Annotated in this window: 55 protein-coding genes (1 of these 55 running past the window's edge); 26 read left to right on the forward strand and 29 right to left on the reverse strand. The window is 51.4% G+C overall.

Features of this window, described 5'->3' with window-relative positions; all coding sequences use genetic code 11:
* Nucleotides 1-190: 190 nt before the first annotated feature.
* Nucleotides 191-517, forward strand: a complete 327-nt coding sequence (gene rhuM, locus HB631_RS11100) for a RhuM family protein (protein WP_345945710.1) — start codon at nt 191-193, stop codon at nt 515-517.
* 178 nt (nt 518-695) lie between these two features.
* Here rhuM and HB631_RS11105 read toward each other — a convergent pair whose 3' ends face one another.
* Both HB631_RS11105 and HB631_RS11110 read right to left on the reverse strand, forming a co-directional pair.
* Complete coding sequence (locus HB631_RS11105; RefSeq protein ID WP_213991225.1) at nt 696-1016, reverse strand: DoxX family protein; 321 nt, start codon at nt 1014-1016, stop codon at nt 696-698.
* A 1-nt stretch (nt 1017) separates the two neighbouring features.
* Complete coding sequence (locus tag HB631_RS11110) at nt 1018-1398, reverse strand: DUF4267 domain-containing protein (RefSeq protein WP_213991226.1); 381 nt, start codon at nt 1396-1398, stop codon at nt 1018-1020.
* 113 nt (nt 1399-1511) lie between these two features.
* Between HB631_RS11110 and HB631_RS11115 the strand changes: the two genes are divergently transcribed.
* Nucleotides 1512-2129, forward strand: a complete 618-nt coding sequence (locus tag HB631_RS11115) for a TetR/AcrR family transcriptional regulator (RefSeq protein WP_213991227.1) — start codon at nt 1512-1514, stop codon at nt 2127-2129.
* Nucleotides 2130-2320: 191 nt separating this feature from the next.
* On the opposite strand, the gene HB631_RS11120 is transcribed toward HB631_RS11115, so the two are convergent.
* A complete protein-coding gene (locus HB631_RS11120; RefSeq protein WP_213991228.1) occupies nt 2321-3214 on the reverse strand; it encodes an Rpn family recombination-promoting nuclease/putative transposase in 894 nt (297 codons plus the stop codon).
* A gap of 344 nt (nt 3215-3558) precedes the next feature.
* The gene (locus HB631_RS11125) at nt 3559-3885 is read right to left on the reverse strand and encodes a helix-turn-helix transcriptional regulator (RefSeq protein WP_213991229.1); all 327 of its coding nucleotides are present in this window, start codon (nt 3883-3885) and stop codon (nt 3559-3561) included.
* A gap of 96 nt (nt 3886-3981) precedes the next feature.
* On the opposite strand from HB631_RS11125, the gene HB631_RS11130 reads away from it, so the two are divergent.
* A complete protein-coding gene (locus tag HB631_RS11130) occupies nt 3982-4242 on the forward strand; it encodes a helix-turn-helix transcriptional regulator (RefSeq protein ID WP_213991230.1) in 261 nt (86 codons plus the stop codon).
* Nucleotides 4243-4504: 262 nt separating this feature from the next.
* Here HB631_RS11130 and HB631_RS11135 read toward each other — a convergent pair whose 3' ends face one another.
* Entirely contained in the window at nt 4505-4798 is a 294-nt protein-coding gene (locus HB631_RS11135; protein WP_213991231.1) for a type II toxin-antitoxin system RelE/ParE family toxin, read from the reverse strand.
* Complete coding sequence (locus tag HB631_RS11140; protein ID WP_213991451.1) at nt 4786-5070, reverse strand: ribbon-helix-helix protein, CopG family; 285 nt, start codon at nt 5068-5070, stop codon at nt 4786-4788. Before HB631_RS11140 ends, HB631_RS11135 begins: the two co-directional genes overlap by 13 nt.
* A gap of 538 nt (nt 5071-5608) precedes the next feature.
* Between HB631_RS11140 and HB631_RS11145 the strand changes: the two genes are divergently transcribed.
* Nucleotides 5609-6373, forward strand: a complete 765-nt coding sequence (locus HB631_RS11145) for a DUF5343 domain-containing protein (RefSeq protein WP_213991232.1) — start codon at nt 5609-5611, stop codon at nt 6371-6373.
* Nucleotides 6357-6830 (forward strand): TIGR02391 family protein, encoded by a 474-nt coding sequence (locus HB631_RS11150; RefSeq protein WP_213991233.1) that lies wholly within the window; start codon nt 6357-6359, stop codon nt 6828-6830. The genes HB631_RS11145 and HB631_RS11150 overlap by 17 nt, the downstream gene beginning before the upstream one ends.
* A gap of 414 nt (nt 6831-7244) precedes the next feature.
* Here the strand turns inward: HB631_RS11150 and HB631_RS11155 are convergent, their stop codons facing one another.
* The 3 genes from HB631_RS11155 to HB631_RS11165 are packed head-to-tail and all read right to left on the reverse strand — an operon-like array spanning nt 7245 to nt 10100.
* Nucleotides 7245-8270 carry an RES family NAD+ phosphorylase gene (locus HB631_RS11155; RefSeq protein ID WP_213991234.1) on the reverse strand — a complete coding sequence of 342 codons (1026 nt, stop codon included), beginning with the start codon at nt 8268-8270 and terminating at the stop codon, nt 7245-7247.
* A 2-nt stretch (nt 8271-8272) separates the two neighbouring features.
* The gene (locus tag HB631_RS11160) at nt 8273-9205 is read right to left on the reverse strand and encodes a sce7725 family protein (RefSeq protein ID WP_213991452.1); all 933 of its coding nucleotides are present in this window, start codon (nt 9203-9205) and stop codon (nt 8273-8275) included.
* A gap of 7 nt (nt 9206-9212) precedes the next feature.
* Entirely contained in the window at nt 9213-10100 is an 888-nt protein-coding gene (locus tag HB631_RS11165) for a sce7726 family protein (protein WP_345945707.1), read from the reverse strand.
* Between the two features lie 1630 nt (nt 10101-11730).
* On the opposite strand from HB631_RS11165, the gene HB631_RS11170 reads away from it, so the two are divergent.
* The 3 genes from HB631_RS11170 to HB631_RS11180 all read left to right on the forward strand — a co-directional run bounded on the left by HB631_RS11170 (nt 11731) and on the right by HB631_RS11180 (nt 14865).
* On the forward strand, nt 11731-12606 hold the full coding sequence (locus tag HB631_RS11170; protein WP_213991235.1) for an integrase domain-containing protein: 876 nt from the start codon (nt 11731-11733) through the stop codon (nt 12604-12606).
* Between the two features lie 92 nt (nt 12607-12698).
* Nucleotides 12699-13784: a helicase RepA family protein gene (locus HB631_RS11175; protein WP_213991236.1), complete on the forward strand. Its 1086-nt coding sequence runs from the start codon at nt 12699-12701 to the stop codon at nt 13782-13784.
* A gap of 256 nt (nt 13785-14040) precedes the next feature.
* Nucleotides 14041-14865: an arginase family protein gene (locus HB631_RS11180; protein WP_213991237.1), complete on the forward strand. Its 825-nt coding sequence runs from the start codon at nt 14041-14043 to the stop codon at nt 14863-14865.
* A gap of 108 nt (nt 14866-14973) precedes the next feature.
* Here the strand turns inward: HB631_RS11180 and HB631_RS11185 are convergent, their stop codons facing one another.
* From HB631_RS11185 to rpmH, 6 genes are all read right to left on the reverse strand, one after another.
* Entirely contained in the window at nt 14974-16206 is a 1233-nt protein-coding gene (locus HB631_RS11185; protein WP_213991238.1) for an integrase arm-type DNA-binding domain-containing protein, read from the reverse strand.
* A gap of 319 nt (nt 16207-16525) precedes the next feature.
* A complete protein-coding gene (mnmE, locus tag HB631_RS11190; protein ID WP_213991239.1) occupies nt 16526-17890 on the reverse strand; it encodes a tRNA uridine-5-carboxymethylaminomethyl(34) synthesis GTPase MnmE in 1365 nt (454 codons plus the stop codon).
* Nucleotides 17891-17976: 86 nt separating this feature from the next.
* Complete coding sequence (gene yidC / locus HB631_RS11195; RefSeq protein ID WP_213991240.1) at nt 17977-19623, reverse strand: membrane protein insertase YidC; 1647 nt, start codon at nt 19621-19623, stop codon at nt 17977-17979.
* A 2-nt stretch (nt 19624-19625) separates the two neighbouring features.
* Nucleotides 19626-19883, reverse strand: coding sequence for a membrane protein insertion efficiency factor YidD (gene yidD, locus HB631_RS11200; RefSeq protein WP_213991241.1), 258 nt, complete (start codon nt 19881-19883; stop codon nt 19626-19628).
* A complete protein-coding gene (rnpA, locus tag HB631_RS11205; protein ID WP_213991242.1) occupies nt 19847-20206 on the reverse strand; it encodes a ribonuclease P protein component in 360 nt (119 codons plus the stop codon). The genes yidD and rnpA overlap by 37 nt, the downstream gene beginning before the upstream one ends.
* Before the next feature lie 17 nt (nt 20207-20223).
* A complete protein-coding gene (gene rpmH / locus HB631_RS11210) occupies nt 20224-20367 on the reverse strand; it encodes a 50S ribosomal protein L34 (RefSeq protein WP_213991243.1) in 144 nt (47 codons plus the stop codon).
* 630 nt (nt 20368-20997) lie between these two features.
* On the opposite strand from rpmH, the gene dnaA reads away from it, so the two are divergent.
* Genes dnaA through gyrB form a run of 4 tightly spaced genes read left to right on the forward strand, consistent with a single transcriptional unit; the run spans nt 20998 to nt 27057 of the window.
* Nucleotides 20998-22401, forward strand: coding sequence for a chromosomal replication initiator protein DnaA (gene dnaA / locus HB631_RS11215; protein ID WP_213991244.1), 1404 nt, complete (start codon nt 20998-21000; stop codon nt 22399-22401).
* A 2-nt stretch (nt 22402-22403) separates the two neighbouring features.
* Nucleotides 22404-23504 (forward strand): DNA polymerase III subunit beta, encoded by a 1101-nt coding sequence (dnaN, locus tag HB631_RS11220; RefSeq protein WP_213991245.1) that lies wholly within the window; start codon nt 22404-22406, stop codon nt 23502-23504.
* A gap of 25 nt (nt 23505-23529) precedes the next feature.
* A complete protein-coding gene (recF, locus tag HB631_RS11225) occupies nt 23530-24624 on the forward strand; it encodes a DNA replication/repair protein RecF (protein ID WP_213991246.1) in 1095 nt (364 codons plus the stop codon).
* A gap of 18 nt (nt 24625-24642) precedes the next feature.
* Nucleotides 24643-27057 (forward strand): DNA topoisomerase (ATP-hydrolyzing) subunit B, encoded by a 2415-nt coding sequence (gene gyrB / locus HB631_RS11230; protein ID WP_213991247.1) that lies wholly within the window; start codon nt 24643-24645, stop codon nt 27055-27057.
* Nucleotides 27058-27587: 530 nt separating this feature from the next.
* On the opposite strand, the gene HB631_RS11235 is transcribed toward gyrB, so the two are convergent.
* Nucleotides 27588-27734 (reverse strand): hypothetical protein, encoded by a 147-nt coding sequence (locus HB631_RS11235; RefSeq protein WP_213991248.1) that lies wholly within the window; start codon nt 27732-27734, stop codon nt 27588-27590.
* A gap of 384 nt (nt 27735-28118) precedes the next feature.
* Between HB631_RS11235 and yidA the strand changes: the two genes are divergently transcribed.
* Nucleotides 28119-28937, forward strand: coding sequence for a sugar-phosphatase (gene yidA, locus HB631_RS11240; protein WP_213991249.1), 819 nt, complete (start codon nt 28119-28121; stop codon nt 28935-28937).
* Between the two features lie 187 nt (nt 28938-29124).
* Here the strand turns inward: yidA and HB631_RS11245 are convergent, their stop codons facing one another.
* On the reverse strand, nt 29125-29970 hold the full coding sequence (locus HB631_RS11245; protein WP_213991250.1) for a hypothetical protein: 846 nt from the start codon (nt 29968-29970) through the stop codon (nt 29125-29127).
* Between the two features lie 44 nt (nt 29971-30014).
* The gene (locus tag HB631_RS11250) at nt 30015-30899 is read right to left on the reverse strand and encodes a hypothetical protein (RefSeq protein ID WP_213991251.1); all 885 of its coding nucleotides are present in this window, start codon (nt 30897-30899) and stop codon (nt 30015-30017) included.
* A 372-nt stretch (nt 30900-31271) separates the two neighbouring features.
* On the opposite strand from HB631_RS11250, the gene HB631_RS11255 reads away from it, so the two are divergent.
* Nucleotides 31272-32861 carry an FGGY-family carbohydrate kinase gene (locus tag HB631_RS11255; protein WP_213991252.1) on the forward strand — a complete coding sequence of 530 codons (1590 nt, stop codon included), beginning with the start codon at nt 31272-31274 and terminating at the stop codon, nt 32859-32861.
* A 55-nt stretch (nt 32862-32916) separates the two neighbouring features.
* Here HB631_RS11255 and HB631_RS11260 read toward each other — a convergent pair whose 3' ends face one another.
* Nucleotides 32917-33246: a YceK/YidQ family lipoprotein gene (locus HB631_RS11260; protein ID WP_213991253.1), complete on the reverse strand. Its 330-nt coding sequence runs from the start codon at nt 33244-33246 to the stop codon at nt 32917-32919.
* 292 nt (nt 33247-33538) lie between these two features.
* Here HB631_RS11260 and ibpA point away from each other — a divergent pair, with 292 nt between their 5' ends.
* Nucleotides 33539-33952: a small heat shock chaperone IbpA gene (gene ibpA / locus HB631_RS11265; RefSeq protein ID WP_213991254.1), complete on the forward strand. Its 414-nt coding sequence runs from the start codon at nt 33539-33541 to the stop codon at nt 33950-33952.
* A 167-nt stretch (nt 33953-34119) separates the two neighbouring features.
* Complete coding sequence (gene ibpB, locus HB631_RS11270) at nt 34120-34572, forward strand: small heat shock chaperone IbpB (RefSeq protein WP_213991255.1); 453 nt, start codon at nt 34120-34122, stop codon at nt 34570-34572.
* A gap of 231 nt (nt 34573-34803) precedes the next feature.
* Here the strand turns inward: ibpB and HB631_RS11275 are convergent, their stop codons facing one another.
* The 7 genes from HB631_RS11275 to HB631_RS11305 form a co-directional block, all read right to left on the reverse strand.
* Nucleotides 34804-36063, reverse strand: coding sequence for a valine--pyruvate transaminase (locus tag HB631_RS11275; protein WP_213991256.1), 1260 nt, complete (start codon nt 36061-36063; stop codon nt 34804-34806).
* A gap of 138 nt (nt 36064-36201) precedes the next feature.
* The gene (locus HB631_RS11280) at nt 36202-37203 is read right to left on the reverse strand and encodes an AI-2E family transporter (RefSeq protein ID WP_213991454.1); all 1002 of its coding nucleotides are present in this window, start codon (nt 37201-37203) and stop codon (nt 36202-36204) included.
* 361 nt (nt 37204-37564) lie between these two features.
* Complete coding sequence (ghrB, locus tag HB631_RS11285) at nt 37565-38539, reverse strand: glyoxylate/hydroxypyruvate reductase GhrB (protein ID WP_213991257.1); 975 nt, start codon at nt 38537-38539, stop codon at nt 37565-37567.
* A 281-nt stretch (nt 38540-38820) separates the two neighbouring features.
* Nucleotides 38821-40086: an MFS transporter gene (locus HB631_RS11290; RefSeq protein WP_213991258.1), complete on the reverse strand. Its 1266-nt coding sequence runs from the start codon at nt 40084-40086 to the stop codon at nt 38821-38823.
* Nucleotides 40087-40246: 160 nt separating this feature from the next.
* Nucleotides 40247-40990: a sugar phosphate isomerase/epimerase gene (locus tag HB631_RS11295; protein ID WP_213991259.1), complete on the reverse strand. Its 744-nt coding sequence runs from the start codon at nt 40988-40990 to the stop codon at nt 40247-40249.
* Between the two features lie 182 nt (nt 40991-41172).
* Nucleotides 41173-42207 (reverse strand): LacI family DNA-binding transcriptional regulator, encoded by a 1035-nt coding sequence (locus tag HB631_RS11300; RefSeq protein ID WP_213991260.1) that lies wholly within the window; start codon nt 42205-42207, stop codon nt 41173-41175.
* Nucleotides 42208-42381: 174 nt separating this feature from the next.
* Entirely contained in the window at nt 42382-42813 is a 432-nt protein-coding gene (locus HB631_RS11305) for an N-acetyltransferase (protein WP_213991261.1), read from the reverse strand.
* A gap of 203 nt (nt 42814-43016) precedes the next feature.
* Between HB631_RS11305 and glyQ the strand changes: the two genes are divergently transcribed.
* From glyQ to HB631_RS11335, 6 genes are all read left to right on the forward strand, one after another.
* Nucleotides 43017-43931 carry a glycine--tRNA ligase subunit alpha gene (gene glyQ, locus HB631_RS11310; RefSeq protein WP_213991262.1) on the forward strand — a complete coding sequence of 305 codons (915 nt, stop codon included), beginning with the start codon at nt 43017-43019 and terminating at the stop codon, nt 43929-43931.
* 9 nt (nt 43932-43940) lie between these two features.
* Nucleotides 43941-46010: a glycine--tRNA ligase subunit beta gene (glyS, locus tag HB631_RS11315; RefSeq protein ID WP_213991263.1), complete on the forward strand. Its 2070-nt coding sequence runs from the start codon at nt 43941-43943 to the stop codon at nt 46008-46010.
* 204 nt (nt 46011-46214) lie between these two features.
* A complete protein-coding gene (locus tag HB631_RS11320) occupies nt 46215-46934 on the forward strand; it encodes a DUF3053 domain-containing protein (RefSeq protein ID WP_213991264.1) in 720 nt (239 codons plus the stop codon).
* Between the two features lie 605 nt (nt 46935-47539).
* Nucleotides 47540-49474, forward strand: a complete 1935-nt coding sequence (locus HB631_RS11325) for a PTS mannitol transporter subunit IICBA (RefSeq protein ID WP_213991265.1) — start codon at nt 47540-47542, stop codon at nt 49472-49474.
* Nucleotides 49475-49549: 75 nt separating this feature from the next.
* A complete protein-coding gene (locus HB631_RS11330; protein ID WP_213991266.1) occupies nt 49550-50698 on the forward strand; it encodes a mannitol-1-phosphate 5-dehydrogenase in 1149 nt (382 codons plus the stop codon).
* 58 nt (nt 50699-50756) lie between these two features.
* Nucleotides 50757-51305 (forward strand): MltR family transcriptional regulator, encoded by a 549-nt coding sequence (locus HB631_RS11335; protein WP_213991267.1) that lies wholly within the window; start codon nt 50757-50759, stop codon nt 51303-51305.
* 49 nt (nt 51306-51354) lie between these two features.
* Here the strand turns inward: HB631_RS11335 and sodA are convergent, their stop codons facing one another.
* The 3 genes from sodA to HB631_RS11350 form a co-directional block, all read right to left on the reverse strand.
* Nucleotides 51355-51975, reverse strand: coding sequence for a superoxide dismutase [Mn] (gene sodA, locus HB631_RS11340; RefSeq protein ID WP_213991268.1), 621 nt, complete (start codon nt 51973-51975; stop codon nt 51355-51357).
* A gap of 125 nt (nt 51976-52100) precedes the next feature.
* Complete coding sequence (fdhD, locus tag HB631_RS11345) at nt 52101-52937, reverse strand: formate dehydrogenase accessory sulfurtransferase FdhD (protein ID WP_213991269.1); 837 nt, start codon at nt 52935-52937, stop codon at nt 52101-52103.
* A 159-nt stretch (nt 52938-53096) separates the two neighbouring features.
* A complete protein-coding gene (locus HB631_RS11350; RefSeq protein WP_213991270.1) occupies nt 53097-54026 on the reverse strand; it encodes a LysR family transcriptional regulator in 930 nt (309 codons plus the stop codon).
* Between the two features lie 152 nt (nt 54027-54178).
* On the opposite strand from HB631_RS11350, the gene HB631_RS11355 reads away from it, so the two are divergent.
* The 4 genes from HB631_RS11355 to HB631_RS11370 all read left to right on the forward strand — a co-directional run.
* Nucleotides 54179-55030 (forward strand): SDR family oxidoreductase, encoded by an 852-nt coding sequence (locus HB631_RS11355; protein ID WP_213991271.1) that lies wholly within the window; start codon nt 54179-54181, stop codon nt 55028-55030.
* Nucleotides 55031-55264: 234 nt separating this feature from the next.
* The gene (locus HB631_RS11360) at nt 55265-55870 is read left to right on the forward strand and encodes a hypothetical protein (RefSeq protein ID WP_213991272.1); all 606 of its coding nucleotides are present in this window, start codon (nt 55265-55267) and stop codon (nt 55868-55870) included.
* 94 nt (nt 55871-55964) lie between these two features.
* Nucleotides 55965-56603: a glutathione S-transferase gene (locus HB631_RS11365; protein WP_213991273.1), complete on the forward strand. Its 639-nt coding sequence runs from the start codon at nt 55965-55967 to the stop codon at nt 56601-56603.
* A gap of 189 nt (nt 56604-56792) precedes the next feature.
* Nucleotides 56793-57671, forward strand: partial view of an aldehyde dehydrogenase family protein gene (locus HB631_RS11370; RefSeq protein ID WP_213991274.1) — the 5' portion only. Its footprint extends 660 nt past the window's final position; 879 of the gene's 1539 nt are visible here — the first part of the coding sequence; its start codon is at nt 56793-56795; its stop codon lies off the right edge, out of view.

Consider the following 57671-nt stretch of genomic DNA (forward strand, 5'->3'; position numbering starts at 1 on the left):
ATGGAATCGGGTGGTGGTCTAACCAGGAAGAGAAAAATGTCTGATAATGATCTTATTCTGTACACCCTCTGAAGATGGTCAAGCCCAGTTTTTACTGCGTGAATTGGGTGGTCAGGTTTGGCTTACTCAGTTGGAGATGGCCGAGTTGTACCAGACCAGTAAGCAAAATATCGGCTAACACTTGAAAAGCGTGATTGCTGATGGGGAGCTGGCTGAGGAGGCAGTAGCAAACCGGAAGTTTACAACTGGCGCTGATGGTAAAGAGTATCTGACTTTGCTCTATTCTCTGCCGATGATTATTGCTGTTGGCTATCGCGTGCGTTCTGCCCGCGGATCGCAGTTTCGGAAGTGGGCGACACGCAGCTTAGAAGAATATATGAGTAAAGGGTTTGTCATGGATGATGAACGCATTAAGGATCCGAAATGGGATTATTTCGATGAACTGCTTGAGCGGATCCGCGATATCCGCTCTTCTGAGCTGCTTTTCTCATCAGGTGTCGTTCTTCATCAGGGATAAATGCTAAGATCGATATAACTTAGTCCGGTTAGTGATGTGTGAGATTTGGCGATTGATCAGATCGCTCAATTCGGACTGAATTCCATCAAAGAGATCTACTATTTTGCAAAGCTATTTAGTGGCAAGATTCCCTGTGGGATAAATTCGAACGACGTATGATTGTTTCCGTGCCGTACGCTCAAGACGATATCTCTGTGAGCGCGATCACGACGATAAAAACACTCAATGGCACAAGGTGCATAAAGTCGCGGTGGCGCAGAACGGTCAGCACAGCGGCCGCAATGATTACCGCCCCCATCGCCAGGCCAACCATGCGACTGATGGGAAGCGCAATCAGCACGGCGCTCATTATTTCCAGGCCGCCGGTAAAACGGCCCCACCAGCGCGGGTAACCCCACCGGGCGAAATCGCTTCGTGTCGCGACCGTGCCTATAGCGTTAACAAGGCCCGCGCCAAAGAAGCTGGCGACCAGGAGCCAAACCGAAACAGCATGAATCATCTCAACGTCCCCCCATCAGCAAGGGAATGGCCGTGAAGATCATAAGCAAGGCCGTAGTGGCATGAATGCCGAAGGCGCTTTTGACGGAGCCTTTCGCTGCCAGAATCAGCAGCATGTCGCCGACAGGGACGATGGCTTCCACCAGCAGGATGATGCCGATCCCTTGGCGCGCGCCCCACGCCATGAACACCAGTACCAACACTCCCGAAGCAATGTCCCGCACCCCCTTGAGGCGAAGCCACCACGGTATATTAACGCCGTTTTCAGGCAGCGGCAGGCCGAAACTGAGTGTCGCGGCCATGGGGTTCACAACATATTGGGCGCCGATCGCGATAATCGCGAGGGCCAGTAATAGCGCCATTCCCATCGCAAGCCAATGCATCGTATTGTCCTATGCTTGTATATTAGCAATAGAATATAATCTATCATTGCTAGATTATCAAGCTTCCGTATAATGACCAGACATATCGAGCAGGGGGTCTGGGAGTTTGAAGGATGAGTATCGCCGAGCGGAAAGGCAGGCAGCGGGCTGAACGCGAATCTCGCATTATCGCGGCAGCGCGTGGGATCGCGGAGCGCGAGGGATGGAATGCCGTAACGGTTCGCCGCCTGGCCGAAGAGATTGAATATAGTCAGCCGGTCCTTTATTCACATTTTGAGAACCGGGATGCGATTGTTGCAGCCGTTGCAATCGGGGGTTTCCAAGAAATGACCGTAGCCCTGAGGGATGCGGCGCGTGCATCCACCGGGCAACAAAACGCCCTCGAGAATGCCGCCATGGCCTATTTCGACTTCGCATTGGGTCAGCCCGCGCTCTACGAGGCCATGTTTATTCTGCCGACGGATCTGCGGTTCGCTGAAGCTGAAACCAGACCGGAGCTGCGGGCGGCTTACGACGCTATTGCGGCGGTAGTAACGCCGTTTTGCGTCGATGTAGATGTCGAGGCTGTGACCGAGACCTTTTGGGCAGCCCTTCATGGGCTGGCCGAACTCGAGCGTTCAGGCCGCATCAGGCCCAGCGCGCGCGTTAAACGTATCATGCTTGTTGTGCGGGCAATCCTCGTTTCCCGAACAACTTTGATGACCCCGGCTCATAAGCCAAAATGGCAATAAAAAATTCCATCACACAATTAATTATGTGAGATCAGCATTACAAAAAATGCTCTTAAAAATCTTAAATTCAATTTTAATAATAAAGAAATTATATTTAATTTGCTTAGACTCATCGACCTAAAAATAACTATCCACAAACTTTCCCACCGAGAAGTTTTGATTTTTGAAAGCCTGGCTGATTAGCCCTTATTTCATACCGCTAAATCCATCAGCGCATCAAGTTCTAAATTATTCAATCCCGTGGCACGTTCTATCGCGGCGCGAGCCAGGCCCATAGACAACAGATTGCGGGCAATTTCTCGGGCTTGCTCGTTACGTCCTTTTTGCAAACCCTCTAATTGCATATGTTCTGCGAACGTCATCATCTCTTTCCTGTATCGAGGTATATTCTCAACAAGAATACGTAAAAAGGCTTTGGAGTCAAGAGTATTTGTCTCCTGGGCGAGGTAGCGCAGCAGCGATTTTATCTGCTCTTTACTCAGCTCCGCCAATTTCAGCAAAAAGACAATATCCGGCAGCCGAATATTGATATCCCTTTCTCTAATATGCTTTTGTACATATTCAAGCAACGCCACTTTGCCATGGGTTTTGATTTCATCGTCCGGGATAACCGTCACATCCACCAGGGGAAACGGCTGACAATACAGCGTTTGCGCCACGTCTGGGTTGTGGAAGCAGTTCAGCCAACGGGTGCAGTAAGGGTAGGGACTTTGTGTTCCATGATAAAACAATAACGGTATCACCAGCGGCAGTTTTTTATGACCTTGCTCAAGGTGGCGATGCATGGCCGCTATGCTGTAGCGCAGTAACCGAAACGCCATCATCTCGTCCGCGCTGGACTGGTGCTCAATAAGGCAATAGACATAACCCGCTCCCTCCGAGGTTTGCATACTGTAAAGTATATCGGAGTACTGGGTGCCAAGGTCATCTTCGATAAAGGAGCCGGAAGTGATGGTCAGCGTACCGAAGTCGCATATTTCCAGAAAAGCCGGCGACAGGTGTATTTGCAGGAAATCATTGACGACGCCGACATCGCCAAAAAATTTTTTGAATAATGAATCATGTGGTGTTGGGATAGTTTTCATCGGCGCACTGTAGCGGTGAGAACATCTACAGAATATAAACGTCATTTTGACCGTATTGAGAATGGTGTAAATTTTCTGGGTGCTTCGCAATTTAATGCAACACGGCAGTTCTTTTCAATTAATTATTATCATCAATGAATTTCCGCAAATAAAATACTATGTTCGGATTATATGAAATGAGTAGTGTTTATTTGTTGAGCTTTTTTTCTATTTTTTGGTGGATTTTTCATCTTTTCACTATTAGGAGGGCAAGCGTACCCGATTTTAATTTTTTACGATACGTTGGCATAATGCACGGTAGTTTCAGTTTAAATCTCACTTCCAGAGCAGCCAAATCATCAACGCTACCGTTCGGTGCGGCTTTTTATCAATGCCAAAATCTCTGTTTTCTCTTCCGGTGATAGCGTCAGGAATGCCAGCATCAATTCGGCTAACATATCATCGTCAGTATAAAAATAAGCTAACGGCATTTCCAGCACATCGGCTAACTGCTGAACGGTCTTGATGCCGGCCTCATGGACGCCTTTCTCATAACGGTTTATGCGGGCGCTTGCCACAAACTCGTCAATCCCGGCGGCAATGCCGAACTTCTTCTGTGACAAACCCTTAGCCAGCCGTGCTTGCTTGAGTCGCCGGAGGAAAATGTCATGGTAGGTTGGTTTAGGTTTCATAACTACGATATTCGTAGTTATGACTTGAAGTCGATACTACGAATATCGTAGTGTTGGGAGCATATATTCCTTTTATGGCAAAGAGTTAAGATTTACATGAAAAACGATTGGCATCCGGCGGATATAATTGCTGCCTTGCGGAAAAAAGGCACCACATTGGCTGGGCTTTCACGCTCAGCCGGACTGGGCTCATCGACACTGGCAAATGCCCTGACGCGTCCTTGGCCGAAAGGTGAATGGCTTATTGCCGGGGCGCTGAGTATTCATCCTGTTGAGATATGGACGAGTCGTTATTATGATGGTGAAGGGGAATTGATTGATCGTAAGATCAGAATCCGGGAAAAACGGCCGAAGTAACGCTTGAATGTTAATACACTCCGCCACCGGTTATTTGCTTTCTAATATTATTTGGCTCGCTATAGCATGACATGATATGAATGCGAGCCAATTTCTGGTTAGTCCGCTATGAACCTAAGCAGATCTGGACTCATCGATACAGAAGCTGGAAAATGAATATATATGATTGATTTAAAATCATATATATTTTCGTGTTTTTGTGCGGTGGGCACAATTTTGGACACAAAACGGAAACTGCTTATAACACTATGATTTTTTTGAGTTAATATCTCGCTTCTTTCTGATGCCGAAAGGCCAACACATAAACACGGTCTTCTATTTTGTCGTAGCGGTACGACGCCACATAGCCGGAATCGCCGAATTCAATCATTAGTTCGCGTAATACCGGCAGCTCAGTAAAAGGGCGGCCCATTTCGGGGTTGTTTCCCCGTTGCCCAAAAAGTGCTTCGAGCACTTGACCCGCCCTGATGGCCGCCAGCGGATTTTTGCTGGTCAGGAACTCACGACAGCGCGTTAACCCGGTTGCAGCTCGTTGTGTGATGATTACTTGTGGCATGCAGGAATATCCGTTTCCGCTTCTGTTCCCCAACCACGCAGCCAGGTTTTGACTTCGTCACCCGTCAGATGCAGGCCGGTTTCCTGATATTCACGCCAGGAGTCGATGGCTTCCTGCTTAAAACTCTCGCGTGCCTCTTCGTGTTCAATGTATTGAGTGATCGCGGCTATCATTAGATAGTGTGGGCTGCGATCGCGTGCATCCGCCAGTTTTTTGACACGCTCTTTAAGCCTGTCGTCGATCTTGAGTGTGGTGCTTGATGTTGACGTGATGCTAGCCTCATATGGAGTATAAGGTGTTACCTTTTACCACTTTAACTTGCGGATAGGGGAATAGCAATACTTGAAAAGATGGTGCAAGTAAGTTATTGATATTAATTATTATTTTAAGTATAAATCCGTCTGATTGACGAATTTATGGACAAAAAGGCGCTTAAAGTTTTATCTTGAAGTTAGTAAATTACTTTTTTAGATAGTTTTGAAAAGGTAAAAAGTAAAATAATTATTATAAATCAATCGATTGCTTACAACTTGTCTGTTGTTTTAGTCATAAAAAACTTGCAACTACCATTGATTATCAATTAGGAAGTAAATATAAGGATATGTCTAGAAACGGTAAAAAAACCAATGAAATGAAATTATTCAATAGATCTTTAACATTGTGGCAGTGTTTGATATTTTAGTAACTACAGCCAGAAATCGGCATTTAGCTCATGCGTTGTAGCAAAAAAAGTCGACCTGAAGGTGCCGAGTACCTATTCCCAAGTGTGCTCTTCTACGACCGAATCATGTGCTTTCTACCTGATCCAGATTGAATACTGTTAAAATTGAATGCCCATATAATAACTTTGGTTTTTCAATGGAGGCTTTTGCGGTGGCAGATAAACATCCCTATATGTCCGGCTCTGGTGGTCTCACACAACTCGTAGCTCAGCTGCGTCGAACGTTTCCAACCACTGTAACAGCTGATACATTGAAAAAGCTGGGCATTGCGCCAAACAACGAGACATATGTGCTCAATATTATGCGATTTATTGGGGTTCTTGATGAGGAAAACAAAAAGAATCCCGAAGTGGGATCTGTTTTCAACAAGCACGATGATAATGATTTCCAAGTCGGTTTTGCTAAGTTGGTTTTTGACTCTTATCATGAACTGTTTAACTTACATGGGGTCGAGGCGTGGCACCTGCCAGTTGATAAACTGGTCTCGTTCTTCCGTACTAACGATGAGACCAGTGACGTTGTTGGCCGGAGACAGGCTACAACTTTTCAGACTCTTGCCCGAATTGCTGGCAAGTTGGAGGAAGGGGCGTCAGTTCCTGCATCGAAGCCACGTGTAACAAAAAACGGCTCACAAAAGGCAACCAAACTTGCTGCCGATGTAAAGAGATCTTCTCCTGCGATCTCTGCCGGTGAGTCTCCAAGTATCAATGCGGCTCCGCGAGATCAAACGCCTGCTGGCATAGCGTTAACAGTGCGAATTGAGATTAACTTACCAGCTGGTGGCGATCAGCTTACTTATGATTATATTTTCAAAAGCATAAGGGAGAATCTGCTAAATGGGAACGGCGTTTAAGCTTTTCGAACGTATTGTTCGAGAAAGTACAAACATTGTATCGGAAGGGAACGATGTTTTACTTCACCCATTTGAAATACGAAATATTCATCCAAGCTTTCCTATCAAAGTTCGAAGACTTTTTGATGATGGACATTGTGCTGAGGCCACCTTTCTAGCAATGAAGTGTGTAGAGAAAGCTGTCCAAAAGCATTCTGGTAAAAAAGAGTTCGGTCAAAAGTTGATGATGAGCGTGTTTGACAAGAACAAGCCTCTTATACAACTCAACCCTCTGTCGAACGCTAGTGAAGAGGATGAACAAGAGGGCTACCGTTTCTTGTTTTCAGGAGCAGTTCAAGGCATTCGGAATCCTGGTGGGCATGAGATTGAGCTAAGTGATGATCCTGATGTGTGTCTTGATCACCTTGCTTTTGCCTCATTATTATTACGCCGCCTTGAGCGTAGTGGTTTCAAATAATTATAGTTGCTTTGGCCTAGAAAATTATAATGCTGAATATAAATGGTAGAGTGAAAAATAATATTTTTTAAAAATTTTTTATAAAAAAATAGTATGTCCATAATAATTCGAATCCGCTGAATACTCGCTTGAGATAAGGAGGTACCAGTAGTTAAAACCGGTTTGCCGGAAATGCAGATAGTAATTCCAAGCTAATATTCAGCATCAAGTTAGTTCGCCGCTTTCTTCTTTTTAAATGGTATATTTGGTAGACTCTAATGGCCAATTAAAATAAAAACAAATACATCTGGGAAATAGGTAATCTGGCAGATCTCCGTATAATAATCGGTAACTGTCAGACCACCGCTAAACTCATCCATATGAAAATATAAAATAATTTATTGAATATTTTACTATCATTCATCTAAGAATATTTCACGATTTTAGCCCCACATCTACTGAGACACGGTTTATATCATATTGGGTGACAGAACGGGGTGTGGCCAACGATGGATCAAATAAAGCAAGGTTTATTCCTTCACTCACTGAGCTACGATAAATCACGCCATGAAAACCAATTTTCTTTATAAACTCACATAAATATTGGCTAGGTATGTAGTCAATTGCAGCACTACGTGGTAATACGGGATGAGTTAATTCTTCACCTAATTTTTCCAAAAAAGGGATGTCTGCGCGCATCTTTCCTATTTCACTGGCATCAGATAATACAAAAGGGGAAACATGCTTGCGGGGATCTCTTAAATCAACAATAACTAAATTATCAGGTATGTCAAATTCTGCAACTGTAGCTGTTTCACCTGTATGCGGTCTAATTTCAGATATGGCAGTCTCTGGAACAGAACCAAGATACAAATATGGAATTCCCGTTGGATTTGCGCGACCATGGCTAGCTAAACGGCTAGGTGGGGCGCCCATTTCTTCTATTTTATAGGGAATATCTGTTAGGTTTATTCTTGCTCTGTACCATTTCTTTGGAACTTCATAAGCTTTTAAGTGATTGAGCAGTTCTTGTAGTCTTGATGTATCAATTTGTTCATCTAGGAAATATCTATTTTTATAAAGAAGCTCATCTCGTAATGTATCCCATTGCGCTAAACCTGTGCTTTTATAATTATCGGATGGAGAGAAACTACGTCTAATAATTTGTCCATCATCGAGAATCTCTCCTAACAATTCTTTTGCATGTGCATTATCCATTGTAGGATGAGTGAATAAATCCCAATCATTTTTTAGACATTCAACAAGACTCTTCCCATCAGGATTTATTTCATAGACATTTATAAGCAATTCAAAATAAATCAATAATTCCGATGGTTCAATGATATCAACGTTTTGACTCCCGCAAAAAGAGCAATTACCTTTTTGTGGATTGAGACTGGGAATAATATTGTTACGTAGTCCGTTATCATTGAAGCATTCTGGGCAACATTTTCTAACCATTTTCAGCCTCCGAAATAATTAGCCAATGTTTCTATATGATGTTTCATTGATAATTTTTTTACAGTACCGAGTCCCGGAAAATGCCCATTCCTATGTAACTCTCTCAACTCTGAAACTGCTGTGCTTTCAAAAATTGATGAATTTGGTGCATCTACCGCTTTTATTAATTTATTTAACGCTTGCCCAAATTTACCTGCAGGATCTGTTGGCGTATCTTTTGTAGTTGAAACAAAATGATGAATATACATGACATTATCTTTGTTAGTATCCAAAAAAGTGAGATGAATTGCAACAGCGTAAGCTGGTCCACCACCTTCGGTATAATCATCACCAACAATTAGAAAATCACCAAATCCTTCCATATCCTCTTCTGTATATGTTACATGTAGATCTGAAAATTCCTCTATCTCAGGGTAGTCTGCATTTTTTCGTTTTTTGAATCCATCACGGATTAAAACTCGTTCGGAATTTTTGAAATATTTTCTATAAAGTTTTCCACAATTTTTTTCTATGAATATGTTTTTATGAATTTTACCATGTGATTTTTCGGATAAAGAACGAGGTTCTGAAAAGCCAGCGTGAATGAAACATGGCTGATGATCTATATGTTCATTTAACAATTCTAAAGCTATATTTTCATTCATTCCTTCATTTAATAGAATGCCAGCAGATATATTTTTATGATCTAAAAAGCTATCCCTTAATAGTTGAGATATATTATGCCCATTGGTCGAGTGATCACCATATGAAGGATTTAAGATTACTATAGCTTTACCATTGGAGTCACATATAGCGCTAAGAGTTTTTTCTAAACCGTTTAATGTTTCCTTCACAGGTTCTATAATCGGTGTGAACCCAGCTTGCGCCATCATACTAGCAGTTTCGCGTATTGTAATTAACTCAAACTGCTTACCTCTGAAATATGGATGATACATAGCAACATTAAGCCCATTTAAATGCTTCATCAAGAGGTTTATTTAAAGTCTCAATCAAGCGGTTATGATCCTTATTACGTAATTGAACTGTTAGTGCTATTGTTTGCAACGCTCTCGGCAGATTAGCAATTAAAGCACTCAACGGCGCAATATTACGCGTCTTTTTTAAAACTTTTATCATGTGGTTATGTATAACTATGGGATCTAATTCAGAGTAAAGACTCCTTATTGCATTACGCATAAGCGTATTTGGTAAACTGGGAATTTCTATACTTAACTCGTTAAGTATATCTATAGCCTCACTAAGTCTCAATGAATCAAAAATCGTAAGAGAACAAATGAAGTCTGTATTCTCATTGGCCTCCCTCAAAATACTTATTCTATTCCAACGAGATAAACTCATTACACCTACATCTTTGGGCGTTGTATCCAAAATTTCTTGAATATGTGCGGTGCCCGCGATAACATATATTTTGCTGAATGCTCGGCGATAATTATTGATCTGATTTGTCAATCTAACTAGTGAGTCTCGATCTGATTTAATTTCATATACCGTCCCACTGCCATTGAGAATAACCATATCGGCCTTACACGAACCAACACGGAACTCAGTGAGCATACTTGCAGTACGTAAAGAATGACGTCCTAATAATAAATTATGGATCAAAGCAGAACGATATACGTATTCATTTCTGGCACCTGATCTCCGTAACGCTGTAAATGCTGTATCAAAAGCGTCACCAATTGTTGAATTATCGGTTTCAATATCATTAAAAATAGCTGACTCAATCAGTAATCGCGAAAACAGCGGCGACTGACCTTTTTTCGCTATCTCAGAAATTACTGATGGGGAAAATATTCTAGACAGCGCTGAAAGCTGTGTGGGATTTAACACACCTATCCTCACGATATTTCGTACTTCAAGTAACTATCTCTCATTTTCTCAGTTACTTTCCGTGATTTGAATCGTAATTATGATAATAACCGATTATTTAGCTCTTGTCACCCGCTTATACGGAGTCAGTTGAGTGTAAGTGTTTTCCAATATATTGATTTAATTATAAATAATAAGCATTCTTAACATGGGGTTCATTGCAACATTCAACAGTTGTGCGCCCTGAAATCCTAGCGGCATTCCACCTAAAGGCCAAGAATGTTTACGACTAACAGGTTGCCCATCAAGGTAAACATAGTTAATGGGCCGATGATAAGTCTCCTGTTCACCTTCACAATTCGGTTGTGTGGGTGAATAGGAGACGACAAGCTAAGCGCGTCAGGCTTTTCAGTTGAGGATTACCTATTCCGTTGGTAACTGGTCTATACCTATTGTGGTACTGAAATCTCATCTTTTTTAACAAGTACTGTGCCTTCTCGGGCCAACATTCGGCCGCAATGCTTTCCCCAGGTTGGTAATTCTTTCTGTTTCGCTTGGGCGCTAATGTCATGATCGAAATTTTTTGCGCCTAATATTGTAACTTAGCTCATGAAGCAGCGGTGTCACTTTTCCCGTCCCGACGGGTGAAAGTGACGCCGCACTCCAGCACGCATTTCGGACTCACCGGATGCGTCCCGACAAACACCCAATGAATCTGACACAACATTTTGTGCTATTTTGGCTTCTTCATAGATTTAATTTTTGCATGCCAAGGATATGTACTAAATTCCGCTTGTGCGTATCACCGTCTACAACGGTTTGATTTGTTGTCGGTCACATCTTTATTCTTCGTTGACACCGGTTTGCCGGATGGCTATGTTTTTCTTGTCAGACGTCATTTGTAGATGACAGCCCCAATGTTCCGGTAACCTGTAAGGAGCGCCTTCGGGTGGTTACAATCCCAATGTTTCCGCAGTCTGCAAGAAACGCCTTCGGGTGACTGCATCCTAGACCTCCAACGCCTTCAAGGAGGTGCCTTCGGGTGGCGGATCGTCTGTCCGCCCCGCCAGTCAGACAGCGCCGGTTGGAGAACATATCCACCGGCGTCGGGGTTTCACCGGCACATCGAGGCAGGGTTTTGTTCTTCGTTGGTTTCCCGCACTGGACACCTTCAACCTGAGTCTGAAAAGCGGCTCCGTTGCCAGAGTGATTAGTATCTTTTCATACCGGCACCCGGCTTTTCCCTTTTTTTCCCAAGCACACCGACGCGACCGGTTACGCCGTTCGGTTTCTGCCTGCTTATTTTCTGCCAGCCAGTGCTGACGATCCTGTTTTATTCCCATGCGTGTTTGTTCCGTTTCACGACGGGCACGGCACGCTCATTTTTCACTGCGGTTTTCATCCGGTACGCCGGGCCGAACAGCCGCTTACTTATCACCCATCAACTAAGGAGGACTGAACCGATACCTGAGGCAGGCTTTCGAGCCTGAGGGGACATTCCTGCTTTACGCAGGCGGTTGCACTGAGTGCATCACCGATGCCCCGCCATACCTCATCCGCTGCCGCTCCGGCGCACGGGTACCGTTCAGCGCGACACAGGATTTCACCTGTGTTGCGAGACAACCACGCGCCGGAGACAGAGGACCACATCATGTCAGCACTTGGACGTGAGATGCAAAAACTTGCTAGACAGGGTGGAGGCAGTCATAAGACCGTCCATGATCGGCTACGCATTACCGAACGGCTGGGTAAGCACCTACTAGCGCTGAATATCCAGGTGCGGGCGGTAAAGCACCTGAAGAGCGGGCATATTGAAGCCTATATGGCTGATCGGCTCAGCCAGGGCATTTCACCACGTACGCTGCAAAATGAAATGGCCGCTATTCGCACCGTCCTGCGCGAAGCCGGACGGCATACCCTCGTGCAATCGGATCGTCTCAGTAACTGGGCGCTTGGCCTTAGTGGCGCCAGCCGGGCCGGAACCCGCGCTGCCATTACGGCCGAGCACTATCAGCATGTCCTCAGCCAGTTTCAGCAAAAAGATGCCGGGCTGGCCGCCACCCTTGAGCTGGCCCGCCTGATGGGGCTGCGCTCGGAGGAAGCGGTTCGTTGCAGCCAGTCCCTGAAGACCTGGTCGCAGGCCCTGGCCCGTGGCGATGAGCGGCTGACCGTGGTGTTCGGCTCCAAAGGCGGGCGGCCACGCCAGACCTTGGTGCTGAACCGGGAAGCCGTTACAAATGCGGTAAACCGAGCGCTGAGTATTACCACAACCCATAACGGGCGTTTGATTGATAAACCCGATTTGCGCACCGCGATGAACCGCTGGCGCTCCCAGACCAGCCGCGCCGGACTCACTGGCCGTTATTCTCCGCACAGCCTGCGTTATGCCTGGGCTCAGGAAGCCATGCGGCATTACCGGCAACAGGGATTCAGCCAGAAAGAAGCTCGCGCTCTGGTTTCCACCGATCTGGGGCACGGCGATGGGCGCGGCCGTTACATTGAGTACGTCTATGGACGAGGGGATTGAACCATGCGTTTTGCACCTCGCGGCCATCTTGTGCAACTCCCAGGCACCCATCACACCATCCCGTTTACCTTTCCTGTTAGGGAGAGCCAGCCATGAAACCCGGAATTATCCCTGTTAACCATCAACATCCCGCATTTATCACGTCACTGCCTCTGCGCCGGGGCTCTGACGGTTATGACACCCGCCAGGATTACCTGATCAAGGGCCATCTGCCCGGCCACTCGCTCAGCAGTATCTACGGCCCCAGCGGCTCGTATAAATCCTTTCTGGCGGTGTCTTGGGCCTGCCATATCGCCACCGGCAAGCCGTGGGCTGAACGGCGGGTGAACCAGGGCGCAGTGATTTACGTGGTGGGTGAAGGCGGTATCGGTGTGCCGCGCCGTATCCGCGCCTGGGAACAGACGTTGAACGGCGGCAGTCCGGTTGATGCCTTGTTTCGGGTGGATTGCCCGGTATTCCCCGCCAGCCCGGAGAGCGTACAGCAGGTAATTCAGGCCGCCGCCGACGTGGAGCAGGAAACCGGCATGCCGGTGCGCCTGATTATCCTTGATACGCTGGCCCGCTGTTTTGGCGGTTCGGATGAAAATGCGGCCAAAGATATGGGCGCGTTTATCCAGGGGTGTGACACCATCAAGGCGGTAACTCAAGCCTCGGTACTGATTGTCCATCATTCCGGCAAGGATCAGGAGCGGGGCGCCCGTGGTTCCAGCGCCTTTCAGGCGGCGCTGGATGCTGAGTTTAACGTCCGGCGCGAAGGCGACAGCAACGCCCTGGTGCTGAGTTGTACCAAGATGAAGGATGCTGAAGAACCCTCCGCCGCAGCTTATGATTTGCAGCCGGTGACGGTGTATGCGGATGAAGATGGCGAGCCGGTGGAATCGTTAGTGTTATATGACCGTCCAAGGGAAATTAATACCGTTGCCCAAACCGACCCGGCGCTGGCCGGTATCCCTTATCTGACGGCTAATCATATTGCCCTCTGGCAGTGTATCCGTGGCCGCACCGTTAACGACGGCGTCTGCACCAAATCGCAGTTACGTCAGGACCTGCGGACCCTCGGCCTGAACGTCGACAAGAAGTTTACCCGCTGGCTGGATAAGCTGGTAAACACCGGTCTGGTCACCGTCAGCGGTGAGACTGTGCTGCCCGCGATTCCGCTGGAGGAGAGGGGGGAATAGCGGGGAGAGGGTGGGGGAATGGCATTGGCTAAGAGGGTAATCCCCCACTTTTTATTTATATAGCGGTAATTATTGGGGGAAATGCGCCGAAGCCGCATTTTGCCTAGCCTGAGTGGCAATACCTGAAAAACAGGTGGGGGAGGCTCGGTCAGAATAAAAGTGGGGAAAATAATGGGGGATTTTCACAACAGCCAGATGGCATGATAAGTTGTACGAGCAGACGACGGAGTACCATTGCTTACCAATGAAGAATCCTATGACCAATCAGATGCAGATAACAGTATTTCAAGGGACAGTTGGCGATCGCAACGACCTGGCGCGGCCCGGCGCTATGGCGATCGGCACGCTGATGGCGGATAGGCTAGGCTTAGCACCTGAGATTATCGGCACAGCGAGTGCGGTGATTGGCCGCGGCTGGCTGGAGGCGCTGGAAGCCGCCAGACCGTCATTGATCGCCTTATCCGATCGGCTCAACCATCTTTTCGCAGACAATATTAAGCCTTTTACCGCATCCAGCCGTTGCGCGGCATCTTTGGCAACATTACCGGTGGTTGCCCGCTATTACCCTGATGCCTGCATAGTCTGGTTCGATGCCCATGCGGACCTGAATACCCCGGCCACTTCGGTGACGGGCTATCTTGGTGGTTTTTCCATCGCGGGGCCAGTCGGTTTATGGGATTCGGGTTTAGGTAGCGGTTTAGATTTATCGGCGGTGATACTGGCAGGGGCCCGTGACATTGATCCCCCGGAGCAAAAACTGATCGATGACGGGAAGTTGCAATGGGTGCCGGCAGGCGGCGGGCTGGCCGAAGGATTGCGGCGCGCCATCAATGGCCGGGCGGTTTATGTCCATCTGGATTGTGATGTATTGGAACCCGGTATCGTTCCTACGGAATATGGGGTTCCGGGTGGATTGTCATTAGATGATCTTCACCATGCCTGTCAGGTCATTGCAGAACATAGCATCATCGGCGTGGAAATTGCCGAGTTTCAGATTTCCCAGGCTGAAAACGGAACTCCCGCTACGCCTGCCGCCCTGCTTGATGCGTTAAGCCCGTTAATTAATGGATTGACCCGCTAACGCGCTGCGCTTGTTTCCCGGCAGATAGGATGGCAATCGAGTTGCCATCCTATCTGCCGGGTCTTTAAAAAATAAACAATTAGGTTTTTGCGCTCTCTTGTGAATTATTTATTTTCGTTCTTCATCTTCTGCTTTATATGCCTTGCCAAACCGGCCAATAATTACTTTCCTGCCTTCTTCGATCTGAGCATCCACAAAGTTTGCCCATGCCTGAAGCATTTCCCGGCGTTGTCCAAGGTATTCCGCCCGGTTATAAACACCACGAACGCCGGCAATCTTATGCGCGAGACATTTTTCCACCCAGTCGGAATTATATCCTTGCTCATGCAGTAAGGTGCTGGCCGTGCGCCGGAAATCGTGGATAACAAAATCACGCAAATTCAGATCCAGCGTACGCACGGCGGCGTTAAGCGTTGTTTTAGAGATCGGGTGCCGGTAATCATTGCGGCTGGGGAACACATAGGGCGACGAACCCGCCAGAAATTTAAGTTCTTCAAACATGGCCAATGCCTGGCTGGACAAGGGAACCATATGCGCCTTATCCATTTTCATGCGCTCGGCTGGAATGCGCCATTCGGCGGTGAGAAAGTTAATTTCATCCCAGGTTGCCTCGATTAACTCGCTTTTGCGCACCATACACAGAATCAGCAGGTGGAGGGCCAGCTTATGGCGCCGGTTCATGCCGGAGGTGTAAATACCGCGCAGCAATATACCGATCTCTTGCGCGGTCAGGGAAACATCCCGGCTGGACGCTTGCGCTATATAACGGGCTTCGATGGCGGCGGCGGGGTTGTTGAATATGATCCCACGCGAGATGGCATAGGCCAGCATGCGTTTCAGCACATTGCGGGCGAGGAGGGCGACATGATCGGAGCCGCGCAGCTTGATGCGGTCGATTACCTCCTGTACCTGTGCGGTGGTGAGGTCTTCGATCTTTAGCTGTCCGATAACGGGAATAATATCTTTATCGAGAATGCGTACAATATTGCGCGGGTGCCGGTTGGTACGCTCAACGATATCCGTCAGCCAGCGTTTGGAGAAGGCATCCACTGTAGTGGGTTCTTTTTGCTTGGTTTTATCTTGCTGCTTTTTCTGTGCCGGACTGACGCCATGGGCAATCATGGCACGGCACTCTTCGCGCCAGAGACGTGCTTCGGCCAGGGTAAATGCGGGGTATTCGCCCAGCGTTGCTTTCTGTGGCCTGCCGTTGAAGCGATAGCGCAAACGCCAGACTTTGCGGCCGGTGGGCAGTACCTCTATGACTAAACCACCGCTGTCGGCGACCTGGTATGCCCGCGCTTTTGCTGAAAGACTTCTTATCTTGGTATCTGAAAGCGCCATATGTACCTCTTTACTGTGTCCATATGTATGACTTTTAAGATGATGTTATATATGTATTTTTTATTAAAATCCCGTTCAGTGTGTCCATAAAAAACCACTTTTGAGCATTTTTTATACTAAATTATGTGTCCATAATATGCGATTTATAGCTCAAAAAACAACCATGGACATAGGATAAAAATCACCATGGACACACTAATGGACATAAAAATCGCTGGCTCTTAACAGAAGGGAATAGACCTAAATAGAAATAAAAATCCCATAAAACAATCAGTCATATGGGATTAGCGGAATTGGGTGGACGTCCACTGACCTGGACTCACTTCCCGATACAAAAACTCGAAAATATCCGCCCCAACAGATCATCCGACGTGAATTCTCCGGTAATCTCGCTCAAAGCCTGCTGCGCCAGTCGTAATTCCTCAGCCAATAGCTCCCCGGCGTAAGCACTCACCAACTGTTCTTTACCAATTACCAAACGTTCCGCCGCCGTATCCAACGCCTGCAAATGGCGCCGACGGGCCAGGAACCCCCCCTCCAGGCTGCCGTTATAACCGATACTTTGCAGAAGGTGGTCGCGCAGCAGGTCGATGCCGGTGCTCGAATGAGCTGAAAGGGTAATAAGTGAGTGACCATTCACTTCGCTTACTGCTTCAGGTTCACCGGTCAAATCAGCTTTATTGCGAATCACTGTTATCGGCAAGGCGGCAGGCACCCTGGCGACGAATTCCGGCCACAGGGTATTGGGGTCGTTTACCGCGGTGGTGGTGCCGTCCACCATCAGCAGCACATGGTCCGCCTGTTCTATCTCTTGCCAGGCGCGCTCGATGCCGATGCGTTCCACTTCATCACCCGCTTCCCGCAGGCCGGCGGTATCGATGATATGCAGCGGCATGCCGTTCAGCAGGATATGTTCCCGCAGGACATCGCGGGTGGTGCCGGCGATATCGGTGACGATGGCCGCTTCCCGGCCGGCCAATGCATTGAGCAGGCTGGATTTGCCGGCGTTGGGGCGACCGGCTATCACCACTTTCATGCCTTCCCGCAGCAGGCTGCCCTGACGGGCTTCGGACCGTACCGTTTTAAGCTCGTCCATGACCTCGTTAAGGCGACGTTCAATCTTGCCGTCGGAGAGGAAGTCGATTTCTTCGTCGGGAAAGTCGATGGCGGCCTCGACATAGATGCGAAGGTTAGTAAGTGCTTCCACCAAATGCTGAATGCGCTGGGAGAAAACGCCCTGTAATGAATTCACCGCCGAGCGGGCGGCCTGCTGCGAGCTGGCGTCAATCAGGTCGGCTATGGCCTCGGCCTGGGCCAAATCAAGCTTGTCGTTAAGGAACGCCCGTTCAGAGAACTCTCCCGGACGGGCAATACGCACGCCTGGCAGCCCCAGGACGCGTTTTATCAGCATATCCAATATCACCGGGCCACCGTGGCCGTGCAGCTCCAGTACGTCCTCTCCGGTGAAGGAATTCGGGCCGGGAAACCACAGGGCAATACCCTGATCGAGAACGGCCCCGTCCTGATCGCGAAACGGCAGATAATCGGCATAGCGGGGTTTGGGTAACTTGCCGAGCAACTGGCGCGCCGCCTCGGTGGCCAACCGGCCGGAAATCCGCACGATGCCAACCCCGCCGCGTCCCGGCGGTGTGGCAAGGGCTACAATGGTATCGGATTGGCTCATGCTGTTCTCTCTTCGCGCCTGGGCCGGCGCACGTAATAAAAAAGGCGGTCATATGACCGCCTTTTCAGACTGTCTTCGGAACAAGACTAGGTTTTCTTCTTATCCCGGCTGTGCAAACCGCGTTTTTCCAGGCCGCGATAAATCAGCTGCTGCTGGATAATGGTCACCATATTGCTGATGATATAGTACAGCACCAGACCTGACGGGAACCACAGGAAGAATACGGTAAAGATCACCGGCATAAAGGTCATGACCTTCTGCTGCATCGGGTCGGCGACGGTGGTGGGCGACATCTTCTGAATGAAGAACATCGTGATGCCCATCAGAACCGGCAGGATGTAATAGGGGTCCTGGGCGGAAAGATCTTGTATCCACAGGACAAACGGCGCGCCGCGCAGTTCAATGGAGCCCATCAGCATATAATACAGCGCCAGGAAGATCGGCATCTGTACTACCAGCGGCAAACAGCCCCCCAGCGGATTGACCTTCTCGGTCTTATACAGCGCCATCATTTCCTGGCTCATGCGCTGTTTGTCGTCACCGATACGTTCACGCATGGCCGCCAGTTTCGGCTGCAGCATGCGCATTTTCGCCATGGAGGTGTATTGCGCTTTAGTCAGCGGATACATGATGCCTCGGACGATAAAGGTGATGACGATAATCGAGAAGCCCCAGTTACCGACGTAGCTATGGATAAACTTCAGCAGCTTGAACAGCGGTTGGCTGATAAACCATAGCCAGCCGTAATCCACGGTTAAATCCAAATGCGGCGCGATGGCGGCCATTTTGTCCTGGATTTCCGGGCCGACCCATAAAGTCGCGGCAAGAGTATTCTGCGCGCCCGGGGCCACGGATACCGGCGTGGCTTTAAAGCCTACCGCCGCTTGGCCGTTGTCCAGGTTGCTGGTGAAGAAATTATGGTTGCCCGGGGTTTGCGGGATCCAGGCGGTGGCGAAATATTGCTGCAACATGGCAACCCAGCCGCCCTGGGTGTTGATGTTCAGGTCCCCGTCTTTGATATTGCTGAAGCTGTATTTCTTGTATTTGGTATCGTTTGACGAGTATGCCGCGCCGCGGTAGGTATGCAGCGCAAAGTTGCTGCTGCTGGTATCGCGATGCTTGGGCAGATCCACCGACTGCTTCAATTGGCCGAACATGACCAGTTCAAGGGGTTTGTCGCTGGTGTTGTTAACGCTGTATTCCACATTCACCGCGTAATCGCCGCGCTTGAGGATAAAGGTCTTGGTATAAACGACGCCGTCCGGGGCGGTATAGGTCAGGGGTACGCGCAGCTCGCCCTGGTTATCCGCCAGGACATAGGTGTCCTGATTGATATTGTAAAGCGGACGTTCGCCGTTGGCCGGATTGTCCGGGCCGTTTTTGCCGGTCAGGCCGCTTTGCGCCTGATAAACAAACTCGGGGGAGGTTTCAAGCAAATGGAAAGGTTGGTCTGAACCCAATTTATCAGGATAAGTCAGCAAGTGGGCCTGTTCGATATCGCCGCCACGGGTATTGATGGAAAGCGACAGAACGTCGGTTTTCACTTTGATCAATTGCCCTTGTCCACTGGCGGGTAAACCCTGGTTTGCTGCGTCACCGGTGGCTGTGTTCGCTGTCTGTTGCGTAGTCTGAACCGTCGTTGGCTGCGGAGTATGGTCCGTTTGCCAGGCTTGCCAGATCATGAAAGACACGAACAGCAGAGCGATGAAAAGAAGATTGCGTTGCGAATCCATCGTTAATGTTCTCTGTTATCGTTGGTTTTCGGCGGCACGGGGTCATCGCCACCTGGGTTCAAAGGGTGGCATTTTAATACGCGTTTCAATGTCAACCAACTGCCTTTTAACATACCGAACCTGCGTATTGCCTCGATACCGTATTGCGAGCATGTGGGCTGGAACCGGCAATGAGGTCCCAGCAACGGGCTGATATAGAGTTGATACATGCGTATCAACCCGATTAACAGCCCGGAGACTGGCGACAGTGGCGGCGCCATAACTTTTCCAACGCTTCCGTCAAAGCGTGATTATTCAAATCCGCCACCCCTTTTTTGGCGATAACGACAAAATCCATTGCGGGCAGGGCGTGCTGGTGCATCCGAAAGCTTTCTCGTGTAAGACGCTTGATCCGGTTTCGTTCATGAGCCCGTTTTACATGTTTTTTGGCGACTGTCAGACCGACGCGGGGATGCCCCAGCATATTCAGGCGGCCGAGGATGGTGATTTGCGGCGTGCCGGCCCGTTGTGGCTGCTGGAAGACGAAAGTAAAATGATTGGGAGTTAACAACCGTAACTCCCTGGGAAATGCGAGCGTAACCACCCGGGGGGTTAGCTTTATTACTTCGAAGAGACGGTCAGACGTGTACGGCCTTTAGCACGACGACGTGCCAAAACCAGACGACCATTCTTCGTTGCCATACGCGAGCGGAAACCGTGATCACGGTTACGTTTCAATACGGACGGTTGGAAAGTGCGTTTCATAGCGATTTCTACCTAACTAATATTTGACTTCACAGTAAACGCGTTTGGCTGTTCGGCGTGAAAAGACCGACGCCTCAATCGCATTACGCATTAAAGAGGCGGGATTGTAGTAATTGTACAGTCCTGAGTCAATTCCCATCACGTTTTACCCACCTGGATACTCGTGCCCGCCCGAAATCCTCGTCTGGAACAGAACGGAGGAAACAGGCGTCACGCGTAGGGGTGAGAATTATACGGGTTCCGAGCCAAAGCGCAAGGATCTGCCGGGATCTCTCGCATTATAATTCGGATCTCCACTGAGGGGGAGCAACCGTTGAAAATCGGACTATGCTTAATTTCACTGATATAAGACTTACATTTTATCCCAAGGATGGAGAATCGGTTACACTCATTCCCGCCCTTTTCAGCCTGTGGATAAAAAGGATCGAAACTGTGTAGAAGAGGAGGATCTCTGACGCGCTTTGCGTTATGATCCGCAGTCCCCTGACGGGATCCTCAGGGGTTCCGTTGCGGTAAACCGTTTAAGGCGGTTCGCGGATTGCCATCGCGGTAACCCGTGTCAAAAAGATGATCCTGAATCATACAGTTTTGTTCTTTTCCTTTGTTGATCTTGTTCGATTGGAGTCCGCCGTGTCACTTTCGCTTTGGCAGCAATGTCTTGCCCGACTACAGGATGAGTTACCTGCCACAGAATTCAGTATGTGGATACGCCCTCTTCAGGCGGAACTGAGTGACAACACTCTGGCATTGTACGCCCCCAACCGTTTTGTCCTGGACTGGGTGCGCGATAAGTATTTGAATAATATCAATGGGTTATTAAACGATTTTTGTGGTACAGACGCGCCTTTGCTGCGGTTTGAGGTGGGAAGCAAGCCGCCCTTGTCGGTGGTGATCAGTCCTCAGCCGGTGAATCACGTTAATAACAATAATAATGAGGCGCCGGTGCAGGCGGTTCGGCCCAGGCCCACGCGGCCAAGCTGGGACAGTTCGCCGGTGCAGCCGGAGCTCTCTTATCGTTCAAACGTTAACCCCAAGCACAATTTCGATAACTTTGTCGAAGGGAAATCCAACCAGCTGGCGCGCGCGGCGGCGCGGCAAGTGGCGGACAACCCCGGCGGCGCTTACAATCCGCTGTTCCTATACGGCGGAACGGGCCTGGGGAAAACGCATCTGCTGCATGCGGTGGGCAACGGCATTATGGCGCGTAAAGCCAATGCCAAGGTGGTCTATATGCATTCGGAACGTTTTGTGCAGGATATGGTGAAAGCGCTGCAGAATAACGCTATCGAGGAGTTCAAACGCTATTATCGCTCCGTGGACGCCCTTCTTATTGATGATATTCAATTTTTTGCCAATAAGGAGCGTTCTCAGGAAGAGTTTTTCCATACCTTTAATGCTTTGCTGGAAGGAAATCAGCAGATCATCCTGACGTCCGATCGTTATCCCAAAGAGATTAACGGGGTGGAAGATCGCTTGAAGTCGCGTTTCGGCTGGGGCCTGACGGTGGCCATCGAGCCGCCGGAGCTGGAGACGCGGGTGGCCATCCTGATGAAAAAAGCCGATGAGAACGATATTCGGCTGCCTGGGGAAGTGGCGTTTTTTATCGCGAAACGTTTACGTTCCAACGTCCGTGAACTGGAAGGGGCGTTGAACCGGGTGATTGCCAACGCCAACTTCACCGGCCGGGCAATTACCATAGATTTTGTGCGAGAAGCGCTGCGGGATTTGCTGGCGCTGCAGGAAAAACTCGTCACCATCGATAATATCCAGAAAACCGTGGCGGAATATTATAAAATCAAAGTGGCCGATCTGCTCTCAAAACGGCGTTCCCGTTCGGTGGCGCGGCCCAGGCAAATGGCTATGGCGTTGTCGAAGGAATTGACCAATCATAGCCTGCCGGAGATTGGCGACGCTTTCGGCGGACGCGATCATACTACAGTGTTACACGCTTGCCGCAAGATTGAGCAGCTGCGTGAAGAAAGTCACGATATTAAAGAAGATTTCTCCAACTTAATCAGAACATTATCTTCCTAACTATGAAATTTATCGTTGAACGCGAGCATTTGCTTAAACCTCTGCAGCAGGTTAGCAGCCCGTTAGGCGGGCGACCCACCCTACCGATCCTGGGCAATTTATTATTGCAGGTGGCGGAGGACCGGCTATCGCTGACCGGTACCGATCTGGAGATGGAAATGGTGGCGCAAGTCGCCCTGTCTCAGCCCCACGAGCCCGGCGCCACCACCGTGCCCGCGCGCAAATTTTTCGATATTTGCCGCGGTTTGCCCGATGGTGCGGAAATCACCGTGATGCAGGAAAACGATCGCATGCTGATCCGGTCGGGGCGAAGCCGTTTTTCATTGTCCACCCTGCCCGCCACCGATTTTCCCAATCTTGATGATTGGCAAAGCGAGGTGGAGTTCACCTTGCCTCAAGCCACGTTGAAACGATTGATTGAATCCACCCAGTTCTCCATGGCGCATCAGGATGTGCGATACTATCTGAACGGCATGCTGTTCGAGACCGAAGGCGAAGATTTGCGTACCGTCGCCACCGACGGGCATCGCCTGGCGGTATGTTCCATGCCGGTGGGCCAGACGCTGCCGACTCATTCGGTCATCGTGCCTCGTAAAGGGGTGATGGAATTGATGAGGATGCTGGATGGTGGAGAAACGCCGTTAACGCTGCAAATAGGCAGCAATAATATCCGTGCCCGCGTCGGTGATTATATTTTTACCTCAAAGCTGGTTGACGGTCGTTTTCCCGATTATCGCCGGGTGCTGCCTAAAAATCCGGACAAGACCCTGGAAGCCGGTTGTGATGTGCTAAAGCAGGCTTTTGCCCGTGCGGCCATTCTGTCCAATGAAAAATTTCGCGGCGTGCGCCTGTACCTCAGCAACGATCAGCTGAAAATCACCGCTAATAATCCCGAACAGGAAGAAGCGGAAGAAATTCTGGACGTCTCTTATCAGGGGACCGAAATGGAAATCGGTTTTAACGTCAGCTATGTGCTGGATGTACTGAATGCGCTGAAAAGCGAACAGGTCCGGCTGTTGCTGACCGACGGGGTGTCGAGTGTGCAAATCGAAGACTGCGCCAGCCAGGCGGCGGCCTATGTTGTTATGCCGATGCGTCTCTAGAGATGTGGTAAGGTAGTGTGACTGAATGGCCCTATCGCGTCTTCTCATCCGTGATTTTCGTAATATCGAGTCCGCCGATTTGGCCCCGGCCGCTGATTTCAATTTTTTGGTCGGTGCCAACGGCAGCGGGAAAACCAGCGTCTTGGAAGCCATTTATACCCTCGGACACGGCAGGGCGTTCCGCAGTTTGCAGGTGGGGCGCGTTATTCGTCACGAGCAGCCGGAGTTTACGCTGCATGGCCGCATAGATGGCATAGAAATAGGCGCACGGCAAACGTCGGTGGGTTTGAGTAAAAACCGGCTTGGGGATAACCGGGTACGCATAGATGGCAGCGACGGGCATAAAGTCGCTGAGCTGGCCCAACTGTTGCCCATGCAGCTCATTACCCCGGAGGGTTTCACCCTGTTGAACGGGGGTCCGAAATACCGCCGTGCCTTTATGGATTGGGGGTGTTTTCATAACGAGCCGGGTTTTTTCACCGCTTGGAGTAACCTGAAGCGTTTGCTCAAACAGCGAAATGCGGCTTTACGCCAGGTAAGTCGCTATGCGCAGCTACGCGCCTGGGATCAGGAACTTATCCCCCTGGCGGCCCAGATAAGCAGCTGGCGTGCCCATTACAGCGAAGCGATAGCGGTGGATATCACCGCGACCTGCGCCTTGTTTTTACCGGAGTTCCAGCTGGATTTCAGTTTTCAGCGCGGCTGGGATCGCGAGAGTGATTACGGCGAGCTGCTGGAGCGTCAGTTTGAGCGCGATCGAGCATTAACCTATACTGCGTCTGGCCCGCACAAGGCGGATTTTCGCATTCGCGCCGAGGGGGTCCCGGTTGAGGATTTGTTGTCCCGCGGTCAGTTGAAATTACTAATGTGCGCCCTGCGTTTGGCGCAGGGAGAGTTCCTGACCCGCCATAGCGGTAGACAATGCCTCTATCTGATAGATGATTTTGCCTCAGAGCTTGATGCCGGCCGCCGCAGGCTGCTGGCCGAGCGCTTGAAAGCCACCCGGGCCCAGGTTTTTGTCAGCGCGCTGAGCGCTGAACAAATCCGTGATATTACGGATGAAAAGGGCAGGATGTTCCTGGTGGAACAGGGTAAAATACGTATTCAATCCGAAGTTTAAAATGAGCGAGAAACGTTGATGTCGAATTCTTATGACTCCTCAAGTATCAAAGTACTAAAAGGACTGGACGCGGTGCGTAAACGCCCAGGAATGTACATCGGTGATACGGATGACGGCACCGGTCTGCACCATATGGTATTCGAGGTTGTGGACAACGCTATCGACGAAGCCCTCGCCGGCTATTGTAAAGAAATTGTCGTTATCATTCACGAAGATAACTCTGTATCGGTACAGGATGACGGGCGCGGTATTCCCACCGGCATCCATGAGGAAGAAGGCATTTCAGCCGTGGAAGTCATCATGACCGTGCTTCACGCGGGCGGCAAGTTTGATGACAATTCCTATAAAGTGTCCGGCGGTTTGCATGGCGTGGGCGTGTCAGTGGTCAATGCCCTGTCGGAAAAGCTTGAGCTGGTGGTCCGCCGCGAAGGCAAAGTGCATGAGCAGACCTATAAAGGCGGCGTCCCGCAGGCTCCGCTGGCTGTGGTGGGCGAAACCGATCAAACCGGGACCACCGTGCGTTTCTGGCCGAGCCTGGAGACGTTCACCAATAATACTGAATTTCAGTATGAAATACTGGCCAAGCGTCTGCGCGAATTGTCTTTCCTCAATTCCGGCGTGGCCATCCGCTTGCTGGATAAACGTACCGATAAAGAAGATCTCTTCCATTATCAAGGCGGTATCAAAGCCTTTGTTGAATATTTAAATAAAAACAAGACGCCGATTCATCCCACCGTCTTCTATTTTTCAACGGAAAAAGACGGTATCGGCGTGGAAGTCGCCCTTCAGTGGAATGATGGTTTCCAAGAAAATATTTATTGCTTCACTAACAATATTCCTCAGCGTGACGGCGGCACCCATCTGGTGGGTTTCCGTGCTGCGATGACCCGTACCTTGAATTCCTATATGGATAAAGAAGGTTACAGTAAAAAAGCCAAGGTCAGCGCCACCGGCGACGATGCCCGCGAAGGTTTGATAGCTGTGGTGTCGGTAAAAGTGCCGGATCCGAAATTCTCGTCCCAGACCAAGGACAAGCTGGTTTCATCCGAGGTGAAAACCGCGGTTGAGACGCAAATGAATGAGCGGCTGGTGGCCTATCTGCTGGAAAATCCCACCGATGCCAAGATTGTGGTGGGCAAGATTATTGATGCCGCCCGCGCCCGTGAAGCGGCCCGCAAAGCGCGTGAGATGACCCGCCGTAAAGGGGCATTGGATTTGGCGGGTTTGCCGGGCAAGCTGGCGGATTGCCAGGAGCGGGACCCGGCGCTGTCGGAACTGTATCTGGTGGAAGGGGACTCGGCGGGCGGTTCGGCCAAACAAGGGCGGAACCGTAAAAATCAGGCTATTTTGCCGCTGAAAGGGAAAATCCTCAACGTGGAAAAAGCGCGTTTTGACAAGATGCTCTCCTCTCAGGAAGTGGCTACGCTGATTACCGCATTGGGTTGCGGTATCGGCCGGGATGAATACAATCCCGATAAACTGCGTTATCACAATATCATCATCATGACCGATGCCGATGTGGATGGTTCGCATATCCGCACCCTGCTGCTGACCTTCTTTTATCGCCAAATGCCTGAAATCGTTGAGCGCGGACATGTCTTTATCGCCCAGCCGCCCTTATACAAGGTGAAGAAAGGCAAACAAGAACAGTACATCAAGGATGATGACGCGATGGATCAGTACCAGATATCGCTGGCGATGGACGGTGCCGCTGTTCATCCCAACGAGCATGCCCCGGCATTGGCCGGCGAGCCGCTTGAAAAACTGGTTGCCGAGCATTACGCGGTGCAAAAGATGATCGGCCGTATGGAACGCCGTTATCCGCGCGCCCTGCTGAATCACTTGATCTACCAGCCAACGCTCCATGAGGCGGATCTTGCGAACCAGGAGCATGTGACAAGTTGGATCGGGGCCCTGGTGAACGATCTTAACCAGGACGAAAAGCATGGCAGCAGCTATAGCTATACGGTGCGCGAGAATCGTGAACGTCAACTGTACGAGGCGGTATTGAAGATTCGTACCCATGGTGTAGACACCGATTACGTGATGGATTTTGAGTTCGTTCACGGCGGTGAATATCGCAAACTGTGCTCACTGGGTGAAAAACTGCGCGGCCTCATAGAACCAGACGCCTTCGTTGAACGGGGTGAGCGGCGACTGCCGGTCACGACATTTGAGCAGGCGTTGGAGTGGCTGGTAAAAGAATCACGCCGCGGTCTGGCTATTCAGCGTTATAAAGGGCTGGGTGAAATGAATCCGGAACAGCTATGGGAAACCACCATGGATCCGGAAAGCCGCCGCATGCTGCGGGTGACCGTCAAAGACGCTATCGCCGCCGATCAATTGTTTACCACCCTGATGGGGGATGCGGTGGAACCCCGGCGCGCGTTCATTGAAGAGAATGCGTTGAAAGCGGCCAATATCGATATTTAACCGCTGCAATAGCGTATGCCGGCTTTCGCTTGACGTAGACATAAAGAAAGGCAGCCATTGGCTGCCTTTTCCATAACCCATACTTATATATTATTTGTTTTTATTAAATATAATTAAATATGATCTCTATTATTTAATTAATATTTTATAGCCATCTTTTATTAGCCTGGATATTTACACCTGCACTCTACTTCTTATATAATGCGATCGTTGTCGAGTTAGGGGTAAGTCAATTTAATGGAACGACAACGGTAACTGCCGCGCCATTTTTTGGCGCGGCGTTTCCTTAGGAAAAAATATGTTCGAAGCACTATAATTTCTATTTAGCATTGCAATAAATATTTCAGTAAAATCATTTACTTATTAATTGATATTAATACTCCTTCATTTCGACCTCTTCTCCTTTGACCTTGTTACTAAGCCGTTTTCAGCGTTGATTTGCTGAGTAAATTCTCTGCGAAAGCATCACCCGATAATTGTACAATATTTAATTATTTAGTTTTTATCAATAAAATATGAAATGAGAGGCTTTAATGAACCACCCTTGGCCTGGTCAGCGTCCGAAGGAGGAAACCCTCGATGATATAACAGGTAATGGCCTTAGGCTCGAACAGCCATACTTCGACGCGCAGCTTTCCATTTTCCGGTTTAATCTTCACCAGTGATTTCGTTTTCATATTTACCCTTCCTTTGGGTTTGCTACTTTTATGTCGTTCAATGACGGGTGATCAATAATAAATTATTCACATAGAAAGTCTAACGAAAGAAGGTTAGAAATATTTATTAGTAATGAATAAATTCAATAATAATTTAATAGGCTGAAGTATTTTTAATATTAAAGGATAATATGATGAGCCCATTTAGAATACCTTTCAGCGTAATTACCGGCAAGGTACTTTATGGTCATATTACCTTGTGGGGTGCCGGCAAATCGGGAGCGACACGAAACATTCAGCGTCCGTAGTGGATTTGCGCTATTATCGGTTAGTTTCGTATGATGATTGAGTGATGGCGGAATGGCGACTTCTTCTGGCTTTCCGCCACAGCCTAAAGAGGGTGCAATGACGATAAAATTGATAGCGATCGATATGGACGGGACCCTGTTAAATCATAAACATGAGATAACTCCCGCGGTCAAACAGGCCATAAGCGCAGCGCGGGAAAAGGGTGTCCATGTCGTACTGGCCACCGGCAGGCCTTTTATCGGCATACAGCGTTACCTGCTGGAGCTGGATTTACAACAAGAAGGGCATTACTGCATTACCAACAACGGCGCGCTGGTACAGCGGACGGTTAACGGCGATCGCGTATCGGAAACCACCCTCGATTTTGACGATTACCTCTATTTCGAGGCGTTGTCGCGGCAGCTAAACGTCCATTTTCACGCGCTGACTTTTTCCACGCTGTACACTGCTAATAGGGATATCGGTCGCTATACCGTTTATGAAGCTTTTCTGACCGGCATGCCGTTAAAATTTCGCCGGGTAGATGAAATGAGCCGGGATCTCCGGTTTCCCAAAGTGATGATGATTGACGAGCCGGCGCTACTGGACCACGCCATCACCCAGATCCCCCAAGAAGCCTTTGATCGATACACCATCATGAAAAGCGCCGAATATTATCTGGAATTGTTGCGTAAAGAGGCCAATAAAGGTGCCGGCGTCAAGGCATTGGCGGAGCATCTGCATATCACGGCGGATGAGGTGATGACCATTGGTGATCAGGCGAATGATTTAGCGATGATTAAGTATGCCGGCATTGGCGTGGCGATGGGGAATGGCATTGATGAAGTCAAGGCCGCCAGCCAGTTCGTGACCAAAAGCAATCTGGAGGACGGCGTGGCGGTGGCAATCGAGAAGTTTGTATTGAATTCCCGCTAGCGTTGGGACATGAAGCGGAAACGTCTCAAAACCCCGGTCTTCCTTAGAGAAGGGTCTGCTCCTATCAGACATGACGGAGAGGAGCCTGAGTGATGTGCCCGGATACTGAGGGTATTTCTATTCACTCAGTCATCTTGAAATAATTTCAAATGACCAAGGCTTCGCCGTTATGACGTAATGATTATTGTTATTTCGGAGAATTTAGCCTCAGAAATTGTCTCTGTTGACTTAATGTTACGGTATATATACTTTCACACCATTTATATAGGGTGGCTCTGGTGATATCATATTTCGCGGCGGTGTCTTTCACATAAGCATCACTTTTACAAACCTCTGTAATAACTGATTTTTTGGATTTTATACTATGTGTTCGTTTTGTTGTAGAATTATCCGACATTCTTTGCAAATATACCTGTGCGGCAAGTTGTGATAAGGCTGATGTTTTGTATTTGTCATTATCAATATTTAACTTCAAATGTTCCTTCATTTCGTTTATAGACTTACCGTAGAATTTCGGGCACCAGTGATAAAAATGTTGATGCGAAATTTTATGCTGGAGTGCTACCCAGCGACAGCTGGATCCGGGGAGGCATGCTCTTATTAATATCGCACATATTCTGTTAGTGACGGCATCTCTATCAATGCCATTAACATGTCTTACATCACTTGAATTAAGTCTATTTTTCTGATAAGAGCCGCGATGAGAGGCGGTATTCATTATACCTAAAGTGTCGTACCGGCTGTCGTGTATTTTTTTTGGCAAGGCTAAGTTAAAAGGATAATCATCTTCTTTTATATATTTTCCAAATATTTCGCCTTGATCAGATGAAAGATTATGTAAGTTTTTATGCTCATTTAAGGTAATTATATTTTCGTTACTAATTGGTGGACGCATCGCTTGATACGGCTCGAAACTATTATTCGTTGTACTAATAACATTGCCGTTCACTTTTGAATAATTTAGAATCGTCTCCGCTTCCGGACCCTCTGTAGGAAAGTTTCCCTCCGCGGAAGAGAAATGAATGCCGTTCATATTGCTTGATCTCCTTCATTATATTTAGCTAATTAAAAGATGGCTTAGGACCCGTTCAAAAGTTCTGCCCCTATACCAGCCAGTATCGTTTGCTGAGATTTCCCGGTATTTTGCCAATGCTTTTTCCTAAAATCATTTAGAGTCAAATTATATATATTTTTACACCATCGATGGATTGAAGTAACGGCAATATCGTGATGTTTGGCAATCTCATATACAGGCTTATTAATGTCACAAGCTTCTTTAATAATGTCTTCTTTTTGAGATAAGGTAAAACTCTTTTTTTTAGTTTCGATTTCATTAAAATAAATTATGGTATCAAGTAGCACTAAAGCTTTTTTACTAGGGGAATAATTTATATAGATGTTCTCTAAACATTTTTTTAATTCTTTGATGGTCATTGAAAAATGTTTTTTACTCCAATTGAATATATATTGATGTGGAATATCATATTTTTTAGCCACTCTGCTACAGTTAGAATATGGATGGCATGCCTCAAGCACAATGGAGCACTTTTCTTCGTAGGTTCTCATGTCGTGGCTAGCCCAATGGGTGCGATACGGCTTAGCTTCTTTTTCGTGTTTAACGTACTGTAGCTTTTTAGATAGAAGGTTTTTTGATTTTTCAATCTGATGTGATGGAGCGTCATTAGGTTTTGACAGAGTTAAATCAAGAGGAAGGCTATCGAGCATTTCGAGTGACTCTCGTTCAAAATAACTTGGCGTAACCAGGGTTCTAAATCCCTCTGTGCTATGCCTATTATTTTTGCTGTTCGCACTTATTTGCTGATACGCTTCATCTAACTTGACATTAACATTGGAGGCTTTATTCAATTCTAACATTAACCTCAGCATATTTGGATTATAGTCTTGTCGGGTATCGTTTCCATGAATATTTTCCCTGCCAAAAGGGAAACCTATGGTGTTCATTTTGATTGATCTCCATAATAATTTAAGCTTCTTAAATGCCGCTTAAAAATGCTAACTAGAAATAATAAAACAACTGTTTTTATTAAAATAATTTAGAAAGAATTTATTTCTCATCAAGGTAAAAAAATATAACACAGCATTTATAAATTTTATGACAATAAGCTTTCATCAATAGCGGGCATGGCGGATGCATTATGCTTTCCCACCCCTTACCACATCCGCCAGAGAGTGCGAATCTGGGTGCGACGTTACGGGTTCGGCACGTCGTTACCCGGCCCCCTCAGATCCATCTCACAGTTTGTTGTTAAATCTTTTGTTGTTCACCATACACTTTGGTTAGAATGCTAACTCGTGGTAGGTATGGAGATTGTTATGGAAAACCCGTGTTTTATCGGTGTGGATGTGGGTTCCGCCAGCGTCCGCGCGGGGGTTTTTGACCGGCGGGGCCAGCGGCTGGCTTTTGCCGTGCGTCCGATTGATCAATATCACCCTCGCCCGGGCGTGGTGGAGCAATCATCACGGCAAATCTGGTCCCGGGCCTGCGAGGCAATCAAAGAGGCGGTGAAGGAGGCCGGGGTTGCCCCGGCTTCGGTGGTTTCGCTGGGCTTTGATGCTACCTGCTCCCTGGTGATGGTGGATGACCTGGGGCAAGGTATTTCCGTTGCTGAAGACGGGGACGCCGAGCGCGATATCATTATGTGGATGGATCACCGGGCAGTAGAGGAAGCGCAGGCGATCAATGCCACTGGCGATGAAGCGCTTGCCTATGTCGGCGGGGAAGTGAGCGTGGAAATGCAATTGCCGAAAGTATTATGGCTTAAGCGGCATTTCCCCGAACGTTACCAGCGGGCCGTGAGACTGTTCGATTTAGCTGATTTCCTGGTATGGCGCGCTACCGGCGCCGATGTTGCCAGTGTGTGCACCCTGACCTGCAAATGGAATTATCTGGCCCATGAGCACCGCTTCAGCACATCGCTTTTACAGGCGGTGGGGTTAACGGATTTATTGGGAAAAGTGCCGCCGACCATACTGGAGCTGGGCCAGTCGGCGGGAGCCTTGAGCGAAACGGCGGCAGGCCAGTGCGGCCTGACAACCGGGGTAATCGTGGCCGGCGGTATCATTGATGCCCATGCGGGCGGCCTGGCGCTGGTGAGCTCACGTCCCAAGGGAACGCTGGCGATTATCAGCGGCACATCGAACTGCCATATGCTGGTCAATCGTAAAGAGATACATGTGCCCGGCGTCTGGGGGCCTTATTGGGGTGCGATGTTGCCGGACTGGTGGCTTAGCGAGGGGGGACAAAGCGCCGCCGGCGCGCTGGTGGACTGGACGCTGCGACAACACGCCGCCTGGCCGCTGTTGCAGCAGCAGGCGGCTCAAGAGCAGTGCAGTGAGTACAGCCTGCTTAACCGATGGGTGGCGATACTGGAGCAGCGAGAACCTCTGCCCACCCGGCAACTGCACGTCTTGGCGGATCACTATGGCAACCGTTCACCCAGAGCCAATCCCCATGCCCGGGGTGCGGTTATCGGTCTGAGCCTTGAACAGGGGCCGGATGCCCTGGCCCGACTCTATCTCGCCACATTGCAGTCCATTGCCTACGGCACCCGCCATATTATCGATACCATGAATCAGGCCGGTCACCACATTACCCGCTTGATGATCTGTGGCGGTGCGACGAAAAATCCTCTTTGGCTGCGTGAGTATGCCAATGTCACCGGTTGCGATATCGAGCTGTCGGCGGAAGACGATGTAGTGACGCTGGGGGCGGCGTTATTGGGTGCGGTTGCCGCCCGGATTTATCCCTCATTAACCGATGCCGCCAGGGCGCTGGTAAGATCGGGTGAAATATGTAAGGCGGACGGCCGGCAGGCCGCTTTTCATCTGGCGAAATACCAGGTTTATTTACGTATGTATGAGGATCTGCAGCAGGCCGAGAAGGTGATGGGTCCTTGGTGCTGACATCAAAAACGGGAGCCGCGAATGCAAAATACGCCGTTAATCCGGGTAAAGGGGGCTAATTGGCCGGCGGAGTGTTATGGCCGTTAGCCGAGGGGTCTCCATGCAACATGCGTTCACGGGGGGATTCCAGGCGTTTATCGCTGTCCCGGCGCAGATAATCATAGGGCAGCAGCATGGTGTCAAGTACTGCGGAAAAAGGCAAATCGACCGCCGCGAAGGGGATCATGCTCCAACTGGTATCGTCATCCTCCAATACAGCCAGGCTGGCGCGGGTTCCGGGATAATAACCCTGATTGGGACCAGTATGGGTCATCACGCTGGAACATCCTGTGCCGCCCATTAATGCGCAGCTTGCCGTGAGAAAGAGTAATGTTGTTTTTAACATGGTTTCTCTGCATCCATTTTTTCTATAATATTTTGATGACTAAGCATCATTCGCATTATTCAGAATGAATAGAAATGCTAATCCAGCCCATAGAGTGTAATATATAATAAGCTCTTCTCTGTCTGATTTCCCCTATTTGACGATAATTTTTTTGTATCCTACCCTTGAAAAAATTGCCGGCACCACCATTTTATAGTTGTGACCGTAAAAGTACGCCGTAAGGGTATTTAGTCACCGACCTGTCCATTCGGAAGGTTGTTTATCACCTCGCTGATTTTTGGAGGCTTTAGCCATGCGTAATTTTGATTTATCACCCCTATACCGTTCCGCCATCGGTTTCGATCGGCTGGTCAACCTGCTTGAAGCCGGACAAACCCAAAGTAACGGCGGCTATCCTCCCTACAATGTGGAATTGGTGAATGAAAACCAATATCGTATTGCCATTGCCGTTGCTGGTTTTGCCGAAGATGAGCTCGACATAACCGCCCACGATAACCTTTTGACGATAAAAGGCGCTCATGGGGATGAACCCACGGAACGTAACTATTTATACCAGGGTATCGCCGAGCGGAATTTCGAACGTAAATTTCAATTGGCCGAACATATCCAAATTAAAGGCGCCAATTTGGAAAATGGACTGCTTTATATTGATTTGGAACGGGTGGTTCCGGAAACATTAAAACCGCGCCGAATTGAAATCAAGTAAATCAGTCGGGTTCCGACGCCACAGTATGTAATAACATCCGCCTGCCGAATTCGGAGGCTAACTTAACAATTATATACCCACTCGATTCCGAGCTGCGGCCAACACAGCGGCAACGTGAAAGATGAAGGGTATAGCGGATTATCTCGCTTCATAGAAGGAGTAAAACCATGCGTAACTATGATCTCTCTCCACTATTTCGTCAGTGGATCGGTTTTGATAAATTAGCCAGCAGTATGCAGGGTAATCAGGAAGACCTTGGCTTCCCGCCCTATAATATCGAAAAAAGCGATGATAACCATTATCGCATCAGTCTGGCATTAGCCGGTTTCCGGCAGGAAGAACTGACCATCGAGCTTGAGGGTGCGCGATTAAGCATCGACGGCAAACCCACATTGCCGGAAAAGAACGTGGAATATCTCCATCATGGCTTGGTCACCAAGGCTTTCTCCCTGAGTTTTACCCTGGCTGAACATATGTCGGTAACCCAGGCTGAATTTACCAACGGCTTATTGCATATCGATCTGGAACGCCATGTTCCCGAGTCTTTGCAGCCCCGTCGTATCGCCATCGAAAGCGGCGCCCAATCCCCGGCGCTGGAACACCAGGCGGATGGGCAATAAAGCCATTGATGTGCGTCTGAGTGGCGGCAGGAAAATGATCTGTGACCTTTGGATGCCGCCATTATGGCATTCCATGTTGGCGGTATCGTTAGCGCTTTTTTGATGTGCCAAGATTGAACCCGCCACGGTGAAGACATATTCAACTGCATCTCTCTGTGTCTGAATAATTGTTCAGCAGGTGAGATGCAGTTTTTTATGTTAAACAAACCAAACGACTCTATTACCGATAGATTATTGAACGGCGGCTTCCCGGTGCGCCCGCTCCACTTCTTCCGCCAAAATGGCGATGCCGCGTTCGATTTTATCGGCCTCGGGGACATAATTCATGCGCATGCATTGATGCGCGTGGGGCCAGTCGGGCTCGAGACCGGGGAAAAAATAGTGGCCCGGCACCATTAATACGCCGCGCTGTTTGAGACGTTGATACAATATCTCGGTAGTGATGGGTAGGTTTTGAAACCACAACCATAAAAATATCGCCCCTTCCGGTTTGTGGATCAGGCACCGCTCCGGCGGCAGATAACGCCTCAGCGTGGTTATGGTCTGCGTCACGCGCTGCCGGTAAAAGGGCCGGATGACGTTTTCGGACAAAGAAATCAAATCGCCGCGGCGGATCATGGCGGCGGCCAGCGCCGGACCAAGCCCCCCGGGGGCCAGGCTGATGATGCCGTTCAGATTGCTGACGGCGGAAATCACCTTCTCGCCGGCAATAACGATGCCGCAGCGTACGCCGGGTAATCCCAGCTTCGATAGACTCATACAGAGAATGATATTCGGATTCCACAGCGGCGCGGCCTCGCTGAAGATGATGCCCGGGAATGGCAGTCCATAGGCGTTGTCGATTAATAACGGGATATTGTGCTGTTGAGCCAGGGCATCAAGGCGCAGCAATTCCTGATCGGTAATCACATTGCCGGTGGGGTTGGTGGGGCGTGATACGCAAATCAGGCCAATATCCTCACCCACCTGCAGATGGTCGAAATCAACATGATATTTAAACTGACCGTCCGGCAAGCGGGCAATATTCGGCTTGGTGGAAACGAACATATTCTCTTCCAGCCCGGCATCGGCATAACCCAGGTATTCCGGCGCCAGAGGGAACAGCACTTTCCTCAGGCTGCCGTCCTCGGCCCGCCCGGCAAAGAGGTTGAATAAATAAAAGAAGGCGCTTTGGCTGCCATTGGTCAGCGCGATGTTCTTTTCACTTACCGCCCAGCCGAGCTCTTTGCGCAACAGGGCCGCCAAGGCGGTTAACAAGGCGTTTTTCCCCTGCGGGCCATCGTAATTGCACAATGCTTCCGCCAGAGTTCCCTCATCCAGCATGGAACGGCAAAGATCGTGAAAATAGGCTTCCATCGCCGGAATGGCCGCGGGATTGCCGCCGCCAAGCATAATAGCCCCCGGTGTGCGCAGGCCGTCGTTCATATCGTCCATCAGTTGGGCGATGCCCGAATGGCGGGTGAATTTGGTTCCGAAAAGCGAAAAGGTCATGTTGGGTGAATGTTAAAAGTTGTTATGGGATATGGAATACCATACCGCCTCTGCCACGCCAGGCAATAGATATTTGTTATTGGCTGAATGACTGAAGGCCCTTTGTTCACCTGCCGGCCTTGTGAGAAAGGCCCGGCTTTAAATCAGGTCCAGTCCGCGCAGTTCGGTTTTCAGATAGGCGTAGTAAATCGGCGCGGCCACCAGTCCCTCCAATCCAAAGGCGGCTTCGAACACCAGCATTGCCAATAGCAACTCCCAGGATTTAGCCTGGATCCGGTTGCCGACGATTTCCGCGTTGAGAAAATACTCCAGCTTGTGGATCAGTATCAGGTACAAGAGCATCACGCCACCCACCGGCAGCGAGACCGATAGCGCCGAGATGATAAACATGAAATTCGAAATCAGATTTCCGATTATCGGCAATAAACCGAAGATGAAGGTTGCCACCACCAGCGTTTTGGACAGCGGCAGATGAATCTTGAACAAGGGAAAAACCACGAAGATCAAAATGGACGTCAGGATGGTATTGACCAAAGAAACCTTGATCTGCGCAAACACGATATTGCGAAAAGAGCTGGATAGATTCTGGATGCGTTGCAGCATCTGTTCCCGAAAGTAGGTGGTGCGGCCGGAGGGTTTGTTCAACGAAATGATGGCGCCGATGATCAAACCAATCAAAATGGTGAGCAGGCCATGCAGAAAGCTGCGTCCCATGTTCCTGATCGTGATCAGGTTTTTCTCCACCAGGGCGAACACTTCATTTTTAAGCTCTTCCGCGCTTTCCGGCAGGAAGGCGGGGAAGCTCGCGGGAATGCGGTTTTTAATGCCGGAAAAAATGCGGTTTGTTTCGGCGGTGACATCAATGCCGCGCTGGATGTTTGAGGTCAGGAAGCTCACCAGGCTGACGATGGCTATCGTCATGACGATGACCACCACGGCGGCGATGATGCTGACCACCAGCCATCTTGCCCGGGTGCCGCCAATCAGACGTTCAAACCAGGGGGTCATGGCGAAAATGATTTCATAGGCCAGGAAACCAGCGACAAAGCAGGGAAATAAATGCAGAGGGATGATGATAGCAATAAAAAATATCATCAAAATATAGGTACTGATTTTTATATAGTCGTGACTGCTGGTCATCATTGTTCCTTGCTATGTCGTTCCTTGCAAACCCGTCGGTTCATCACATATCGCTGATAAAAGTAAAGCACATGCCCGCATAGCGGCAAAGGCCATTTTTCACCGGTGGTGAAAAATGCGACCGGCCTTGGCATTGCTCGCTTATGGGGATGCCGCGACAGCGGATATCATACGCCTCTGTGGGGGGTTAGTGAGCCGTTATTCGCGCTTTGCGGCTGCTGAAGCGGGGTTTAGGTAACGGCCGGTATCAACTTATAGCGATACTAAAGAACTTTGTCGCGATCGGCGGCGACTTATTGTGATAATGCGAAGATTGGTAACGATCGGACAGCGCCTCGCGGCGATATCCGATCGCCGGGTATTATCGGATGATCTGCGGATTAACGCAGTTTCGTTCCACTTTGCCGGTCAGGGCGGTAATCAGATTGTCCACGGCGGTGGCTGCCATGTCATAGCGTGTTTCATGGGTGGCGGAACCCACATGGGGCAGCGCCACCACATTGGGCAAACGCAGCAGCGGAGAATCCGCCGGCAAGGGTTCCTGCTCAAAGACATCCAGGCCGGCGGCGTGTATACGGTGATTTACCAGAGCATCAATGAGTGCTTCCTCATCCACCACCGGGCCGCGTCCGGCGTTAATCAGAATGGCGCTGGATTTCATTTTCGCCAGCTGCTCGCGGCCAATCAAATGATAGGTCTGTTCGTTAAGCGGCAGGGTGATGCAGACAAAATCGGACTCGGCCAGCAGGCTGTCCACATCACGATAGCCGGCGTGGAACCGCTGCTCCGCCTGTTCGTGTTTATGGCGTGCATTATACAAAATAGGCATGGAAAATCCGGCATGGGCCCGTTGCGCCAGGGCCATGCCAATGCGGCCCATGCCGATGATGCCCAATGTTTTATGGTGAACATTGATACCAAACCAGCTGGGATCCACGCTGTCGCGCCATTTGCCGGCCTTGGTGCGTTCGGCCAAATCAACCACCCGGCGCGCGGTGGACAATACCAGCGCCATCATTAAATCGGCCACCGTCTCCGTCAAGGCGTCCGGGGTATGCATCAATACTATGCCGCGCGCGCTCATTTCATCGACGTCAAACTGATCGTAGCCGGCCGATATGGTGGAAGCGACTTTTAGACCGGGCAGCGAATCCAATCGCTGTTTATCGAATTTGCCGCCGGAACCGATGATTCCTTGCGCTTCCCGCAGTACCTGCGCATATTTTTTGCAATTTTCTTCGCTTAATCCTTCAAATTCCGTCACCGCGAAATGCGTATCCAGGCGTTGACGCAAATCTTCGGGCAATGTTTTATAGGCAACTACAACAGGTTTCATCCTCTTTCCCCTTTCGGCGATTTGTTTTATACCCTTCATCTTTCGAGTTGCAGCTGTGTTGGCCGCGTTACTCGGCTCATCCTTGAGCCTCGCCCCGATGGGGCCGCTGCAAGCAGCGTTCAAATCTGCTCCAAACAGATTTGTCCCTTACCCCAGTCACTTAGTGAGATAAGCTCCTGGGCTAAGGGAGCTTGCCGCCTTGCCGCAAATCGAAATTTATCGGGTATATAGATAGCAGCAGCATAACAGTTTTGCCGGTGAACGAAATAGCAGCCGTCCGGCTAGGCCGTTTGCGGCTGGGTATTTTGTGCCGGTTTGACTATCAGCGTGAGCCATACCGATACCAGCAGGGCGATGGCCATAAACATATAGGATGCCGATGGCGAACCGGTGGCGCCGTTAAGATATCCCACCACCCAAGAGCCGACAAACGAACCGAGGGCTCCCATGCTGTTAATGAGCGCCATTGCCCCGCCGGAGACGTTACGCGGCAGCATTTCAGGCACGATGGCGAAGAACGGACCGTAAGGGGCGTACATCGCGGCGCCGGCGATGACCAATAAGGTGTAAGAACCCCAGAAATGATGCGCGCCCAGCATATAGGATGACAGGAATGCCAGGGCGCCGATCAAAAGCAGCGGCCAAACGAAGATTTTTCTCTTCTGCAGTTTGTCCGATGCCCATGACACGAGAATCATGGCAATGGTGGCCGCCAGATAAGGCACCGCCGACAGCCAGCCGGCCTGGACCATTCCCATTTCCATCCCGTTGCGTAAAATGGACGGCAGCCATAATACAAAACCGTATACGCCGATGCTCCAGGCGAAATATTGAATGCTGAGAATAATCACATTCCGGGAACGAAACGCTTCAGCGTAGTTACGTACCGCCTTGATTTCCTGCTGTTCTTTTGATAGCTGCTGTTGTAATGCCTGCTTTTCATCAGCGGACAGCCATTTGGCCTGGGCGGGCTTGTCGTTAACCATAAACCACCAGCAGAAGGCCCAGATGATGGCGGGAATGCCTTCGAAAATAAACATTTCGCGCCAGCCGAAGGAATTGATCAGGTAGCCGGATAACACCGACATCCAAAGTACTGTTACCGGATTACCGAGAATCAGGAAGGTATTGGCCCGTGAACGCTCGGATTTGGTAAACCAGTTACTGATATAGATCAGCAATGCCGGCATGACCGCCGCTTCCACCACGCCCAATGAGAAACGAATCACCATCAGCATCGGGATATTGCTGACGATACCGGTCAGGGAAGCGCAGCCGCCCCAGAGCAGCAGGCACCAAAAGATCAGGTTTTTTACGCTGCGTCTTTCCGCATAAATGGCCCCCGGTATTTGGAAAAAGAAATACCCGAGGAAGAATAACGCCCCCAGAAGGGATGAGATGGTTTTGGTAATACCCAGATCGTCATTGATGCCTGCCGCGGAGGCGAAACTGAAATTGGCCCGATCGAGATAGGCCAGACTGTAGCTGATAAAAACAATCGGCATAATATACCACCAGCGTTTTGGTGCTATTTTGGCTATGCTCATAAACGTTTCCTTAATTAAGTAAGGGAGACCATTTCATTAACCTTCAGCAGGATCCAAACCGGTTGAACGGTTCTACGCTCTGCGCCGGCGACTCGGGCAATGGCGGCGAACCATTACGATGGTATCGGTTCCATTCATGTGATTGCCGCCTTTGACGCGCCTATTGCAGCAAGCTGACGAAACGGCGGGTAACGGCGGTCAAATCCTCTCCTTCCAGCGGGAATTCAATCCCGCGCGGGACGTTGCCCGGCAGCGCGGCCAGTAACTGCCGCCAACCATCCTCGCCGGCGTCAGGGGGGACCGCGCGCCAGCCGGCGGCGTCCTTAACCGCCGTTTTGACATGGATATAACCCACATGGGCAGCCAAATGCCCGGCTGCTTCCAACGCCTCTTGACCGACCCAATGCCAATTGCCTATATCAAAAGTCATGGTGATGGGTAATCCTTCAACCTTCACCTGGTGGAAAAATGACATCAGCGGTGCCAGCGTCCCGCATTCGGTCTGATCGTTTTCCACCGTTAACGCAACCTGTTGCCCTGCCAGGAATGAATCCAGCGGGGCGAGATCGGCGGCGGTTGAATAACGGCCCAATGATAATTTTAGCCGCTCGGCGCCAAGTTGATTCGCTTCGGTGAATAAACGCGGTAGCAGGGTATTTAGTGAGCCGTCGGGGGTAAACAGTGCCTCCGGCGCGGAATAAAAACAGCGCAATGAATATCCGCTGATAGCCTGGTGTAATGCCGGCAGACGTTTCAGATCGGTTTTAGTCAAAAGCTCCCGGCGGATTTCCACCCCGGCCGCACCGGACCGGGCGATGATGGGCAGAAGTGAATGCTGGCCGCCCAGGGTCAATACGTTACCGTTGCCATAGGCGGCGGTGACCACGAATATAGCGTGTTTCATTGAAACTCCCCGGCGGTTGCAATTTCCCCTATGATCCAACGTTAGATGGGACCGGTTCCATTGAGAAGTTTGTCATGCAAAATTTATGATCACAGTCACGAATGTCTTGTAAAAGCAGCGATCGGCCTTGAGGATAAGAAGAGTGGGGGGAATGCTTGATCCTTAAACGTAGTACCGGGCGCTTATCGAGTGGTGGAACCACGGATAATCAGCTCGCCGCTGAACGCCTGTTCGCTTATCGGCTCGTCGGCGCCCTGGATCCGTTTTAAAAGTTGTTCAAGGGCGGCATAGCCTATCTGATAGGTAGGCTGTTTGAAGGTGGTGATACCCACCCCGGCCAACTCAGCCCATTCCAGCTCATCGAAGCCAAGCAGGCCGATATCGCTGCCCCAGCGCAAGTCCTGGCGTCGCAAGGCGCGGGCGATTTGCAGCGTCAGGGCGCCATTGGCGGATAAAATGGCTTTGCGCATTCCACGGTGACGGTGATTGAAATCCTTCAGAACGGCGGACAGAGCGGCATTATCATCCAGCGCGCTTTCCGCTTCCTCGGCCACCAGGTCCGGATGCGCCGCCATGCTGGCGCGGAATGCCTGTAAACGCTCGATGCGGGTGTTTACCGTGCCCAGGGGTTCGCTGAGGAACAGGATGGCTTCAAATCCCTGCTGAATCAGATGCTCGGTGGTGAGAGTGGCCGCCTCGCGATTATCCAGTCCCACCACATCGCAAGAGAAATTGGGAATTTTACGGTCAATCAGCACCATCGGCAGGGAAGACTGTTGCAGCATGGCGAGGGCGTTTTCATGCATCCCTACGGCATTCACCACGATACCTTCCACCTGGTAGCCGTTGAGCAACTGCAGATAATGACGCTCTTGATTAACCTCATTATTGGTATTGCACACCAGCAGGGTGAAGCCTTGCTGACGGCAAGCGGCCTCTATGCCCCGCATGACCTCGACGGAATAAGGATTGGTGATATCGGCGATAATCAGGCCGATAAGACGGGTCTGTCCGCCTTTGAGGCTGCGGGCCATCTGGCTGGGGCGATAGTTCAATTGGACAATCGCCGCTTCGATACGCTGTTTCATATCGTCGGACAACCGGTGATACTCACCGTTCAGGTAGCGGGACACACTGGTCTTACCGCTGTTGGCGGCCCTGGCGACATCGCTGATGGTGGCGCGTGCCGGCGCGTAGGATCCCTTTTTACGGTTCAAGGCTCAACTCTCCCGGTATCAAGAACACTTTCCCAGTGGTTCCTTTATTGTGCGGGATCGGCGGGTTTCACGCCAGCATATACCCGTCATCTTTCACGTTGCGGCTATGTTGGCTACGCTCGCTGAAACTCGAAAGCGTTGGGTAGAGCGTTTTTCGGCACGGGGACAATCTTTTCAGTCTTTGCGCCATTGCAACGTCAATACGCTGTGGCCGGTTTCAACGTTGAAAGCGCTGCCGATTTCCCGAAAGCCCTGGCGATAATAAAAGGCGCGGGCCGGGTGGTTCAACCGGTAAACCTCCAGTAACAGCACGGGGTAATGCCGTTTGGCTTTTTTCATCAGCGCGCCGCCGATACCTTGACGGTAGTAAGCCGGCGAGACAAAGACCGCGCCGATGAACTGGTCCATTAATACGCTGATAAATCCGGTCAGGTTGCCGTTGCGTTCATCCACCCAGATGACGGACTGCGGCAGATACTCGTCCCGCACCAAGGGCAGACTCGCCAGCCAATAGCCGCTGCTGATAAAGGGATGCGCCCGGGTGGTGCTCTCCAGCCAGAGGTCCAGCAGCGGCTGCATATCGCCGGTTTCAAAGCCCCGGATCATCTTGCCGCCTGCCGGGAAAAGCGTGCGCCGGGGTTATTAAAAGCGGTATTTTCCGGTTCTGTCCGGCTCTCTCGATAACGTTTGCCACTATTCAACCTCACTGAGATTCACACTAGTTACCGCATTCGGGCTGTATATCTTAACGCCAGAGGGTATACTGGCGCATTCTTAATAAATCCACTTTTATCGCGTGCGAATTCAACATGCAAAAGTTTGATCCCAAGACCTTTCAGGGCCTGATCCTGACATTGCAGGATTACTGGGCGCGTCAAGGCTGTACCATTGTCCAACCCCTGGATATGGAAGTCGGCGCGGGTACCTCCCATCCCATGACCTGCCTGCGGGCGCTGGGTCCGGAGCCTATCGCCGCCGCTTACGTTCAACCGTCCCGCCGCCCCACCGACGGCCGTTACGGGGAAAATCCGAACCGTCTACAGCACTATTACCAGTTTCAGGTCATCATCAAGCCTTCGCCGGATAATATCCAGGAGTTGTACCTCGGTTCGCTGAAAGAAGTCGGCCTGGATCCCACCATTAACGATATCCGCTTCGTTGAAGACAACTGGGAGAATCCAACGCTGGGCGCCTGGGGTCTTGGCTGGGAAGTGTGGCTCAACGGCATGGAAGTGACGCAGTTCACTTATTTTCAGCAGGTGGGCGGCCTGGAATGCCGGCCGGTAACCGGTGAAATCACCTACGGGCTGGAGCGTCTTGCCATGTACCTTCAGGGGGTGGACAGCGTCTATGATCTCACCTGGAGCGACGGTCCGCTGGGCAAAACCACTTACGGCGATGTGTTCCATCAAAATGAGGTGGAGCAGTCAACCTATAACTTCGAATACGCCAATGTCGATTTCCTGTTCGTCTGCTTTGATCAATATGAAAAAGAGGCGCAGATGCTGCTGACATTAGAGGCGCCGTTGCCGCTGCCCGCCTACGAACGTATTTTGAAGGCGGCCCACAGTTTCAACTTGCTGGATGCCCGCAAGGCCATATCGGTTACCGAACGCCAGCGTTATATCCTGCGGATCCGCACGCTGACCAAAGCCGTTGCCGAAGCGTATTACGCTTCCCGCGAAGCGCTGGGTTTTCCGATGTGTAAAAAGAACGAGAAATAAGAGGCAGCCATGACGCAACAAACTTTTTTGGCGGAAATCGGCACGGAAGAGCTGCCGCCGAAGGCGCTTCGCCATCTGGCGCAGTCTTTTGCCACCCTGTTCGGCGCTGAGCTTGACGCCGCCAACCTGCCCCACGGCGAGGTGAAATGGTACGCCTCCCCTCGCCGCCTGGCGCTCAAGGTCGGCAATCTCGGCGCCGCCCAGGCCGACAGCGAAATCGAAAAGCGCGGTCCCGCCGTTTCCCAGGCGTTCGACGCCGCGGGCAAACCCACCAAGGCGGCCGAGGGCTGGGCGCGTGGCTGCGGCATTTCCGTTGAACAAGCCGAACGTCAAAAGACCGATAAAGGTGAATGGCTGCTCTTCCGGGCGTCCGTTAAAGGCAAACGCACGCAGGAATTGCTGCTTGGCATGGTTAGCGCCGCCCTTGGCAAACTGCCTATCCCCCGCATGATGCGCTGGGGCGACAGCGATACGCAGTTTATCCGTCCGGTGCATACCGTTACGCTGTTGCTGGGTAGCGAGCTTATCCCGGGCAAGGTGCTGGGAATCGATTCCGCCCGTACCCTGCGCGGCCACCGGTTTATGGGTGAAGCTGAATTCACCATCGATAACGCCGACCAGTATCCCGCCCTGCTGCTGGAGCGCGGCAAGGTGATAGCCGACTACGACGCGCGTAAAGCGATCATCAAACGGGATGCGGAAGCGGCTGCCGTCCGCATCGGCGGCAAGGCCGATCTTACCGACAGTCTGCTGGAGGAAGTGACGTCACTGGTGGAGTGGCCGGTGGTGCTGACGGCGAAATTCGAAGAAAAGTTCCTCGCGGTGCCGCCGGAGGCGCTGGTGTATACCATGAAGGGCGACCAGAAATATTTCCCGGTCTATGACGCGCAGGAAAAGCTGCTGCCGAATTTCATTTTCGTCTCTAATATCGAATCCAAAGATCCCCGCCAGGTGATTTCCGGCAATGAGAAAGTGGTACGACCCCGTCTGGCGGATGCGGAGTTTTTCTATAACACCGACCTGAAAACCCGCCTGCAAGACCGACTGCCCCGGCTGGATACGGTATTGTTCCAGCAGCAGCTCGGCACCGTGCGCGATAAAAGCGATCGTATCGAATCCCTTTCCGGCTGGATTGCCGGCCGGATAGGAGCGGATGTGGAACACGCCGCCCGCGCAGGCCTGCTGTCCAAGTGCGACTTGGTGACCAATATGGTGGTTGAGTTCACCGACACCCAGGGCGTGATGGGGATGCACTACTCCCGTCACGACGGCGAGCCTGAGGACGTGGCGCTGGCGCTGAAAGAGCAGTACCAGCCGCGTTTTTCCGGTGATGCCTTGCCTTCAACGCCGGTCTCTTGCGCGGTGGCCATCGCGGAGAAGATGGATACCCTGGCCGGTATTTTCGGCATTGGCCAACACCCGAAAGGCGATAAGGACCCGTTTGCCCTGCGCCGCGCGGCGCTCGGCGTGTTGCGTATCATCGTCGAGAAAAAACTGCCTCTGGATTTGTCGACCCTGGCCGAGGAAGCGGTTCGCCAGTACGGGGAAAAACTGACCAATCCACGGGTGGTGGACGATGTGGTGGACTTTATGCTAGGCCGCTTCCGGGCTTGGTACCAGGAAGAGGGCCATAGCGTCGATACTATCCTGGCGGTGCTGGCCCGCAGGCCGACCCGACCGGCGGATTTTGACGCCCGCGTCAAGGCGGTAAGCTATTTCCGCACCCTTGATGAGGCCTCGTCGCTGGCGGCCGCCAACAAGCGCGTCTCCAATATCCTGGCCAAAGCCACCGACACCTTGAATGACGACGTGCGGGCCGCGGTTCTGAAAGACGCGGCGGAAATCCAACTGGCAACGCACCTTACGGTGTTAAAGGATAAGCTTAAGCCGCTGTTTGCCGAAGGCCGCTACCAGGAAGCGCTGGTGGAGCTGGCGGCTCTGCGTGAGCCGGTGGACGCCTTTTTCGACAAGGTGATGGTCATGGACGAAAACGCCGAGGTACGCGTCAACCGCTTAACGCTGCTCGATCAGCTGCGCCAACTGTTCCTGCGGGTCGCGGATATCTCTTTATTGCAATAAGCGGGATGCCTTTGCAGAGATAACCAAACCGGTGGGAGGGGCGCCGGCCGGTTTGGTCAGTCTGTTCACGGCCCGGGGGCGGTCGTGTAATCCAACAGGGAAATATATGAGCCCGGGATAAACTGGACTATCCTTAGCGGGTCAGGGAAGATGGACACTTTCAGGAGCCGGAAAAAGGTTATTCATCTTACAGGAGTATTGTTCATGTGGTTCAGGAATAGTCTTGCATATTGCCGCTATGTCTTTGTAATCCCGGCATTAATACTCTTGGCGGTGCAGATCACCGCCTGCGGCGATAAAGAGCCCGATCAACGTAAAGCATTCATTCAATTTCTGCAAACCACCGTGCTGCCGGGCGGCGAACGGTTACCCACCCTTAGCGACGATCAAAAAAAGCAGTTCGGACCTTATACCAACGATTATCAGGTGCTGCTGACCTTTACCCAACAATATACCCAGTCGGTGAATACCAGCCTGCTGCCGGTATTGGATTTAATCAGCCAGATCAGGGTTCCGCAAGATTACCTAACCCGCCGGCAGGATGTACAGCAATCCTCTGCAGCGCTTAACTCTCTGGCGCCACAAATCGCGCAGCTGAATAAACAGGCCGATGATGCCCGCGCAGGCCTTAAGCAGCCTGCTGATTTGAAAGCGATTTATAATCAGGCCTACACGAAATTGGTGACACAGCCGGTACAGAAGGTAGCGCCGGTGATTGCCGCGGCCTCCACGCTGTCGTCCACTCTGGTACAGGTGGGGGATTTCCTCAATACGCAGGGTAACCAGGTGACCTATGGCCCCAATTCGGTATCATTTCCTAATCGCCTGCAAGCGACGCAGTATAATGAGCTGATGAAAGGCCTGGTGAGTCAGTATCAACAACTGGTGCAGGCACAGACCGCCGGCGGCGCAACCTTGCCCTGATGTTTCAGCGCCGCGTCGTCTCAACGGCCGGGGGCCTGTGGTTATGACAGCTGAAAGCCCGATACTGGCCGAAGAGCGACGGCCTGATATGTTTCACCGGGCCGCGCATACATCCTATCGCCATCCTTATCTAAAATACTTTGTTCGGCGGTCTTTCTGGTCGCCGGGCAAGAGGTTTAGCGGTAAGTTTCTTACAGATTAAGGGATTAATTTGCCAACCTTGCCGCAAATGTCTTCCTGGCAACCCTGTTTCGCCCGTTAACAATAATTTCACTGGCAAATATTTTGTGACTTAACTCACAGTTATCAAACAAATCATCAGCACAGAATAGTGATATGTATCACATTATGGTCTTCGTTGGCTTACTAAAAGTTAAATTGTGTTTTATTTACAGAGAATATTTGTGATGTAAATCACTTATATAGGGGGTTATAGGGGGGGTATCTAGTGACGTCCCTCACACTTTAATCCCGGTAGTACGCTTAACTAACTGAGCGTGGTAGAGTCGCGCTGCTTATAGAACTACTGACAGTTTTTGCAACACTGTCGCAACAATTTTCACGCGCCCTTATTGTCTGGCGCGTATCAATAGGGGTGAGTTTTTATGTCTTCATCGGATATCAAGGTCAAAGTACAAAATTTTGGCCGCTTCCTTAGCAATATGGTGATGCCGAATATCGCAGCCTTTATTGCCTGGGGGATCATTACCGCACTGTTTATACCCACCGGGTGGACCCCGAACGCCACATTGGCCAAGCTGGTAGGCCCGATGATCACCTATCTGCTGCCGCTGTTAATCGGTTATACCGGTGGACGGCTGGCCGGCGGCGAACGTGGCGGCGTGGTGGGTGCGATTACCACTATGGGTGTGATCGCCGGCGCCGATATGCCTATGTTCCTGGGGTCCATGATTGTCGGTCCTTTAGGCGGCTGGGCCATCAAACGCTTTGACCGCGCGGTGGACGGCAAAATCAAGAGCGGCTTCGAGATGTTGGTTAACAACTTCTCGGCCGGTATCATCGGCATGATATTGGCCATCCTGGCCTTCCTGCTGATCGGGCCGTTCGTGGAAATTATCTCCCACATTCTGTCCGCCGGCGTCAACATCATGGTTCGCCACGATCTGCTGCCGTTGGCCTCCATCTTTGTGGAACCGGGCAAGATCCTGTTTTTGAATAACGCCATCAACCACGGTATCTTCTCGCCGCTGGGTATCCAGCAGGCTTCCGCTACCGGCAAATCCATATTCTTCCTGATTGAAGCCAATCCCGGTCCGGGTATGGGCGTTTTGACCGCGTACATGATTTTTGGCCGCGGTACGGCTAAACAATCAGCCGGCGGTGCGGCCATCATCCATTTCCTTGGCGGTATCCACGAAATCTACTTCCCTTACGTCCTGATGAACCCGCGCCTGCTGCTGGCGGTGATTCTTGGCGGTATGACCGGCGTCTTCACACTGGGTCTGCTGCACGGCGGCCTGGTATCTCCGGCATCCCCCGGTTCCATCCTGGCGGTGCTGGCCATGACGCCGAGAGGTTCGTACTTTGCCAATATCTCCGCGGTGGTGGCAGCCTTTGCCGTCTCCTTCGTCGTTTCGTCGATTCTGCTCAAGAGCACCAAGGCGAAAGAAGGCGATGACCTGGATGAAGCGACTCGTCGTGTGAAAGACATGAAGGCCCAGTCCAAAGGCATGGCCGCGCCGGTTACCGCCGGCGCCACCGGCGACCTGAGCTCGGTACGTAAAATCATCGTTGCCTGCGACGCGGGTATGGGTTCCAGCGCCATGGGCGCCGGGGTTCTGCGTAAAAAGGTCAATGAAGCCGGGCTGAAAAACATCAGCGTGACCAACAGCGCCATCAACGACCTGCCCGAGGACGTGGATCTGGTGATTACCCACCGTGACCTGACGGAGCGCGCCATGCGTCAAGCTCCCCAGGCCCAGCATATTTCGCTGACCAACTTCCTCGACAGCGGGCTGTATACCGATTTGACCGCCCGTCTGGTCGCCGTGCAAAAGAACGATGCGAAGCAGCAAAAAGTCCTGTCGACGCTGGATGACAGCTTTGAGGGCAGCGAACAGAATCTGTTCCGTCTCACCGAAGCCAATATTTTCCTGGGACAGCACGCCGATCAGAAAGAGCAGGCTATTCGCTTCGCCGGCGAACAGCTGGTGAAAGGCGGCTATGTTCAGCCAGAGTATGTTGAAGCAATGCTGGAACGTGAAAAGCTGACCTCCACCTACCTGGGTGAATCCATCGCCGTTCCCCATGGCACCATTGAGGCCAAGGATAAGGTACTGCGCACCGGCGTGGTATTTTGCCAGTATCCCGACGGTGTTCGGTTTGGCGACGAGGAAGATGATGTCGCCCGCCTGGTCATCGGTATCGCGGCAAGAAACAATGAACATATCCAGGTCATTACCAGCCTGACCAACGCCCTTGATGATGAAACCGTCATTGCACGGTTAAGCACCACCACCAGTGTCGGTGAAGTGCTGGAGTTGCTGAAAGGCCAGAAGCCGGTCAGAAGCGCGTCGTAACGGATGGAACCGGTTGTACTTGAGAGGGGGCCTGTCACGGCCCCTTTTTAGCTAAGAGAATCCAAGGTTAACTCTATGAAAGCATTACATTTCGGAGCAGGTAATATCGGTCGCGGATTCATCGGCAAGCTATTGGCCGATGCCGGGATTGAAGTGGTCTTCGCCGATGTCAATCAAGTTGTGTTGGATGCGCTGAATGCGCGTCACGAATATGAAGTCCATGTCGTGGGTGAGCAGTCGCGGGTTGAGACAGTGCGCAATGTCAGCGCGGTCCACAGCGGCAGCCCGGAGGTGGCGGCGCTGATCGCCACGGTGGATTTGGTTACCACCGCCATAGGCCCGCAGATTCTTGAGCGCATTGCCGCCGGCGTTGCGCAGGGGCTGATACAGCGCCATGACGCGGGCAACACCCGTCCGCTGAATATCATCGCCTGTGAAAACATGGTGCGCGGCACCAGCCAGTTGAAACAGCATGTGCTTAACGCCTTGCCGGAACAGTACCATCAATGGGTCGGACAACATGTGGGTTTTGTCGACTCGGCGGTGGATCGCATCGTCCCGCCGGCACAGGCCGGTAACCAGGATCCGCTGGCGGTCACGGTTGAAACCTTCAGTGAATGGATTGTGGATAAGACCCAGTTCAAAGGCGAGCCGCCGGCTATTCCCGGCATGGAACTCACCGATAATCTGATGGCGTTTGTGGAACGCAAACTCTTCACCTTGAATACCGGCCATGCCATTACCGCCTATCTGGGGCAGCACTCGGGACACAAAACCATTCGCGACGCGATTCTCGATCCGGCGATTCGGCAAGTGGTGAAGGGTGCCATGGAAGAAAGCGGCGCGGTGCTGATTAACCGCTACGGTTTTGATCCCCAAAAGCATGCCGCTTACATTAATAAAATCCTACAGCGTTTTGAAAATCCCTATCTGCACGATGATGTGGAACGCGTCGGCCGCCAGCCGCTGCGTAAACTCAGTGCCGGCGATCGTTTGATTAAACCGTTGCGCGGTACGCTGGAATACGGCCTTCGTCACGACAACCTGGTGAAAGGTATTGCCGCCGCGATGCATTATCATAGCGAGCAGGATCCCCAAGCACAGGAATGGGCGGCGTTACTGGAAAAATCAGGGCCTGAGGCTGCCTTGGCGCAGGTTTCCGGTCTTGAAAAGGACAGTGAGGTGGTTGAGCAGGTGGTGAATATTTATAACGCCATGCAATGATGATTGAGACCCGGGGATGAGGCCCGCCTCATCCCCGGATTTTACATGGTGTTAGGTGATGACGGAAAATACGCAACTGCATGAAAATCAGGTTCTGGAGCAGCTGAACGCCGGTACGACGGTGAGGGACCTGATGGAAGCGGCGGTGACTTTGTTGGCCGAAGCGGTCAATATTCTGGTGCTTCAAATATTTCGCAAGGATGACTACGCGGTAAAGTATGCCGTGGAACCGCTATTGGTTGGTGCCGGGCCGCTGGGAGAACTGCCGGTGCGTTTGAAGCTGGTGTATGCCCTGGGGGTCATCAGCCGACTGGAGTATGAAGACGCGGAGCTGCTGCTGGCCTTGCATGAAGCCTTGCAGGACGATCCTAAGGAATACCGTTTTACCGATGATGAGATTCTCGGCCCGTTCAGTGAACTGCATTGTGTCGCTGAATTTCCGCCATTGCCGGATTTTTCCCGTGTGCCGGGTGACGATGCGCTGGTAAGGATGCAGCAGCAACGCTACCAGCAAATTGTGCGTTCCACCATGGTGCTCTCCACCACTGAATATCTGGTGCGCATCAGCGCGAAAAAAGCCTTCACGGATAAGCTGCTGTTAAAATAAAAAACCATCCCGCGGGATGGTTTTTTCATTATAAGCCTACAACGCAGCGTTATTTGGCTTCGCCAAAGCGCTTAGTCGCTTCATCCCAATTCACCACGTTCCAGAACGCTTTGATGTAATCAGGACGACGGTTCTGGTATTTCAGGTAATAAGCATGTTCCCACACATCCAGGCCGAGGATCGGATAGCCCGATGCGCCGGAAATCGCTTCACCCATCAGCGGGCTGTCCTGATTGGCGGTAGAGACCACCGCCAGCTTATCGCCTTTTTTCACCAGCCAGGCCCAGCCGGAACCGAAGCGGGTCGCGGCGGCTTTCTCGAAGGTTTCCTTGAAAGCGTCCACGGAACCGAAATCGCGTTCGATGGCGGTTTTCAGCGCGCCCTGTAGGGTGGTACCCAGCTTCAGGCCTTTCCAGAACAGGCTGTGATTAGAGTGGCCGCCGCCGTTGTTACGCAGCGCGGTTTTTTTGTCCGCCGGCAGCTGATCCAGTTTTGTAATCAGTTCGTCTACGGGCAGGTTGGCGAATTCGGGCAGGCTTTCGAGGGCGGCATTGGCATTATTGACATAGGTCTGATGATGTTTGGTGTGATGGATTTCCATCGTTTGTTTGTCGAAATGCGGTTCCAAGGCGTCGTAAGCGTACGGTAAGGATGGCAGTGTATAGCTCATATTTATCTTCTCCATGTTTGTAGTGCGGCACTGGGAATGAATGTTAGTGCCGCGTAAGCAATCCGATCATTATAGTTAATTAAACGTTTATGAAAACGTTTATCAGTCCCTTTTAAAGAACATGTTTAACTTTTGCTATCCAGGATTCGCTCGGGATGGGTATAAATCGTCGCCCGGCCCGGCTTGCTGAAGCCCACCAGGGTCAGTCCGCACCGCTGCGCCACGTCAACCGCCAGGGCGGTGGCGGCCGAGACGGCGAAAAGGATTTCCACCCCGCACATGGCGGATTTTTGGACCATTTCATAGCTGGCCCGGCTGGAGACCAGCACCGCTCCGGGCATGGCCGCGCTCCGGGCGCGGTAGCCGAGCAATTTATCCAGCGCCACGTGACGCCCCACATCCTCACAGCCCAGGGTTAATTCCCCCGCCGGCGTGATCCAGGCCGCCGCGTGGGTGCAGCCGGTGAGCCGGCCGATGGGTTGTACGCTTTTCAACTGCGCCAGCGCCTGGTCCAATCTTTCCAGCGGCCAGGTCTGGCTGAACGGCAGCGGACTGATGGGCTTGGCGATTTCATCCAGCTGTTCGACGCCGCAAACCCCGCAGCCGGTGCGCCCGGCCATGGCGCGGCGATGCTCCTTTAACGCCATAAATCGACGGCTGGACAGCTCGATATGCACTTCCATACCGTTGCAGGCCGGCGCCACATCCATGCCGTAGATGTCGGCGGGAGAGTCGATAATGCCTTCCGACAGGGAAAACCCCAGGGCGAACTGTTCGAGTTCTTTGGGCGTCGCCATCATGACCACATGGGATATACCGTTATACACCAACGCCACCGGCACCTCTTCCGCCAGCCAATCCGGTTCGGCGCGGGAGAGCTGTCCGCGCTGGCGGACCGGGCATTGCCTGAGGCCCGTCATGGCGACGGCATCGGTATCCTGTGGCGAAGAGATTTTATTCACGGCGGTTTACTCGGGTAGCGGGTGAAAAGGCATGCCTCATTATTCTATCCTAAGGGCACCGATGCAAAATAATCGAAAGTGCGTTATTTGGGGATGCGGAGGCAAAATAGTTAACAGTGCGGAATCTATGGTCTCGGATACAGAATATCCCACAGTGCGTTATTGACGAAAGCGGTCCAGGAAGCCGGGCTGGGACGCAACCTCCTTTGCCATATCGATAAACGCCCGCAGTTTCGGCTGCGTTTGCGAACGCTGGGGAAAATAGAGGAATACCCCGCTATCGGCGGGAATATATTCCCGCAACACGCTTTCCAGCCGTCCGGCGGCAATGTGATGGCGGACCTCGTAGTCGCTGACAAAGGCCAGTCCCAGGCCTTTAAGGGCAAACTCGATCAGCAGATTCCGGTCGTTCACGATAATTCCCCCTTTCGCATCCACCACAAAATCCCGCCGGCCGCTGCGAAACGCCCACCGATGCATGGCCCGGGACGTGACGAACCGATAACGAATAGCCTCATGGCTCACCAGGTCTTCCGGGATTACCGGACGTCCCGCCCGGGTGAAATACGCCGGCGTCGCCACCACCGACCAGGTGATTTCAGGGGTCAGGCGAACCGCCGCCATATCTCCCTCCACCGATTCTCCCAACCGAATGCCGGCGTCATATCCTTCGGCAACGATATCCACCAATCCGTCGTCCAGGGAGATATCCAGCATGACCTCCGGGTAGGCTTGCCTGAAGCGGGGAACGATGGCGTTGAACAGATAATCCGCGGTGTTGTTGCGGGGGGCGGTCACCCGCAGGGTTCCCTGCGGCCGATGACGATAATGCTCGAGTGTCTCTATCGCCGCCAGCATATCGGCCACCGCGGGGCGCATTTGCCGGTACAGACTGTCGCCGGCTTCGGTTAGGGCGACCCGGCGGGTGGTTCGTTGGAATAGAACCACGCCGTAACGGCGCTCCAGAACCCTGATGGCTTTACTTACCGCGGTAGGCGTTACCCCCAGGCGCACCGCCGCCTCGGTGAAGCTTTTCAGCTCCGCGACCGCCAAAAAAGGCGTGATTCCGTCCAGTTGATCGTTAAGCATAGGCGCCGATTATAAACCTGGAGTTCAAAGCAGATGTAGCTTACTAGTCTATATCTCAATAATCCATAGGACTAGCATAACCTAAGGTCCTGGAGTACCCCACCACATCCCTGGGTGTACTTTTTTTTTACCCGCATTGACGGAGAAGAATTATGTCGAATTTAAGCTGGTTCATTACCGGAACCTCCAGTGGCTTCGGCCGTGCTTTAACCGAACAATTATTAACCCGCGGCGATCGGGTGTTTGCCACCCTGCGCAAACCTGCCGGGCTGGATGATTTGAAAGGCCGCTATCCGCAGACCCTGGCGGTGGCGCAATTAGACGTGACCGATACCGCCGCTATACGGCGGGTGGTGGAAAGCGCCTTCCACCAGTTCGGTAAAATCGACGTCGTGGTAAACAATGCCGGATTCGGCGTGGCCGGGGCAGCGGAAGAGGCCACCGATGAGCAAATCCGCCGGCAAATCGATACCAATGTTATCGGATCGGTCCAGGTCACCCGGGCCGCATTGCCGTACTTGCGCGCCCAGGGCGGGGGGCGAATCGTGCAGCTGTCTTCCATGGGTGGGCAACTCTCCTTCCCCGGCCTGAGTCTTTACCATCTGAGCAAGTGGGCGATTGAAGGCTTTTATGAAGCGGTCATTCCGGAAATCGCGCCCTTCAATATTCAGGTCACGCTCATTGAACCGGGTGTGGCGCCCACCGGTTTTGGCGGCGAAAACCTATCCCGTACCCCGGTAATGGCGGTGTATGAGCCGACGCCGGTGGGCGATTTCCGTCGCAGCGTTGCGGCGGGCGCCTTTTCCACTACCGGCGATACCGGCAAAATGGTGGCGGCCATGATTGATTCCGTGGCGGTCAATCCCGCGCCGAAACGTCTGGCGCTGGGTAGTGACGCCTTCGACATGATTGGCGCCGCGTTGGTAGGCCGGCTGGCGGACTTGTACAACCAGAAAGCGGTGGCATTATCAACGGATAGGGTTCCCCGGACGGATCCTTTCTAAGCCGGGAACGAGCTTGGACCGGGATGGCGAAAATCTGCCGGGCAAGATTTTTGCCATGGTTTTTAATCTGATATGATTTTAAAAAATGCCGCCGCGCTTGAAAAGTGACTATTCTTTTAAAGTGACTATTTCTAGAGTGACATGCTTTTAAAGTCGGCTTTTTATTTGGCGCGGTTGCATTCTACCGTCCTCTGGGCCGAAGCGAATCATTGAAGAACAGAGAAGGCTATGCCCATGCGCTATACCATCATCACGGCGTTGCTTATGCTGGCGGCAACCATGCTGCCGGTTGCCCGGGGGGCGACCCAAACCCCGGCGTCGCCAACCCCCGATGCGGTCGCCACAGCGCCGGCCATTGCGGTGAAAGAAGATATCAATGTCCCCCTGCTCGACGGCAAAATGACCTTGCGGCTGCCGAAGGATTTTGTTGATCAAAGCCGGAAAGACGCCGCCGGCCAAAATTCAGTAGTGGTCTATTTGTACGTTAACCGATCCCATTCCCAAGTGGTGGGGATCAGTGAAGTTCCCACCGCCGCCGGGGATGCCAACGACACCAGCGACGCTGCCTTTAATAAAATGGCCCAGGGTGCGCTTTCCGGCCTCAAAACCCAATTCAACCATGTGAAAAAAACCGGCCAGACCACGCCCGTGGCGGGCGGGCACAAATTTTTGCGTATCGATACCGAACAGGAGATGAAAGACGAGGCCATGTTGGGCACCATACTGGTTACGCCTTACGGCGGACGGGTGGTGACCCTGCAGATTTTGACGCCGAAAGCCGGGGCCGCGGGCCATGACCCGTTGGTCAGCCATATTTTGGACAGCATCGCGTTCCATTAAGTCGGCGATGGGTCGTCAATAGCCGCGACGGATTTCCCTTTTTCTCCTTGCGTACGCCATACTTAAATCAGGATGGAGGTAACCGGAGGCGAAGATGAAACTGATTGGCAGCTATACCAGCCCTTTCGTGCGGAAAATCTCGGTAATCCTGCTGGAAAAGGGTCTGCCTTTCCAACTGATAACCGCGTCGCCTTGGGAAGAAGACCCCCGGGTGATCGCCGTTAATCCGTTAGGGAAAGTGCCGGTACTGATTACCGGGCACGGAGAGCCTATTTTTGATTCACCGATCATCGCGGAGTATCTGGAACTCTTATGCGCTGAACCGGCTCTGTTGCCGGCGGATCGTCTGCAGGCCCTGCGGGTGCGGCAACTGGAAGCACTGGCGGATGGCGTGACGGATGCCGCGATGGCCATTGTCAGGGAGTGCCAGCGGCAGGCTGACCGGCAAAATGAAGGTTTTATCCTCTGCCAGCGCGAGAAGATTCGCCGGGGGTTGACGGCGCTGGAGCTCTCCGCCCGGGAAGGTAAATGGCTCAATACCCCCTCCCTGTCGCTGGCGGATATCGCCGTGGCCTGTTCGCTGGGGTTTATCAATTTTCGCCGGGTGATGCCGAACTGGTGCGTCGACCGGCCGGTGCTGGTGGAGATGGCCGGTCGGGTTCTGGCCAGAAAAAGTTTTGCCCGCACGGCGCCGCCGGCGGCGGCGGCTTTGTATACCAATGAAATGTTATAAACGGAAATGTGAGACTTATCGTAAAGTGCAAATTCCTTCTCCTCGTCACTCTTTGCGCCACAATCCTGAGCTAACGTTAACGGATAGCGTACAGACCGGCTTATCGCCACGTGTCGAAGTTGTTCGCTGATAACGGCCCTCCAAGGCCGGTAAGGCATCGATCAGGCTATTGAGTGTTAAGGAGAAACCATGGCTCACAATCCCCCCTTAAGCCGGCTGATACCCGGCGAATATGGTTACCCGCTTGAACTGAAACCACGCTACAACAATTTTATCGGCGGTGAATGGGTGGCGCCGGTCAACGGCGAATATTTTGTCAATCTGACGCCGGTAACCGGCCAGCCGCTGTGCGAAATTGCCAGCTCCAGTCCCGGCGATATCGATTTGGCCCTGGATGCGGCTCATAAAGCCAAAGCGGAATGGGGCGGTATGTCGATACAAAACCGCGCCGCCATTCTTCATCGCATCGCCGATCGCATGGAGCAGAACGTTGAATTACTGGCGGCGGTGGAAACCTGGGATAACGGCAAGCCTATCCGCGAAACCAGCGGTGCGGATGTGCCGCTGGCTATCGATCATTTCCGTTATTTCGCCTCGTGTATCCGTGCGCAGGAAGGCGGCATCAGTGAAATTGACGGCGATACCGTCGCATATCATTTTCATGAACCCCTGGGGGTCGTTGCCCAGATTATTCCGTGGAATTTCCCGCTGCTGATGGCCTGCTGGAAAATGGCGCCGGCCCTGGCGGCGGGCAACTGCATCGTGTTGAAGCCGGCTAAATTGACGCCTCTGTCGGTGCTGGTGATGATGGAGCTGATTCAGGATTTGCTGCCGGCCGGGGTCATCAATGTGGTGAACGGCGCAGGCGGTGAAATCGGCGAATACCTCGCCACCTCGAAACGCATCGCCAAGGTGGCGTTTACCGGCTCCACCGAAGTGGGGCAGCAAATCATGAGTTATGCCTCGCGGAATGTGATTCCGGTGACTTTGGAGCTGGGGGGCAAATCGCCGAATATCTTTTTTGCCGATGTAATGGCGAAAGAAGACGCCTTCTTTGATAAAGCCCTG

The organism is Sodalis sp. dw_96 (assembly GCF_018449575.1).
GTDB lineage: Bacteria > Pseudomonadota > Gammaproteobacteria > Enterobacterales > Enterobacteriaceae > Acerihabitans.

Bases quoted from the DNA above. Each gene is read 5' to 3' on its own strand.
- HB631_RS11335 (WP_213991267.1), top strand. From the start codon at position 50,757: ATGACGGAAAATACGCAACTGCATGAAAATCAGGTTCTGGAGCAGCTG.
- ibpA (WP_213991254.1), top strand. From the start codon at position 33,539: ATGCGTAATTTTGATTTATCACCCCTATACCGTTCCGCCATCGGTTTC.
- mnmE (WP_213991239.1), bottom strand. From the start codon at position 17,890: ATGAGCCAATCCGATACCATTGTAGCCCTTGCCACACCGCCGGGACGC.
- HB631_RS11360 (WP_213991272.1), top strand. From the start codon at position 55,265: ATGCGCTATACCATCATCACGGCGTTGCTTATGCTGGCGGCAACCATG.
- HB631_RS11120 (WP_213991228.1), bottom strand. From the start codon at position 3,214: ATGAAAACTATCCCAACACCACATGATTCATTATTCAAAAAATTTTTT.
- HB631_RS11160 (WP_213991452.1), bottom strand. From the start codon at position 9,205: ATGTATCATCCATATTTCAGAGGTAAGCAGTTTGAGTTAATTACAATA.
- HB631_RS11110 (WP_213991226.1), bottom strand. From the start codon at position 1,398: ATGCATTGGCTTGCGATGGGAATGGCGCTATTACTGGCCCTCGCGATT.
- HB631_RS11295 (WP_213991259.1), bottom strand. From the start codon at position 40,990: ATGAAACACGCTATATTCGTGGTCACCGCCGCCTATGGCAACGGTAAC.
- HB631_RS11350 (WP_213991270.1), bottom strand. From the start codon at position 54,026: ATGCTTAACGATCAACTGGACGGAATCACGCCTTTTTTGGCGGTCGCG.
- HB631_RS11250 (WP_213991251.1), bottom strand. From the start codon at position 30,899: ATGAACACCATAGGTTTCCCTTTTGGCAGGGAAAATATTCATGGAAAC.
- HB631_RS11125 (WP_213991229.1), bottom strand. From the start codon at position 3,885: ATGAAACCTAAACCAACCTACCATGACATTTTCCTCCGGCGACTCAAG.
- yidA (WP_213991249.1), top strand. From the start codon at position 28,119: ATGACGATAAAATTGATAGCGATCGATATGGACGGGACCCTGTTAAAT.
- HB631_RS11255 (WP_213991252.1), top strand. From the start codon at position 31,272: ATGGAAAACCCGTGTTTTATCGGTGTGGATGTGGGTTCCGCCAGCGTC.
- HB631_RS11245 (WP_213991250.1), bottom strand. From the start codon at position 29,970: ATGAACGGCATTCATTTCTCTTCCGCGGAGGGAAACTTTCCTACAGAG.
- yidD (WP_213991241.1), bottom strand. From the start codon at position 19,883: ATGGCGCCGCCACTGTCGCCAGTCTCCGGGCTGTTAATCGGGTTGATA.
- HB631_RS11305 (WP_213991261.1), bottom strand. From the start codon at position 42,813: ATGATCCGGGGCTTTGAAACCGGCGATATGCAGCCGCTGCTGGACCTC.
- HB631_RS11365 (WP_213991273.1), top strand. From the start codon at position 55,965: ATGAAACTGATTGGCAGCTATACCAGCCCTTTCGTGCGGAAAATCTCG.
- HB631_RS11320 (WP_213991264.1), top strand. From the start codon at position 46,215: ATGTGGTTCAGGAATAGTCTTGCATATTGCCGCTATGTCTTTGTAATC.
- HB631_RS11180 (WP_213991237.1), top strand. From the start codon at position 14,041: ATGACCAATCAGATGCAGATAACAGTATTTCAAGGGACAGTTGGCGAT.
- HB631_RS11185 (WP_213991238.1), bottom strand. From the start codon at position 16,206: ATGGCGCTTTCAGATACCAAGATAAGAAGTCTTTCAGCAAAAGCGCGG.
- HB631_RS11150 (WP_213991233.1), top strand. From the start codon at position 6,357: ATGGGAACGGCGTTTAAGCTTTTCGAACGTATTGTTCGAGAAAGTACA.
- HB631_RS11105 (WP_213991225.1), bottom strand. From the start codon at position 1,016: ATGATTCATGCTGTTTCGGTTTGGCTCCTGGTCGCCAGCTTCTTTGGC.
- HB631_RS11260 (WP_213991253.1), bottom strand. From the start codon at position 33,246: ATGTTAAAAACAACATTACTCTTTCTCACGGCAAGCTGCGCATTAATG.
- dnaN (WP_213991245.1), top strand. From the start codon at position 22,404: ATGAAATTTATCGTTGAACGCGAGCATTTGCTTAAACCTCTGCAGCAG.
- HB631_RS11325 (WP_213991265.1), top strand. From the start codon at position 47,540: ATGTCTTCATCGGATATCAAGGTCAAAGTACAAAATTTTGGCCGCTTC.
- glyQ (WP_213991262.1), top strand. From the start codon at position 43,017: ATGCAAAAGTTTGATCCCAAGACCTTTCAGGGCCTGATCCTGACATTG.
- ghrB (WP_213991257.1), bottom strand. From the start codon at position 38,539: ATGAAACCTGTTGTAGTTGCCTATAAAACATTGCCCGAAGATTTGCGT.
- rpmH (WP_213991243.1), bottom strand. From the start codon at position 20,367: ATGAAACGCACTTTCCAACCGTCCGTATTGAAACGTAACCGTGATCAC.
- HB631_RS11175 (WP_213991236.1), top strand. From the start codon at position 12,699: ATGAAACCCGGAATTATCCCTGTTAACCATCAACATCCCGCATTTATC.
- HB631_RS11115 (WP_213991227.1), top strand. From the start codon at position 1,512: ATGAGTATCGCCGAGCGGAAAGGCAGGCAGCGGGCTGAACGCGAATCT.
- HB631_RS11130 (WP_213991230.1), top strand. From the start codon at position 3,982: ATGAAAAACGATTGGCATCCGGCGGATATAATTGCTGCCTTGCGGAAA.
- HB631_RS11275 (WP_213991256.1), bottom strand. From the start codon at position 36,063: ATGACCTTTTCGCTTTTCGGAACCAAATTCACCCGCCATTCGGGCATC.
- recF (WP_213991246.1), top strand. From the start codon at position 23,530: ATGGCCCTATCGCGTCTTCTCATCCGTGATTTTCGTAATATCGAGTCC.
- yidC (WP_213991240.1), bottom strand. From the start codon at position 19,623: ATGGATTCGCAACGCAATCTTCTTTTCATCGCTCTGCTGTTCGTGTCT.
- sodA (WP_213991268.1), bottom strand. From the start codon at position 51,975: ATGAGCTATACACTGCCATCCTTACCGTACGCTTACGACGCCTTGGAA.
- HB631_RS11235 (WP_213991248.1), bottom strand. From the start codon at position 27,734: ATGAAAACGAAATCACTGGTGAAGATTAAACCGGAAAATGGAAAGCTG.
- HB631_RS11355 (WP_213991271.1), top strand. From the start codon at position 54,179: ATGTCGAATTTAAGCTGGTTCATTACCGGAACCTCCAGTGGCTTCGGC.
- HB631_RS11290 (WP_213991258.1), bottom strand. From the start codon at position 40,086: ATGAGCATAGCCAAAATAGCACCAAAACGCTGGTGGTATATTATGCCG.
- HB631_RS11135 (WP_213991231.1), bottom strand. From the start codon at position 4,798: ATGCCACAAGTAATCATCACACAACGAGCTGCAACCGGGTTAACGCGC.
- gyrB (WP_213991247.1), top strand. From the start codon at position 24,643: ATGTCGAATTCTTATGACTCCTCAAGTATCAAAGTACTAAAAGGACTG.
- HB631_RS11280 (WP_213991454.1), bottom strand. From the start codon at position 37,203: ATGACCAGCAGTCACGACTATATAAAAATCAGTACCTATATTTTGATG.
- HB631_RS11170 (WP_213991235.1), top strand. From the start codon at position 11,731: ATGTCAGCACTTGGACGTGAGATGCAAAAACTTGCTAGACAGGGTGGA.
- HB631_RS11330 (WP_213991266.1), top strand. From the start codon at position 49,550: ATGAAAGCATTACATTTCGGAGCAGGTAATATCGGTCGCGGATTCATC.
- ibpB (WP_213991255.1), top strand. From the start codon at position 34,120: ATGCGTAACTATGATCTCTCTCCACTATTTCGTCAGTGGATCGGTTTT.
- glyS (WP_213991263.1), top strand. From the start codon at position 43,941: ATGACGCAACAAACTTTTTTGGCGGAAATCGGCACGGAAGAGCTGCCG.
- HB631_RS11155 (WP_213991234.1), bottom strand. From the start codon at position 8,270: ATGGTTAGAAAATGTTGCCCAGAATGCTTCAATGATAACGGACTACGT.